We start from the raw sequence: 55,796 nt of genomic DNA on the forward strand, positions 1-55,796 counted from the left end.
CAGCCGATTCGGTAAATGGTTCAAAGTCCGGTAGTCTTATATCTGCTCTTGACGAGCAAAGCCTGGAGGATTCGCCTAGCGGCCTATGGCGCACGCCTGGAACGCGTGTTGGGTTAACGCCCTCGGGGGTTCAAATCCCCCATCCTCCGCCAGATGAGAAATCATCACCAGAAACGCCCCGGTCCATGACCGGGGTGTTTCTGTTTGTCCGGGCAGATCAGCTGCGCTCGGGCCGCAGGGCGGAGCTCGTCGCCGCGGACACCGCGGCCATACCGAGCAGCGCCGCCCCGCCCGCCAAGGCCAGGTACACCAGCGGCTGGATGGTGGGCACCGGCTGTCCGGAGACGTTCAGCGCGATTCCCATCAGCGGCGGCAGGGCAAGGACAGTACCGACGACGACGGCGGCAGCCACCATCAGCGCCGACTCCGCACCGGTCATGCGGCGCAGCTGCGCATTCGTGGCGCCTAGCCTGCGCAGCAGCAGCATCTCGGGGCGCCGCCGTGCCGTGGACATCACCAGCGCGTTACCCACGGACACTGCCAGGTAGCCCAGCAGGATCAGCATGGCCAGGACGTTCACCCACGATTCCGCGCCGCGCTCAGCTGCCCCCGCGGCGTCCAGCTCAGCGCGGTCCAGGACGGTTAGGCCCAGGCCCTCGACCGCTGAAACCAGTCCGCCGGCGTCTGCTTCCGGCGCCGTGAGCAGCAGCTGCGTGTTCAGCCCGCTGGTGGTGTGCGGGAGGAGGGCGGCGTTGTCCATGGTCACGTCGCCGAAACCGAGCCCGCGTTCGTAGGTCGCGACGACGACGGCGTCCGCCTCGGTTCCGTCACCGAAGTGGAAACCGAACGTGTCCCCGGGGGACAGCCCGGATTCCCTCGCCAGCGCGGTGCTTACCGCCACGGTCCCGGGTTCGGACAGCCGGTCCAGCGACCCGTCGCGGACTCCAAGGTCCAGTGCCCCGTCCAGGTTTCCGGGCGCCACGCCTTGTACTCCGACGGGCTGCACGCCGTCGTCCATGCCCAGGAAGCGCGTCTGGGCGAGGAGCGCGGAGTGCGCCACCGGCGTCGCGCTTTCCACGCCGGGCAGTGCGGAGACCGTGTCCGCCAGCTCAGGGGAGATGCCGGCGGGTGCACTGACTACGTAGCCGGCCACGACGCCGTCGCGGGACTGCCGCTGCGCTTCGGACTCTACGGTGGTGGGGAGGAAAAACTGCACGGACCCGAGCGCCAGGGCCAGGGCAAGGGGAACGATTCCGGCAGCCAGCCGCCGCGGGAACGCCTCGGCACCGGCTCCGGCCAGGACCAGCGGGGCGGACCGGCTGCGCCGCAGCATCGGAGACGCCAGCTTCAGCGACCCGGCCACAATCCAAGGACCCAGCACGCCGGCGCCGATCACCAGCAGCAGAATACTCGACGCCGCTGCCGCCAGCCCGGCACTTCCGGGAACCGCTGCGGGCAGCAGGGCCGCAAGAAGCCCGCCGGCCAGCAGGGAGATCCCCGTGATGATGCGGCCGCGGCCCAGCCGGCCGGGCTCCGTAACCGCCTCACGCAGGGCGGTCGCGGGTGCAGTCCGGACCGTACCGCGGGCGGAGACCAGCGAGGCACCCGCCGCGGCTGCCACGCTGACCAGTACGGCGCCCACTGCGGGGAGCGGACCGAATGCCAGCTGGAATCCTTCCGGTATCACTCCGGCGGAGGTGAACTGTCCGCCGAGGAACCCCGCCAGCCAGAATCCGGGAACTGCTCCCAGAACGGCCGCTGCGGTGGAGACCAGCAGGACTTCGCGGACTACCAGGCCCAGGGTCTGGCCTGCCCCCGCGCCGATGGCCCGCAGCATGGCGAACTCGCGCCGCCGGGAGAGGATGGAGAGGGAGAGGGTTCCGGCAGTCACAAACACTGCGGTCATCACGGCGATGCCGGCGAGCGAACCGCTGAGCAGCAGCAGCATGGACCGGGCGCCGGCTCCGCCCAGGTTCTCCACGTCTCCGCGCCCGTCCCCGGTGTAGGCGACGACGCCGGAGGCTGCCGCTTCGATGTCAGCGGCCAGCTGGTCCGGGTTGGTTCCGGGTTCGGCGAGGACGCCGACCGTGGCAACCGAATCACCGTGCGGCCACAGCGCTGCCGCACCGGCGCTGCTTAGGAAGACTGCCGGGCCGGGGTTCCCTTCCGCCGGAACTGCGGTGCCGGACACCGTGTACTCGGCAGGGATACCTCCGTGGCTGAGGACTATGCGGGTGCCGGGATCCGCGTTGAAGGACGGGTCCACCACCACCTCGTCCGGAGCCTGCGGGGCTTCCCCGGCAGCGAGGTTATACGGCGCCAGGGCTGCGGAGTCCCAGGCCGCAGCCAGGATGGGCTGCCCCTGGGCAGTCGCCAGCGGAATCTCGACATTGCCGACGGCGCCCTGGACTCCGGGGATCGCCTCTATGTCCTCCACTGTCGTGGCAGGCAGCAGGACCCGTTCGGGGAAGACTGCGGGAAGGTCTTCCGGAACCGGAATGGACTGTTGAGCCCCGACGACGACGTCGGCCGCCTGCAGGCGCTGCGCTGCGGTGCCGCCGCGCAGCCCGGATTCGATCAGAACGCCCATGGCAGTGATGAGCGCAGCGCACAGGAACACGGCGATGAACACACCGGCGAACCCGCCGCGGTGGTGACGGATGGATGCCTTGGCAAGGGTGAGCATGTCAGTTCCCTCCGAGGTAGGCCATGCGGTCACTGACGTCCCGGGCGGAGGCGCCGTCCATGCTGCCGTCGATGCGTCCGTCGGCGAGGAACACCACGGTGTCCGCGTAGCTGGCTGCCACCGGGTCGTGGGTCACCATCACCACGGTCTGGTTCAGGGCGGACACGGTATGCCGCAGCAGGTCCAGGACCTGGCGGGCAGTGCCCGAGTCCAGGGCGCCGGTCGGTTCATCGGCGAAGACCACGTCCGGACGGGTGATCAGCGCCCGGGCAATAGCGGCACGCTGCTGCTGTCCGCCGGAGAGCTCCTGCGGTTTACGCTCGCCCAGGCCGTCCAGCCCGACGGCGTCGAGCACGTACGCCAGCCAGGCACTGTCCGTTCCGCGTCCGGCCAGCAGCAGCGGCAGCGTCACGTTGGCCGTCACCGAGAGCTGCGGCAGCAGGTTGTAGGACTGGAAAACGAAGCCCACATGGTCCCGCCGGAACCGCGTGAGCGTCTTGCCCCGCAGCCGGGATATCTCCGTGCCGCCCAACCGCACCTGACCGGCGTCGGGCACGTCCAGGCCTGCCGCGGCCTGCAGCAGCGTGCTCTTGCCGGACCCGGACGGGCCCATTACTGCGGTGAAGGTACCGGCCGGCACCGCCAGCGATACGCCGCGGAGGGCCGCGACGGCGGTGCTGCCTGAGCGGTAGCTTTTGGAGACGCCGGTCAGCTCGAGGGCTGCCGGGCCGTTGAATTGGGTCGAGTCGGAGTACATGGGCGGTGTCCTTTGAACGGTGGCTGGATAACTGGTTTCGACGCTACGCAGCGGAGGAATCGGTTCCGATACAGCCAGCAGCCCAGTTCATGGTGTAGCTGGCTATACCGACAGGCACCGGATGCTCCGGCATAATCGAGCAAATGAGATGGCCAACCCAAGCCGGCCTGCGGGCCCGCGCCGCAGATGCGGTCTTCCTGCTGCGCGAGGGCGTGTACTGGCTGGCTTCGCTGGGAATCCTGGTGGCCGGAATCGTGCTGCTGCCCTTCCTGTCCCTGGGTATTGGCCTCTACGCGCTTCCCGCCGTGCTCGGCACGCTGGACCTGCTGGCGGCACGCGCGCAGGGGAGGGCTGCCGGATTTGCCGGGGCAGTCATTCCCTTTGACCGCCGGCGCCTGCGCGGGCGGTATTCCTTTGGGGAGCTCGCATCGCTCGTGACGGCGCCGGAAACCAAGCGGGATCTGTCCTGGCTGCTATTCCATGCTGCGTTTGCCCTGCTGGCGGGTGCGCTGGCCATTGCACTGCCCGTCGGAGCGTTGCTGTACCTGCTGGTGTCTCCGCTATGGATGCTGTTTCCGGCGGATGCTCCGCTGGAAATGACGATCACCATCACCAGCTGGCCGGCTGCGTTCCTGGGCATGCTGCTCGGCCTGGCTTACGCCGTCCTGGCCTGGCTGCTGCTGCCGTGGATGGCCCGCCGGCTCAGCGAGGGAACACTCGCGATCCTCTCCCCGCGGCGCTACGACGAACTCTCCCGCCGGATCCAGGACCTCTCCGCAGCCCGCGCGAGTGCCCTCGCCGCCCATGCCGCCGAGCTGCGGAGGATTGAACGGGAACTGCACGACGGCGCACAGAACCGGCTGGTGGGAGTGGTCATGATGCTGGGGCTGGCACAGCGTGCCGCCGAGACGGATCCAGCGGCGGCTGTGCCGTTTCTCGAGCGGGCGCAGGATGCTGCGTCGGAGGCCCTGGCCGGACTCCGTGCGGCCGTGCATGACATTTATCCGCCCGTGCTGGACGAGCTAGGACTTGGCGGAGCGGCTTCGGCACTGACCAGCAGGTCTCCCATTCCCTGCAGCCTGGACGTGGACGGCCTGCTGCGGGCGCCGGCAGCGGTTGAATCCGCGGCGTATTTTGTCCTGGCCGAAGCGCTGACCAACGCTGCCAAGCATTCCGGTGCCTCCCGGATCCAGGTGGTGCTGCGCACCGATTCGACGCCGCGGGAGGACGTGCTGGTGGTCGAAGTGACCGATGACGGCCGCGGCGGAGCAACTGTGTCCCCGGCGGGCGGGGGAGCCGGAACGGGTTCAGCCGCTGGTGCCGGGACCGCCGCCGGGCCTGCCGCCGGGACGGTGGCCGCTCCTGGTGCCGGGTCCGCGGACGCTGAGGCCGGAGCCGAGCCTGCCGTCGCGACCGCGACCGTGACCGCGGCCGGGACCGCCTCAGGGCCGGTCGCCGTCGACGTCGGTACTGTTGACGGCGGGTCGGGCACCGGGCTGGCCGGAATCGCGCGGCGTGCTGCCGCGTTTGGCGGGAGGCTGGTGCTCACCAGCCCCGCCGGAGGACCGACGAAAGTGAGAGTGGAACTGCCGTGCGCGTTCTGATTGCCGAAGATGATGCCCTGCTGCGCGCGGGCCTGGAGCTGCTGCTGAAGGGCGAAGGGTTCGAGGTTGCCGGGTCCTGGGACAACGCGGATGACCTCCTTGCGGCCTTTGAACCGGGCACGGCCGACACCGCGGTGCTGGATGTTCGCATGCCTCCCACCTTTACAAACGAAGGCCTGCGGGCGGCGCTTGAACTTCGGTCCCGGGTACCGGACTTCCCCGTGCTGGTCCTTTCCGCTTATGTGGAGGACAGGTACGCCAGCCGGCTGCTCGGCTCCGGCGCCCAGGGTGTGGGGTACCTGCTCAAGGAACGGGTTGGCAAGGTGGGGGACTTCGTCGATGCGCTGCACCGGGTGGCTGGCGGCGGAACCGTCATGGACCCCGAAGTCATCGCCCAGCTCTTCAGCCGGCGCAGCAGCCAGGACCCCATCCGGTCCCTGACGCCGCGGGAGTTCGAAGTCCTGGGGCTCGTGGCCGAGGGACTGGGGAACACCGCCATCGCGCAGGCCATTTCGGTCTCTGAAACCGCCGTGAGCAAGCACATCGGCAACATCTTCGCGAAACTTGGCCTGGCGCCGTCGGACACCGGACACCGCCGCGTCCTCGCAACTCTCGCCTACCTGCGTTCCTGATCCCCTTATCCATCGAGAGGACAGTTACGGCTCTTTTCAGCCCGCTAAAGAGCCGTAACTGCTCTTTCGATGAGTGGGGGCCGTTACACCCTAGCCGGCCGGAACAGCCGCTCGGCCAGCAGCAGGGCGCGGCGTTCCAGGACGGCGGGATCATCCGGGACCAGGGAGGATGCGATTTCGTATTCGTAGCCGTCAAAGAAGGCCAGGAAGATGGCCGTCAGGTCATCCACGGAATCGGGTTCGACGCCGAGGGAGCCGTCAGCGGCTCCGCGCTGCACAGCGGCACGGATGTGGGCGTCCCACAGCTCGTAAACACTGTCCAGGCGCTCGCGCAGCTCGGGGTGGCGGCGGGCCAGGCTGGACATCTCCAGCCACAGCAGCCCGCGGCCGTGCAGGCTGGGCATGCCGCAGACCACGCCGATCATGCCGCGCAGCTGGTCCCACGGACCAAGTTTGCCGTCGAGGGAAGCGAAGTGTTCCACCAGCTCGCCGCTGGCGAAGCCGAGCGCTTCGCCCAGGAGCCGTTCGCGGGTCCCAAAGTAGTGCTGGATGATGCCGATGGACACCCCCGCGGCGTCGCTGACGTCGCGAAGCCGGGTTGCCTCGTAGCCGCTCTTCGAGATGCACTCGAGGGCGGCGGCGAGGATCGCGCGCTTCTTCAGCTCTTTGCCGCGGGCCATCCGTTACTCCATCCTGGGCGGGCTAAGGTGCAGCCGCCCTCCACAACTTTACGGACCCGCGTCCGCTCCGGATTTCGCAGCGCCTAGCTGTACATGACGTAGACCTTGGACAGCGGCTCGGTCACGTTCCAGGTGCCGGCCCAGCCCTTGGGGAAGACCGCCAGATCGCCCGGCCCCACTTCCTTCGGATCCTCGCCGTCGCGCTGGACAGTCATGCGGCCGCCGAGGACGTAGATGACCTCGCCGCCGTCGGAGAAGTCCCACCGGGACAGGCCGACGGCGGTTTCCCACGTGCCCGCGTGGATTGTTTCCTCCTCGGTGGAGAACAGGTTGTAGGTCTTGGTCTCGATCTCCGCGCCCAGCGGGTCCGCCAGCGGAAGCGCGAGGGGCTCCACTTCCTTCTCGGACTCTTCAACCTGGGCGATGCTGCGGACGATTGCCATGCGGGCTCCTCGGGTAGTCTCCAAAAACCAATATTCAAATATTGGTTTTCTCAAGGTAGTGAGTCGTTGCTGTGCCGCCAACTTCGTTACGCGCCGTGCACCCTTGACGCAGCACCGGCACGGGATAACGATTTACGGACCAAGGGGGTCCGCCGACAAGCCGGGAGCACCGGCATGGGACGCGCCCGCCCGGATTCCGGACACCCGTCCGGGGGCCATAGCCCGAACTTCGAGATGCCGGCGCCGGGTTCACGGTGCGGAAGGTTGCCCGTGGAACAGCCTGCAGAGCCCGAACAGTCCAGTCCCGGCCAAGCCCGCCAGTACGAAGGCAAAATCGCCCTGGTCACCGGTGCGTCCCGCGGCATCGGCCGGCGGGTGGCCGAGCGGCTCGCGGGCCAGGGCGCGCAGGTAGTGGTTGGCTACCGGAAGAATGCGGACCTGGCCAAGGAAACGGTGGCTGAGCTGCAGCGGCTGGGCGGCGGCGGGCTGGCAGTGCAGGCGGACATCGAAAACCCCGAGGACATCGTCCGGCTGTTCGACGCCGCGGCCGCGGAGTACGGGCGCCTGGACTACTTCGTGAACAACGCCGCCGCGGCTGCCTTCAAGAAGGTGGTGGACCTGAAGACCCACCACCTGGACCGGGCCTACGCCGTGAATGTGCGGCCCTTTGTGCTCGGCGCGCAGGAGGCAGTGAAACTGATGGACGACGGCGGCAGGATCGTTGCGCTGACTTCTTACGGCAGCGTGCGGGCCTTCCCCACCTACGCGGCGCTGGGCTCCTACAAGGCCGCCGTCGAGTCCTTCGTGCGGTTTATGGCCGTGGAGTTCGCCGGCTACGGGATCAACGTCAACGCCGTGAACGGCGGGCTGATCGACTCCGATTCGCTGGAGTACTTCTACGCCATGGACGGTATGGCCCCGATGGACAGCGTCATTTCCCGCATCCCGAAACGGCGCCCTGGAACCGTGGACGAAATGGCGGCTACCGTGGACTTCCTGCTCTCCCCGGGAGCCGAGTACATCACCGGGCAGTCCCTGGCGGTGGACGGCGGCCTGTCCGTCATCGCCCCGCCGTTCTTCAGCGACACCACAGAACCCGTAGCCCTTCCCGAACGCCCACGGCGGCCGCAGGCGGAAGACTGACGAAAGGACAGGACCCCATGCCGTACGATGCAGGGCGGTTCAAGGACTACTTCGAATCCCAGATGACCTATGGTGCCGGATTCCGGCGCAACGTTGCCCGGTACGGCAGCGCCGTCGCCATGATTGACCCGCCCACCGGACGCCAATGGACCTACGCCCAGCTCGGCGCCGACGTCGACCGCTGCGCCGCGATGCTCGCCGAACGGGGCGTGGGCGCCGGGGACCGGGTGATGTACCAGCTCTTCAACGGCGTCGAATTCACCCTGCTTTACCTGGCCACCCACCGGCTGGGCGCGGTCAGCGTGCCCATCAACTACCGGCTCGCTCCGGGGGAAACCGCGCACATCCTGCGGGACAGCGACCCGGCGGTGTTCATTGTCGACGCCGAATGCGCAGCGTCCGCGGCAAAGGCCCTGGAGCTGTCCGGCACCTCGCCGCAGGTCCTGGTGGTGGGGGAGGCCGACCTGCCGGACGGGTGGGAGAACTTCGACGCCGCGCTGCAGGGAGCCGCGGGGAAGGTCCCGGACCTGCCGGCGGACTACTCCGCCTACGACGAGACCACCCGGCTCTACACTTCCGGGACCACCGGCATGCCCAAGGGCGTGTCCCTTCCCTCGCTGGCGGAACTGATGAGCGCGCACGACGTGATCATGCACTTCCCGCTCAGCCCGCAGGACCGCACCCTGAACATGACGCCCTGGTTCCACCGCGGCGGGCTGCACTCGGGTGGACCGAATCCGTCCTTCTACATCGGTGCAGGAGTAGTGCCGCTGCGCAGCTTCAATCCCTCCACAGTGCTGGACTGGGTGGGGGAGTACGGGCTGACGTTCCTGATCGGCGCGCCCACCACGCTGGAGATGATCGCCGCTGAGCAGGAGAAGCAGCCGCGGGACATCTCCACGCTCAAGGGCATTGTGACCATGGGAGCTCCGCTGGACCGGGCCGCCGCGCTGCGGTACCAGGAGCTGCTGACCCCGCGGATCTTCAATGGCTACGGCACCACCGAAGCGTTCTGGAACACGTTCCTGCGCCCCGAGGACCTGCCCGCCCGGGCCGGGACCGCGGGGCGGTCCTGCACGGATGACGACGTCGCCGTCGTCAAGGTCTTCCCGGACCGGCGAGGGCGACCGGATGAGCTGGCCGCCCAGGATGGCACCGAGGCCGGGGAAGTGATCATGCGCTCGCCGAAGGCAGGGTACAGCTACGTGAATCTGCCGGGTGTGGAGGAGGAGAAGTTCTTCGAGGGGTGGCTGTATCCCGGGGACATGGCCACCTGGGATGAGGACGGCTTTGTGACGATTCTGGGCCGCAAGGACGACATGATCATTTCCGGCGGCGAGAACATCCACCCCGTGCAGGTCGAGGGAGTGCTCGCGGAACATCCTGAGGTGCTGGATTCAGTGGTGGTCGGTGTCCCGGATCCGCAGTGGGGGCAGCGCGTGGTGGCGTACGTGGTGCCGCGCAGTGAGGATGCGACGGCGGATGCGCTGGAGGAGTTCTGCCTGTCCCATCCCGGCCTGGCCGACTATAAGCGCCCGCGCGCCTACCGGTTCGTGAACTCGGTGCCGCTGACTGCCACCGGCAAGAAGATGCACTTCAAACTGGCCGAAACAGCTGTGGAGGACCTGGGTGCCGGGCGGCTGATTGCTCCGGGCGCCGCGGTGGCGAGGGAGTGAGGGACAGTATGGATGCGCAGCGGCGGGTGGTCATCACGGGGATGGGGGCGCAGACTCCGCTCGGCGGATCCTGGCCGCTGACCTGGGAGGCGCTCAAGGAAGGCAAGTCCGGCGTGGACCGGATTACCGCCTTCGACGCTTCGGAGTTCCCCACCCGGATCGCCGCCGAGGTGAAGGGCTTCGACCCCGCGGCCTGGCTGCCGGTAAAGCGGATCAACCGGTCATCGCGTGCGTCGCAACTCGCCGTTGCGGCGGCCCGGGAAGCAGCGGCCGACGCCGGTTTCGGCACCACGCTGGAGGAGCTCGACGCCGCCGTCGTTATCAACAGTGCGGTGTCCGGCTATCCGGAAATTCAGGATGCCACGCGGCTGTTCGACGCCGAGGGGATCCGGCCGGTCAGCCCGAGTTTCGTGGCGTCGTCGCTCACCAACATGCCGGCCTGCGAAGTCGCGATCGACCTCGCCGTGCACGGTCCGGTGAATGCCAGCGCGCTCGCCTGTGCCAGCGGAACGCACGCCCTGCTGGAGGCGCGGCGCACGCTGCTGGCGGGGGACGCCGACGTCGTAATTGCCGGTGGAACCGACGCCGCCATCACGCCGGTGATGTTCGCAGGGCTGACCACCATGCGCGGCCTCTCGCGGAGCAATGACGTGCCGCAGGAGGCATCGCGCCCGTTCGACGCCGAGCGGGACGGGTTTGTGTTCGGCGAGGGTGCGGTGGTGTGCGTGATGGAGACGCTGAGCCATGCTCGTGCCCGCGGCGCCCGGGTGTATGCCGAGGTGCTGGGCGGGGCGATGACGTCCGACGCGTTCCACATTGTGGCGCCGGAACCGAGCGGAAAGTACGCCGCGGAGGCGATTTCCCGAACGCTGGCGCAGGCCCGGTTGGACCCGGCAGATGTGGATCTGGTCTGTGCGCACGGCACATCGACGAAGGCCAATGACCGGACGGAGACGTTGGCGCTGCACTCGGTGTTCGGGGACCATGCCGGGTCCCTGGCGGTGACTGCGCCGAAGTCCATGACCGGTCACCTGATTGGAGCCGCGGGTACGCTGGCGTCGCTGCTGTGTGCCATGTCGATTGTTGAGGGAGTCATTCCGCCGACGATCAACTATTCGACCCCGGACCCGGAGTGCGACCTGGACTATGTGCCCAACACCGCTCGGGAGCAGGACGTGCAGTATGCCGTGACCAATGCATTTGGGTTCGGCGGGCAGAACTGTGTGGTGGCGTTCGGTCGGGTTTAGGTCTTACCCCCTCCGCGAGATGACAGAAACTGCACGATAGAGGCCCTCTAACGTGCAGTTTCTGTAATCTCGGTGAAGGCTGTTAGCGGCCGAGGGCGGCGTCGAGCTGTTCCTGGATCTCGCTGTAGGCTCCGGACTCGAACTGGATTTCCTTGCCGTTCAGGAGCAGCGTCGGGGTGTGCTGGATCGAGAGGTCCTGAGCATCCTGCAGGTCCCGGGCTACACGGTCCTTGATGGCGTCGGAGTTGTAGTCGGCTTCGAACTGCTCCATGTCCAGGCCGAGTTCTTCGGCGTAGCCGGCGAAGATGTCGTCGACGTTGGACTCGGTCTTCCAGTCCTGCTGGTGCTCGAAGACCTTGGCAGCCATCTGCTCCATGGCACCCTGTTCGGCCGCGGCTTCCACTGCGCGGGCGGACGGCTCCGCGTTCTGGTGCTTGGGCAGCGGGTAGTTCCGCACCACGATCTGCACCTGGTCGCCGTAATCCGCCTTGGCCTGCTGGATGAGCGTGTCCATCATGGCGCAGTAGGGGCACTGGTAATCGGTGAAGAGGACCAGCGTGGCCTGTGGATCTGCCGGGTCGGTGATGGTTCGGGCGTCAGCGGGGACGAGCTTGTCCTGCTGGTCTGCCGGGATCGAGAATTCCGCTGGGGCGCTGGGGGAGGTTGATGCGGAGGGGGACTCCGCGGGGGATTCTGCGGACGTGCCGCAGGAGACGATTCCGCCGCTAACCAGCAGCCCGGCAATGACTAATGAGGGTACAACCCTGCGCATAGTTCCTTTCCTGGGTTGAGGAGGCGCGCAGCTCTGGCGCGCAAGGTACTGATTGCAGTTGCTGTCCTTTTAATGTTTCCACCGGCGTGCAGGGGACTGGAAGCCGGTTGCTGCGTGATCTTGGTCCAGCGGCATTGTGGCCGGGGTTACTGGAGGTGTTGGGGACGCGGGTCGGCTGGCGCTGGTGGGCGCTGGGGCGGGTGGCGCCGGGGCGTGGGCGCTGGGCGGATGGGCGCTGGGGCGGGTGGCGCCGGGGCGTGGGCGCTGGGCGGATGGGCGCTGAGCGGGTGGCGTCGGGGCGTGGGCGCTGGGCGTGGGCACCGGGGCGCACGCCGTCGGGAAGCTCCGCGGCGGGCCGAGGACGCAGGCGGGAAGCGCCGTCGGGCGCCCGGGGTCTGGCCCTGCGCGTCAACCTTCGGGGAGATAACGCTCTTTAGGGGTGTTTCCCCTTAACCCTCGGGGAGATAACGCTGCTCTGACAGCCTTATAGGGACGTGATCTCCCCGAGGGTTGGTCTAGGAGGGGGCTTAACGACGGTATCTCCCCGAAGGTTGTGCCAGTGCGGGGGCTAAACGACGGTATCTCCCCGAAGGTTGTCCCAGGGGGGGGTGGACGGGGCTAAGCGACGCTATCTCCCCGACGGTTGTGCCAGCGCGGGGGCTAAGCGACGTTATCTCCCCGAGAGTTGGCCACCCAAGCGGGGGTCCGACGTCGTAAGCGGGCGGCGCTCGCAGCACCTGGCCGCGCACGGGTCGACGGCACCGATGGTGCGGGGATCAGGCAGGACGCCGGTCCTCGTCGCTTTCCCGGGCCAGGCGGGCAATGCGCTCGCGTGCGGAACGTTCCGACGGGCCCATATCCCCAAGCCCGAACCGGATAACCCGCAGCACGAGTTTCACCGGGCCGTGCACCGGCAGCTTGAACGGACCGAGATGCGGTTCGCGGAGGCCGAGCATTTCGCGGTGCCGGGGTTCCAGGGAGGCGACGGCGCCGGCGAAGAGGACGCGGTAGCCGATCATCTGGTTGCGGGGCAGGGGAGGGCGGCGCAGGAACTTCACCACTTCCTCGACGGTCGGGCTGGATCGCAGTTCGGGGTCGAACGCGGCCATCTGTTTGCGCAGCCCGGCCAGGTCCCTTGGCGGGTTGTTGATCTGCATCAGTTCACCTGCGGTCGCCCACTCGGCGACGTACTGGTCCGGTCCGCCCGGGATGGGTCCGCCGAACTCGATGTGGGAGGTGAGGAAGGCATCGGTGAACGCGAGATGTACCCAGCGGGCGAGCTCGGGGTCGTTCGCTGAGTACGGCCGTTCCGTCCCGGAAGCGTCCTCGTAGGTGCCTTGAACCCGTTCGTGCAGGCGCAGCACCCAGTTCGAGGCGCTGCGTGCCGCCGTCGTATCCCCGTAGGTGACGGTGAAGATCCAGCGGATGGTTCCGGCGAGCCGGCCTAGCGGGTCTTCCTTGTAGTTGGAGTAGTCGCGGACTCCGGCCATCGCGCCCGGGTGCAGTGCCTGGAGCAGCAGGGCGCGGATGCCGGCGATGATCGTGGTCATGGATCCGTGGACCGCCCACACTGCGGATCCCGGTCCGTAGTAGCCGCGGTCGGTGCCATTGGCGAGCTCCAGTTCCCACTCTGGAATGGTCTCTGAGTTGTTGCTGAACGTGCCGACCAGCTGGCGGCGCCAGGATTCAAGAAGCTTGCCCATCGTCCCAGTATGAGCCTGTCGGCTGGGAGGAGTCAGGACGGGCGGGCAGACGAATGACTAGTTGATCAGTGCGATGAGCAGCGGGACGTTTGCATCTGAATTCCCCCGAGTCCAAGACTGTTCCCAAGCTCCTGCCCCGGGTGCCCAGAACGATAAGCCGCGGAACCGTCGTTTGTCAGTAGTAGTCGGGCCGAAGATCGTCGCCTGCAGGCCGGGCGCGCCGTCCCTGTGTCGCAATAACGCTGCTTTGGCGGGCAGGGACAATCTTGTGTCGCAGTACCGTCCTTCCGAGCCGTTCATAGCGATCGTTATTGCCCCACAGGATAACGACGGCGGTACGGGCCGCGAGTGCCCGGCCCACCGAAACGATTCCCCTAGGGTGGGGCCATGACAACAGCTACAGCAGCAGGCTACGAACGGTTCGCGGCAGTCGAAGCGCGGGGCGTCTCGCCGCTCTACGAGGAGTGGGCGGCGTCCATTGCAGACGACGACGCCGTGCTGGCGCTGATCGAATCGCTTCCGAGGCCCAAGCGACAGCCGAACCTGGTCTTCGCCGCAGCACGCCTGGCAGGTGCTCCGCTGGCCCGGTATCCGGAGTTCCGGGAGTGGCTGCTGGCCCGGTGGTCCGCCGTCGAACCCATCATCCAGTCACGGATGACCCAGACCAATGAAGCGGGCCGGTGCGCAGTCCTGCTGCCGCTGCTCAGCCGGATCGAAGGACCGGTAGCACTGATCGAAGCCGGGGCCTCCGCCGGATTCTGCCTCTATCCCGACCGGTACAGCTACCGTTACCAGGCCGACGACGGCGAACAGCTCGTGCATCCCGCAGCTGGCTCCAGCACGGTCGAGTTGCCCTGCACGCTTACCGGGACTGCGGTTCCGGAACGCCTGCCCGACGTCGTATGGCGGGCGGGGATCGACCTGAACCCTTTGGATGTCCAAGACTTCGAGGACATGGCGTGGCTGGAAACCCTGGTCTGGCCGGAACATGAGGAACGCCGCGACCGGCTTCGGGCAGTGGCGAAGGTCGCTGCCGAAGACCCGCCGCACCTGGTCCGGGGCGACATCGTGGAGGAAATCCCGCAGCTGGTGGACAAGGCGCCCAAGGACGCGACCGTCGTCGTCTTCCACAGCGCTGTGCTGCCGTACCTCGAACCCGACCACCGGAAGCGGTTCGTGGACCTGGTGCAGGGACTCGACGTCACCTGGATCAGCAACGAAGGCGAAGGCGTCCTGCCCGCGGTCAAGGACCAGCTTCCCCGCGGCGCGGAAGGACGGCTGGTCCTGTCCTTGGCCGGTGTTCCCCAAGCCTTCACCGGGCCGCACGGCCAGAGCTACGAAGCGCTCTGACCGCGCGCAAAGCCAAGGCCCGCTACCGCAGCAGAATATCCACAGCCCGCGAACCCCCAGAAGACCCCACCGGAACCCGCTCCAGCGTGCCGGACCGGTTGGCGGCGTCGTCGCGCAGGATCTCGGTGACCGAGCCCAGGAACCGGGACAGATCCACCTTGTCCTCCGGAGCGGCGAGCAGCAGCTGGAAGCCGAACTCGTGCAGTGCGTTGATGGACGCCTCCGCGAAGGACAGCGAGGACTTCACGAACGCCTCATCCATCATCACCGTGCCGTAGGTGCTGAAGCCCTGGGACACAATGCCCAGCTGGTACGCCAGCGCGGAGGCCATAATGAACGCCGTGAACCGCTGCCCCTCACCGCCGGACATCAGCGACGCCTGCAGGTTGGTGAACGACTGCCCGTTCGCAAGCTTGTTGGTGCAGGTGATGGTCACGTGCGCGCGGACGTCCAGGACCTCGGCCCGCCAGCGGCGCTCCTGCGGGTCCTTCAGCTTCTCCACCAGGCCCTCAAGCGCGGCGTACCGGGCGTCCATGTCCGCCTTGTCCTGCCGCACGCCCATCATCGGCAGTGCGTTCTTCAGCTCCATGCGGAACTTGTGCGCGTCGTCCGGAACGGTGGTCTTGACCTCGATCTCCAGGTGGCTGTCCACGTGGTACGGCACGCGGCGCAGCACGGAGTTCAGCGGCAGCAGGCGCGCGGAGATGCTGCGGCGTTCCTCGTCGAGCAGCTGCAGCAGGTCGCTGAACCGCTCGTAGGTGCGGTTGTTGAAGTACTCGCGGAACTCCGACTCGTGCTGCGGCAGGCCCTCGGTGACAATGTCCTCGTACCGGTGCACGTACTCCTCGGCCGAGTCCACGCCCGTGCCGAAGTCCGAACCCCACTTCTCGCTGTACGTCTCGAAGGTGCGCTCCAGCCGGGTGCGGGTCTCCAGCAGCGTCTTATCCAACCGCGCGGCCTCGGTGAGCAGGTTACGCTCCACGTGCCCGGCGGCGTCGTTCAGGTGCACGACGTCGGTGATCTCGCCGAAGGGGGCGAACAGCTCATCGAGCTGGGTGCGCAGGTCCTCGGCCAGGGCATCCGGTCCGCGGCCGGCCAGCGTGTCCCGGCGTTCGGCGGCGGCGGTGAGCTCGGCCTCGAGCCGGGCCAGATCGCCCTTGAGCACACCGATCTTCTCGGTCGCAGCGGTGAGGTCCAGCTCCGCGGTGTCCAGCTCGAAGCGGATCTGCTCCAGGTCCGCGTTGGCATCGCGTGCGGATTCAAGGCGCTCGACGGCGGCAGTCACCGCGGCGCGGTGTTCCTCGGCGCTGATCTCCTCGAATTCGCGGGTGTCCGCGGCGACCTTGCGGACGGCGGCGAGCCGGCGGATCAGGTCGTCCTGCTCCGAGGCGTGCTTGCGGGAGACGACGTCGGCCTCTTCGAAACTGGCACGCAGGGCCAGCAGCTCACCGGCCAGGGCGGCGATCTTGTCCTTGTTGTCGAACCCAAGCACGTTGTCCGAGGCCTTGGTGTGCCGGTCGTCCTTCTCCGTGGTGGAGGAGTTGCGCTTTACGGCACCGCCCAGGCTGACGCCGCGGGACACCTTGGCGAGCTCGTCCGGGTTCTCGACGCACTCGAAGTCGTAGTGCGCGGTGATCTTCCGGGCCACCCAGTCGCCCATGGCGGAGTCGTAGGTGCTGAGCTTGGTGATCAGGTCACGCGGGCCGGGTTCAGACGGACCGTCCACGGGAATGCTGACGTCGATGCAGCGCAGGAAACCGCGGAGGTTGGTTTCGCTGAGGTAACGGGTGACGGCGGCCATGTGCTCGCCGGGAACCAGCAGGGCGGTGGAGAGCGGGCGGAGCACCCGTTCGGCGGCGGCACGCCACTGCGCGTGTTCAGCCGGGACATCGATCAGTTCGCCGGCGAAGGGCATCTCGGCCTCGTCGATGCCGGTGGCTTCGCAGATCCGGGCGCGCTGCTCCAGGCTTTCCGGGCGGATGTTGCTGCGCCGGCGGCGGAAGGACGCGATCTCGGTTTCAAGCTTCGCGATGGAACCCTTCAGCGCCCACGCCTCGCCGTGCGCGTCGGAGCTGCGCTCCCGGGCGGCGTCGACGTCGGCGTTCAGGGTCTTGATCAGCTCATTGGCGCGGCTGCGGGCGGTGACCAGCCCGGCGGGGGAGAGGTCCGTGTCGATGCCGGCGGCGCGCAGGTCGGCGCGGAACGCGTTCTCTACGGTTTCACGGGAAACCAGCTGCGCCTGTGCTGCGGCGACTTCGCGTTCCAGGGTGGCGATCGCGCCGCCGCCCTCCTGCGTGTAGCGGGCGGTGAGCTCGGCGACCTGCTTCTTGAGCTTGGTGCGCTGCTTCTCGGCGGCCTTCAGCGCCTCGCGGCCGGTGGCGGCGGCGGAGGTGAGGCGGTCGACGTCGCGTTCGTGGCTGGCCAGCGCCAGACGACGGCGGTAGGCGGGCAGGCCGTCGGCGGTGAGGGCTCGGACGCGGTCCAGTTCGGCCTTGGTGGTGAGGAACAGGCGGTGCTGGTCCGGGACGTTGGCCAGGTGGTCGCGCTGCTGGCGGGCACGTTCGAGCTGACGGCGGATGCTGCGCAGGTGGCTGAAGTCCTCCACGGCCTCGTCGGCGGCGGTGAGGGTTTTGGGGGTGTCCAGGACGTGGTTGCGGAAGAAGTCGTTGACCGTGCCGCCCAGGCCCTTGCCGGTCTGCAGAATGCGCAGCAGGCCGAACGCCTTCTCGTCCTCCACACCCAGGGCGGTGCGGTACCGCTCGGCGAAGAGTTTGTGCGAATCGAAGATCTGCGCGCCCGGCAGCAGGGATTCAAGGGCACCCTTGGTGAACCGGCCGCGCATGCCGGTTTCGAGGGAGGTGATGTCCAGTGGACGGTTGTGCACGGCGTAGAACCGGCCGACGTGGTGTTCGGTGCCGGTCGCGGGCAGATCCATCAGCACGGAGAGGCTGGTGATCTGGCCCAGTCCGTTGTCGAAGGTGAGGCAGACGGCGGACCAGGTGGCGCCGGGGCGCTGGTAGGCGGTGCCGTCGCCGGCTTCCATGCCCTGGGTGCCGAGCCGGCCGCGCATGTAGGAGAACGCGGTGCGCTTTTCCTCGGCCGCGGTGCCGCCGTTGTTCTGCGCTGCCTCGTTCATCTTGGGCCGGGCGTCCATGACCTGCAGGATCGCGTCGAAGATGGTGGACTTACCGACGCCGGAGTCACCGGTAAGTAGCGTGCCGGCGCGGTCCACGTGGATGGTGTGCGCGCCGTCGAACGTTCCCCAGTTCACGATCTGGATCCGGGAAAGACGGTTCTGGCCGGGGTTGATCAGGTCCCCCATGGGAAGGGTGGTTTCGATGCTCATGCCGGCTCCTCGCCGTCGTGCTCTGTTTCAGTAACCGCGTCTGCGGCGGGCGGTTCGTCAGCCGTCTCTAGCTCCGCCGGGGTTTCGGTCAGCGAGTTCATGAAGGTGATGATGTCCCCGATGTGCTCGTACGGCAGGGCCAGCGGCAGCGCGTTGGAGATGACCCAGACGTCGTCCAGTTCGGTGGGCAGCAGCAGGCGGCGTTCGGTGACGAGCTTGCGGATGGCGGCGTCGGCCAGGTCTTCCACGCCCTTGGCGTCATGCGCCTGCGGGTCCACGTACTGCTCCAGGACGTCGATGATGTCCTGGCGGGCGATGGTGGCGTCGTTGCCGGTGCCCGAGTGGCGGTCCAGGACCAGGCGCATGCGCAGCAGCAGCAGGGTTTCCTCGCGGGTCATTTCGCGCTGGCGCTGCAGGGCGGTGGTGTGCGGTTCGGCCATTTCCACTGGGCGCAGCAGGGCGACCTTGTGGTCCTCGTCCACCACCAGTTCCAGGAACAGTTCACTCAGCCGCACGCGCAGCTGCTCCTGGTTATCCACCACGGTGTTGTACACGTTGTCCGAGGAGTTGGCGTCCAGGTACGGGCCGCGCAGCAGCCGGATGAGGGCCTGGCGGAGCTTCAGGGGCAGGGTGCCGGTGTCACCGGGGAACAGTTCCGGACCGTCGATCAGGACGTCGCGGGGCTGCAGGTATTCCTCTAGCTCTTCCAGCTGCTCGTCAAAGTCTTCAGTGGTGGGGTTTTCGGTCATGACTTGCTTTCGGCGACGGTGAGGACGGGCAGCACTGCGGTGCGGGAACTGCCGTCGATCTGGAGGAAGGGGATAGTTTCGCTGGCTGCCGCCGTCGTCGTTCCGTTGCTGTCCCCGGTGGGGGCGGCGGAGGCGAGGAGCGCGCGGATGCTGTTGAGGTGGCGGTGTTCGGCGGGCAGTTCGGCGAAGATATCCGCGACGGTGGCGCGGCCGCGGCGGCTCCCGACCCGGATGATTGCGTCGCGCAGGACGCGGCGGTCGGCCTTGGGTGTGCGGGCGGCGCGGTGGATGTCCGCTTCGGTGAACGACGGCGGTTCGGGCAGCTTCCGGGGTGCGGCGTGGTCGGCGGGGTCGTAGGTGCGGATCATGCTGAGCGACTCGAACGCGGACGCGTAGAGCCGGGGTGCGGGCACAACGGCGGCGCGGCGGCGTCCGCGCGGTGCCTTGTGGATGGCAGTTTCGGCGGCGCGGATGAGTTTGCGCAGCTGGACCGATTCCCGGTACTCGTCGCTCTGGACGTAGGTGTGCAGGGATTCGGAGAGCCGGCCGTAGATCCGCTGGATTTCGGCGGCCTGCTCGCGCATGTCGCTGATCATCCGGTACAGGGCCTGCCGGTCGCCGGGTGTCATGGCGTCCGCGAAGTCGCGTTCCAGGACCTGCGCGATGGCGTGCCGGAAGCGTCCCTGCTGGTCGGCGTCGTTCAGGAAGGCGGTGAAGCCCTCATAGGTGCGGCCTTCGCTGGTGCTGCGCAGGCGCTTGTCCGCTTCGAGGATCTCGCCCATGGTCAGACCCTTGGAGGCCTGCGATTCGACCATTTCCTGGCGCAGGGTGTGCAGCATCTTTTCGAGGCCGTCGCGCATGCGCTTGAAGTCGGCGGGCAGTGCGGCGGCGAGGTCCAGGATGTCGCGGGCGGCTTCGACGGCGGTGTCGTCGTCCAGGGGCGGGGGAGCGTCGCCGGCGCGGAGGGACCGGATGAGGTCTTCGCGGCGGGCGATCTCTTCTTCGAGGACAGCGATGCGTGCTTCGGGGTCCGGGTTGGATTCGTGCGCCAGGGTTTCCACGCTGGAGAGAAGCGTGTTCAGGCGGGAGGAGTTGAGGCTGGTGGTGTCCCCGGTGAAGCCGTCCAGGTAGGAGAGGAACCGGACGGCGGGTTCGGTGAGCTCGTAGACGAAGCGTCCGTCTGCGCGGGGGCGTGCCAGGAAGCGGCGCGCCACCCAGTCATCGGCGTAGTTCTTGCCGGTCCAGTCTTCACGCAGACTCTGCCCGTTGAGCCTGAGCTGCTGCAGGAAGGAGTCGGTGAGGCTGTGGAATTCGTCCAAGGGGATGCGCGGGCGAGTGCGGGTGAAGGCCTCGCGGAACAGGGCCAGGACCCAGGGGTTCGCGTTGGTGAGTTTCCAGCCGGGCGAGGCCTGTAGCCGCTGCAGCTCCGCCCAGCGGGCTACGGCGTTTTCTGTGAAGGACATGCTGCGCTTTCCGCCCGGAACGAAGGGGTAAAACGGGCCTGTCTGATTTTAGCTGAGGTGGGGGAGGGACGGAGGTATCGGCGAGGGGTGGACCGACGTTGGGACGGAAGGTGAGCGCCGGGCGCTTGCACTACTCTCTGTATACGCTGTCATCCGCTTCTTCGGGTGCCCCATTCTCGGGATCTTGGAGGGCTGTCTGCCGCGGGCATGAAGTTCTCATCCGGTCGCCATCGAGGTACTTCGAGCTTCTTCAATCGCTGCCGTCAGCAAACGGTGAACTAGTGTCCGGACCAGAAGCGGCGGTGGGGACCCCATCCGGGACCTCGAAAACGGTTGCTTTCGCCAGATGAAAACAACACCGACGTGGTCCTGATTGATACCGTCGCGCCGGTCCCAAATCGAACGGCGATAGTGAGTTTCAGCTAGCCTATGGAGGGAACCAACGTAGCAATTTTTCCCGCAGTAGGAGCACCTATGGAATTATCTAAGACCCGTCGTGCTGCAGAATGGTTGAAGCAATTCGAGGTAGATGATCAAGCAGCCGCCATGGCGTTACTGGATGGCGTGCGATTTTTACAAGGCGGCGAAGTAATCACCGGCATACGACGTTCGATTGAAGAATTACTTGTGGATCATCAAGAACGTTTTCCGGTAGCCCTCGTTCCAATTATATCTTCAGAAGACATGATCCGCGAAGAGGGTGCTGATGATGATGCAGAACTAACTACCTTCAGCGGGTTCAACCCCGCGCAGCCAATCGCAAACAACCCAGGCAGTGAAGCCTTGGTGGCGCAGCTCGTACGCGAAGTCCGCAACGCATCTCCCTCCGCGGCTATTTTCTCCGCGCCGCTAACCCTTGAGGGAATGAGGACATCTAAGGTCCACACCCTTTTATGTGTAACTGACTACATCGGATCAGGTCAACAAGTTTTGGATTACGTCGAAACGTGGTGCCGCAACCGAACAATTAGCAGTTGGCGATCGTTTAAGTGGCTTCAAATTGGTGTCGTCGCGTACGCTGCAACATCCGCTGGGAAAAGTGCAGTCGAGGCTAGCCCATATATAAATTTTACTAAAGTTACGGAGATTGCCCCGAGCATTAGAGAAATAGAAAACTCCTATCTTGGAGCAAAGGTCCTGGAAGTGTGCCGTGTCTATGCAAAGCGCGGAAAGATATGGCCCCCACTTGGATACCGGGATAGTGGGGGATTATTCGCAAGTTCGTTCTCAGTACCTAACAACCTTCCGGCCATCCTTATTAAAAGATCTAAAAGATGGGAACCCTTCTTCGACGGTCGTTCAGTGTCAACGAGTCTCTCAGACGAAATTGGGAGCCATGTTCCGGGCGTCAATATTCCCCAGCAACTTTTCGATGCGGGACAAGTTCGGCTCGCAGCACGTCATCGAGACGGGCACATCGATCGTCCATGGCAAACGCATATGATTATGCTCGGCCTCCTGCCTCGCACTGAGGAGCAACTAGCCCTGGCTCTCGGCATACACCTACCAGCCGTAAGAGCAATTTTGGTTTCTCTCGAACGTCTGCAGTTGATTGATGCCCAAGGAAGACCCTCGTCGGCTGGATTCAGGGCGCTAGCATCCCACCGCCGGAAGCCACGCCGGACTCCGGCGTTGCTCACCCCCGACCCTTCTCCATACTATCCTCGCTATAGGAGTTGAGGAGGGGTCACTTGCTTAGTGATGAAGCTGCAGCGTCGCTGCAGCTCGCTGGAGTGTGGCGTTAGCCATACTCAAGGATCGTGGCTAACTATGATCACAGGACGATCTGAGTCTGCGCGTGGGGCTGGATGGAGACATCCTTTCCATCGGCGACTCGGGGATTCTCCATCCAGTCCTACGGTACCCTACGGGTCGAAAGGTAAGCCGACGTGATTCCTCCTCACCTCTATCATCAGCAGGGGGTCGATCTTGGGGTTGAGCCGTCGGCACTTAGGCGCGCATCGGCGGAAAGAGCTCGATTGCGGGCTCAAGGCGCGTATCCGATTCTCTCGCTAGGGCACCTCGCTAGGGAGACGGGTGCTTCGTACAGCTATCTACGGGAAATCGTCAGCAGAACCCGGGACCCATATCGTTCGATCGCGATACCGAAAGCAACCGGGGGAACGCGGCCCATCTCGGCGCCCGAGCCGATCCTCATGGACGTACAACGATGGATCTTGCGTAATATTCTCGACAAATTGCCCGTGCACCCAGCAAGCTACGCTTATCGTTCGAAGACCTCCATCGTGCAATGTGCGTCGCAACATATAGGTGCTCGTTGGTTAGTCAAGATGGATCTACACGATTTCTTCGGTACCGTAAGTGAACAATCGGTGTATCGGGTTTTTCGAAAATTGGGTTACAGCAAACTTGTGTCCTTCGAACTTGCACGGATCACGACGCGGGCAGAAGATCCCGAACGCGCTCCTTGGCTCGCTGCGACCACTGTGATCGGTAGCTATGCTGTAGCAGGGATGGGAGTCCTTCCTCAAGGCGGCCCGACGAGCGGCTCTCTTGCTAATGCTGCCGCGACTCGCCTCGACCAATTCCTGCAGAAATTTGCGCTTCAACGCAGTTTAAGTTACACCCGCTACTCTGACGATTTGGCATTCTCGAGCCTTGACGCCTTCGATCGTCCTACCGCAGAAGCGGTTGTCCGAGAAGCAACGGGTTTGATTCGGAAAGCCGGTTTCGTTACGCACAAGGCTAAGACGCGCATCGTTCCACCAGGTTCACGAAAAGTTGTTCTGGGGCTTTTGGTTGATGACTCTGTGCGTTTAATGCCGGAACATCGCAGACGTATCGAAGTGCACCTTCGCGGATGCGAAGAATTCGGGCTTGCTAATCACGCTGCCCATCGAAAGTTTGACTCAGTTTTTGCATTTGTCGACCATCTTGCCGGCTGGCTTGCCTTCGCACTTGGGGTCGATAGAGTAGTTGCGCTGAACTGGTGCCGACGTTTTAATGAAATTCTTGGGCGCGAAGGTTTGCCGCCAATGCCTAATCTAGTTTAGGAACTGTGGCACAGGTGGCGGTATGTCCGAATAGTAACTAGGGTCTTTCTCCGTAACGTTTCAAGTCTTGTACTTTGGGGATTACATCAGGTTCGTCACGCTCAAGCCTGGGAGTCTCCTGTGTAGGCGAATCATGTCCAGGAGTCTGGTATCCGACAAGTAGCTCGTGGTGCTAATCGAGATGGGCATTGAACTCGAGTCCGTGAAGCAGGAAATTAGGAATGCCAAGGCCGTCGCAATAAGTGCGATCAGCGTTATCGCCAATGCGCGGGATTTGGAGCGGGCAGGCACTGTTGACGGCGCTGGGTGCGTCACCGGTGTTGCTTCTTGAGCATCAGCGCGGGTCAGGACAGGGGCGGGCAGGCAAGCGCGGGTGCGTGTGAAGGCCTCTCCAAGCGGTTCGCGTTGATGGGTTTCCAGCCGATGCCTGGGGCGGCACCGACTCGAACGGTCGGACACTTAGTAACTGGATGAACATGTTCCCAATGGCGCCGGCAGGCCACTTGACATTCAGAAGTTCAATGTAGTCGGTCCTCGACCGGCCGGAACGTTCCCCGTCTTTGGCTCTGCTGCCCTTTCGGCTCGCGCGGAAAGGAAACAGGCAGCACCCGTTGTGGCCGAGCGCGGCAGCGTTCGGGTAAGACCTATGCAACTAGGTACTCGGGCCCATGGTCCACGTGCCCCTTATGCGTTTTCTCGCTACCCGGCCTGTCGCGATCAAGCTCTGCCCTCCTTCTGCCATGATGACACAATGGATCGGATTACAACTTCCTATGTTGAGGCCTTTCGTCTGGAGCAAAGTCTCCCAGCGGGTGAACTAGCAACTACTTTCGAGCACTTCACAAATTACTGCATTTTGTCCGATTCATATGACGAGGAGTTTGACGTCTCGGATATTCATACTGGTGGCGGCAATGACCTAACTCTCGACGGTGCGGCCATCATCGTCAACGGTGTCATAGTAACCTCTATCGAAGAGATCGGAGATTTGTTGAGGACTAATGGGTTCCTCGACGTCCGATTCGTTTTTATGCAAGCCAAGACATCAAGCGGATTCAGTGGGGAGGAGATTGGCTCCTTCGGGGAAGGCGTGCTCGAGTTCTTTTCAGACGATCCTATTCTGCCTATGTCGGATCGCATTCTTCAGCTTCGGGAAATTATGGCCTGGATCTATGATCACAGTGTCCAGTTCAAGCATGAAAAGCCGACGTGTGAGATGTCGTTCGTGTCTACGGGCACATGGGTCGACGACGACCACCTGCGCGGAAAGATTACAAAAGCAGAGGCCAACCTCATGCGGACTAATCTATTTAGTAGAGTTATCCTTCGTCCCCTGGGTGCTGCAGAGATACAGGCCAGTTGGACGCGCAGTAAAAACGCAGCGGCAGTGGAATTTACATTCGCAAATAAGGTGACAGTGCCGGAAATGGTTGGGGTCACGGAATCCTACGTGGGTGTTCTTCCTCTGGGCGAGTTTCTTCGAGTCATATCGGATCCGCAGGCTGGAAGCATACGTAAACACATATTCTATGATAATGTTCGTGATTTTCAAGGTGATAATCCGGTAAATAATGAAATTGCTCGAAGCTTGCAAACTTCGGAGGGTCAAGATAGATTCGTAGTGCTGAATAATGGCGTCACGTTGGTTGCTCGAAGTCTGCGTAATACAGGGAATAAGTTTTTTGTTTCGGACTACCAAATCGTCAATGGGTGCCAGACAAGTCATGTTCTCTACAACAATCGTGAGGATCTCCCTGATAGTCTGGGAGTTCCATTCAAGGTTATTGCCACGAATGACGAGGAAGTAATAAACTCCATCATCACCGCTACTAATCGGCAGACTCAGGTAACAGACGACGATCTGTATGCGCTAAGTACGTTCCAGAAGCAATTAGAGGCGTTTATGAGGGCATTCGATGAGCGTCACCGACTGCACTACGAACGTCGCTCTAAGCAGTACAACACGGCAAATGTTGAGAAAGTTCGGATCATCACTAAGACGATTGAGATGAGATCATTCGCGGCCATGTTCCTCGATGAACCTCGCAGGGCTGCTAACTACTACTCGGAACTCAAACCGCAGGTTGGCAGGACGATATTCAATCCTTCACACAAGCTGGATCCATATTATGCAGCCGCATTCGCCTACTACAAGCTTGAGTTTTTCTTTCGAAATGGCCAGATCCCAGTGAGCTACAAGCCTGCTCGTTATCATATTCTCATGGTTGCCCGGTACCTGGCTGCAGGCTGGGAGATGCCTGCTTTCACGGCAAATAAGATGGAGCGGTATACAAAAAAAATTAATGAGATCCTCTGGGATGACCTCAAGGCTGCAGCGCTCTTCAAGGACGCGTGCGCTGTTATAGACGAGGTGCAAGAGGGTGCACCTTTGAGTCGTGAATCAGTGAAGCCGCAGTCGTTCACAGATTTGGTTTTAGGAAAGGTGAGACAGCGCTGAACAAAGCGGTATCTCCGTGAGTCTATGGCCTACCGCTGGGTGGGCCGCGGTATGCAGGTTCCGTCCGTTGTCCCGACGCGTCGAGCGTTCTGTTCCGTCTGGCTGAGCCAATGTCTGCCGGCCATGAATACTATGTGTAGCCTTGCAGCAAAGATCGTTGACATTGACGCACGGTATCGCCTCCACCGTAGCGCGCATGAATCACACTTAGCATGAGCACAATGAACCGCCGGGCTTACGGTCGCCCTGAGGTACGAGCATAAACTCAGGGACGGGCGCATCCTCGGGATAATCAAAGACGGTTTCTCGCAGTCTGTCATTTAGACGGCCGCGCGGCGGCATGGGACGGTGGCCTTAGGTGCCGTCGTAATCCGCCCCGTTGAACTCGTCTCATCGGTCTGCGGGTTCTGCGTGTGTTTCGCGAAGGCCCGTGGAAGACGCGTCGCCATCCGGCAACGCGTGACCTGCGTCCGACTAAAGGCAACACCACCGCGGTCTGAAAATCACAAATAACTTGATATTCTCCCCTGATGGAGCTTGAACGAGACGAACGCGGTGAGCCGGCAACAAATCGCCTCAACTACACGGCCTACCGTCTCGGCAGGGCGCTCGACCGGTTCACCGAGAACCTGGCTCTGGCCCACGGCGTGACACTGTCCCAGTTCCTCGTGCTTCAGGTCCTGGGGGAGGGGCTGCCGCTCTCCAACGCCCAGCTGGGACGAAGGACCTTCGTCAGCTCCCAGGCCGCACACCTCGTGGCGAACGAACTCCTCGAACTCGGTTTGGTGGAACGGGGAAGCCACCCGACGAACCGGCGGATACGCCTCGTCCAGCTCACCGAAGCAGGCTGGGACGTCGTACAGGCCTGCACAGAGGAACTGCGCGACCACGAACAACGCCTAACCAGCCACATCGGAGAGGACCTCGGCAACTCAATCGTCGGCGTCCTGGACCATGCGGCCCAGGTCCTTGCCGGCGGATACTTCGGCGATGACGAAGCCGAGGCAGAAGCAGTCTCCCGCCGCCAGATCACCAGCCGCCCGCGGCACGTCCCGTCCCGGCTGGCCGCCAGCCGTCTCAAAGGCCTCAACAAAGAAGCCGACGGCGCCAACCCGGACACCTGACAAGCGCTTTAGGCAGACGTGGGCCTCGTCCGGACCAACACCACCAGCAGGCAGGCGAAGGCGCTCACCGCAGAAACCGCCAGAGCGACCCGGCCGGAGCTGGCATCGATGACCCAGCCCATCAGCAGTGCCCCAAAAGGCACCATGCCGTAACTTCCCATCGTCATCAGCGACATCATGCGCCCAATGAACTGCGGCCGCACGGATTCCTGCGCAGCAGCGTTCACAATCCCCTGGTAATAGCCCACCGCAATGCCCAGCACCGGAGCGGCTGCCAGGAACAGCAGGAGCGTGGGCGCCGCGGCATTCAGCGCCAGCGCCGCACCGAAAACACTTGTAGCCGCAATCATGGACCGCACCGACACTCGCGGCCTCCGGGCGGCCAGTATGCCTCCGAGGATCGCGCCCACAGCGTTGAGGGTGTGGACAGCTCCCACTGCGCCGGCATCGCCGCCGTAGGAGAGATTCACGGTGGAGGTGAGCACCAGTCCGAAGTTCATGGCCAGGAGGGCAATCACCACGTTCACGATCAGCAGGGTGTTTACGTCCCGGCTTCGCCGGAAGGCGCCCGCCGCCGAGCCGTCCAAGGCCTTAGCCCCGGGCCCGCCCGGGGTCTTGATGCCATCCCCCTCCCGCTGGGTCCGGGATGACCGCCGGTGAAGCTCGTCCGGACGGATCCGCAGCCGCGACGCAAACACCAGCAGGTAGGCGGCAGCATTGATCAGGATGCACGCACTGGGTCCGAGTCCCTGGAAAGCGAGCCCGGCCAACGCCGGGCCCACCGACCGGGCAGCGGCCAGCGAAATGGTGCTGATGGACGCAGCCCGGGACAGACCGTCTGGGCCCACCAGCTCGAAGATGATGGTCTGCGCGGCCACCCGTTCAAAGGCCTGGACCGAACCCAGCACCCCAACCATGCTGTAGAGCAGCCACAGATCCGGATCCCGGGTCACCACAAAGACCAGGCTGGCGGTGACAACGGCGGAAGCCAGCGACGTCGCCAGCAGCACAGTGCGCGGTGCCACCCGGTCCAGCAGCCGCCCCGCAGGTATTCCAAGCAGGAAGATCGGCAGGAACTGGGCAATGGTGATGCCGCTTAGCGCCTGGGCACTGCCGGTAGCCCCCAGGACCACCAGCTGCAGCGCGAGGTTCTGGAACCAGACGCCGGTGTTGGAGAGGACCTGACCGGTGAAGTACCAGGAGAAGTTCGGGTACCGGAACGGGCCCGCCGGCCCCGCGCCGCTACCCACGGCGGGGCCCGGCCGGGCAGCAGAGGCAGCGGAAACGGCAGCTGGAATCAGGCACGGTCGCGGATGAATTCGGCCATCCGCTCGGGGATGCGGGCGGCGTCGCTGGAGCGTTGGTCGGCATTGTTGGCCCGGATTTCCAGCACCGGAATCCCCTCGGCCTCCAGGGCATCGGTAATGAAACCGCTCCCGGGGGTATCGTCCGCTACCAAGTGCACCACCCCGTCCACCCGATGGCTCAGCGCCTCTTTCACGTACCACTGGGCAGACCACGGCGGCACGTAGAGCTGGTCCGTGATCCCGACGAAGCGGGCAGCCAGCGCACGGACCGGGTCATCGCCGTAGCGCAGGTACCCGTCAGCGGCGATCGCCAGGTACATCGACCACACGAACACCGCTCCGAACTCCTCCTGGAACCGGGTATAGAGGCCCAGATCGGACCACAGTCCGCGGCCCACCCACATCAGCCGCCGCTTCTCCCCGGGACATACGGCAACGCCGTCGGCCACCCGTTCCGCGGTTTCCTCATACAAGGACCGAGCGGCGTCGACCGCCCAGGTGGTGCCGCGCTGCCACTGCGGTGCCATGACGGCGGGCATCGTGTCATTCACCAGCACGGGTGCGAACGGCGCGGAGGCAATGAGGTCCCGGGTTTTGCGGTTCCATTCGGCCTGCTGGTTGCCCAGGTCCATGATCTCCGCCAGCCGGTCGCGGTCCAGCGTGCGGCCGGTGCGCTCCTCCAGCCAGCCAATCAGTTCCTCGATTTCACCCTGCAGCAGATCCAGCCGGTCCGAGCCGAAGGCCTTCTCCCAGTCGCGCGGCACCAGCTCCCACCACCGGTCCGGGAGCGGATCAGCGCCCGTGCGGGAGAGGAGGAACGTTTCTGTACCCGGGAGCCTGCCCCACTGCTCGAAAATCTTGGCGGTCACGTCTCCGCTGCGCTCGGCTACGGCGAAGCGCGGTGCCGGCAAACCGTCCCATGGGCGGTCCTCGGCGTCGAGCAGCTGCTCACCCAGCGGCATCGCATCGTACTGCTGGCTGAAGTCGGGCAGCCCGCGGGCGGCCAGCCGCTCCATCGACGCAGGTCCGGCCCGCTTGGCCGCGATGATGGAGGACCACCACTGCGTCACCACGTAGGGGATGTCCAGGGCGCGGAAGACTTCGTGCGGGGCATCGGCGTTCAACAGCGCAATGGGTTCGCCTGCCGCGGCCCGCTGGCGCACGGACTGGAACCATTCCTTCTGGTAGCGCGTAGCGGCCACGGCTGAACGGAGTCGATGGTCGGTCATGAGGCAATCTCCCCGGACAACTGGACGCTGGCAATGAGATCGGCGGCGGCAGCTGCGGCTCCGTCGGCTGGAACGTGGACGACGCCGGCCAGCCAGGTTCCGCTGGCAGCCAGCGCCTCGCGCTGGGCGGGCAGGTCCCAGACCGGGCCGTCGTCGAGGTCCCGGACCAGGGCCACCACTCCGGCGGCGCCCGTCCGGCGGACTTCGGTCAGCAGATGTTCGGTCCGTTCGGAGGTCAGGGACCGCGACGCCGACGGCGGACGCTGCGCGTGCAGTTCGGCCAGGGCGCGGAAGGCTTCTCCGGGCGACGCGGCGTCCACGGTCTGGCCGATCCAGGCAGCGTCCCCGGCGTCGTGATCTTCGCCCGTCACAACGAGGCCCGCCTGTTCGAGCGCCTCATAAACGGTGGTGTCCGGGTGCGAACTGCCGGTCAGAAACACCCGCAGCACGGTCCCCGGGGCCTCAGCCTGCTGGATCGCCTCGATGGCAGCCAGTGCCTGCTCCGGCGTCAGCTGGGCCGCAGCCGCGTAGCACCGGAGCGCCCCGCTCCCGGCGAGGGCGCCCTTGACCCGCAGATCCCGCACCTGCCCGAGGGCCTTACCCAGCGACTTCTCCCGGGCAGCGGCGGCAGCCAACGTCTCGGCGTCGAGCACTTGCCCGGTGCACCCGGACACGAATCCAGCCAGCCGCTCATACTGCCGGGCGACGAAGAGGTTCCGGTGCGGGCCGCCGCCGCGGGGCGTATCCAGCAACTGGACCGGGTACGGGATGCGCCCGCGTTCGGCCAGCAGCCGCAGCACGTAGTAGACCCGCAGGTTCGCGGCGGAGTCGTTGCAGACCACCAGCCCGACGAGGTCGTCGTGAAAACCGGACAGTACGTCGTCGAGCACCCGGGCGGCAACGGCGTCGGCCGCGCCCAGCAGCTCAGCCGCTTCCCGCGAGACGTCCCCGGACCAGGCACCGAACAGCCGCACCGGCGTCGCGCCCGCGGCCAGGAGAATCTGCCGGGGCGCATCCGCCCCGATGATCCCGATCCGAGGCGCCGGGCCAGCGGGACCCGGACTAGTCACAGCACACCCGCGGTGCGCAGGTTCTCGATCCGGTCGGAGTCATAGCCCAGGGACTTCAGGACCACGTCCGTGTGTTCGCCCAGGTACGGGGCCGGAGCGTCCAGCGTGGTGCGGCTGCCGGAAAGGACCATGGGCAGCCCCGAGCCGAAGAGGCCGTCGAAGTGGCCGAACTTGGGGTGGGACAGCGGGACCACTTCGCCGCGGGCGAGCACCAGCGGGTCCCGGACGGCCTCGGCAGTTGTCCGGACCGGTGCCGCGGGGGCACCGTGGGAAGTGAGTGCTTCTAGTACCTCGGACAGGGGCTTTTCGGCGGCCCACCCGGCGATGATCCCGTGGAGGCGGTCTGCGTTGGCCACCCGGGCATCGCGGGTGCCGAAGTCTTCGGAGTCCAGCAAATCCGTGCGCTCGATGGCGCGAAGCACCCCTGCCGCAAACTGGTCCGTGGGCGCGCAGATTGCAAAGTACCCGTCGGCTGCACGGAACGTGCCGAACGGTGCCAACCGGGGAACGTAGGCGCCGGTGCGCAGCGGGAAGCCCACGGATTCCAGGGCGTCAAAGGGTTCGCAGGCCACCATCGAGGTCAGTGCCCCGAGCATGGACACGTCCACGTGCTGTCCCTGGCCGGTGTGCTCAGCCTGCAGCAAAGCACTCAGGGTGCCGATGACCGCGAACAGCGGAGCGGACAGGTCACCGATCGGCAGGCCAAATCGCACCGGCGGCTGCCCCGGCTCCCCGGCAGTCATCATGACGCCGCTGAGCGCCTGGACGATGGTGTCCATCGCCTTGCGGTCCCCGTTTTCAGTACCGGCGCCGAAACCGCTGATGGAGGTGTAGACGAGTTTCTCGTTGAGGTGGCGCACGCTCGCATAATCGACGCCCAGGCGCTTGGTCACGCCGGCGCTGTAGTTCTCCACCAGGATGTCCGCTTCGGAAATGAGGTCGAACAATACCTGCTTGCTCTCCGGGTGCTTCAGGTTCAGCGTCACCGATTCCTTGCCGCGGCCCCGGAGCATCATCGAGACGGACATGTCGTCCTCCGAAGTCCGCCGCACGTTCAGGCCCTGGGAGGTGACGTAGGGGGAGTTGTTGCGAGAGGAGTCCCCGCCCCGGGTGGGGTTCTCCACCTTGATGACCCGGGCGCCCAGTCCCGCCAGCAGCAGGGTGGCGTAGGGGCCGGCCAGCGCCGTCGTCAGGTCGATAACTGTCTTGCCCGCCAGGGGTTTGGTGTTAATGCTCATGGGGTGTCTCCTTCAAGTGAACGGTCAGCCGGTCTCCTGCCCAGTCCAGGACAGTGTCCAGGCCGGCTTCCCGGGTTATGCGCTGTAGGTAGTCGCCCACCTGTTGCCCGCCGTCGGCGCGGGCCAGCGGGACGGGCCGGGCGTCGTCGTCGATCCAGCAGGGAATAACTTCCGCTGCAACGCTGCCCTCCGGTCCCAGGGTCAGAACGGCGATCAGGGTGTTCCGGCTTTCCGGGTGGAACGGGTACTCGGGCATGGCGGGGTCCGGCTGGAAGCCGAACAGCCTGGTCCTTTCGCGGGCCCAGGCCCGCCGCTCGGGCGAATCGCCGGGGGCTCCGCCCAGTGCCCGGGTCACGGTGGCGAAGTTGCCGAGCCCGTGGAAGATCGGGCGGCCGCGGTAGGCCTCCACGCCTTTGAGGATGTGGGCGTGGTGGGCGAGCACCGCCACAGCCCCGGCGTCGATGGCCGCGTGGGCGATCTCGTATTGGTACTGCGCGATCTCCACCGGCTGGTGGACCAGCCCCTGGTGCAGGGCGACGACGACGGCGGCACCCTGGCGTGCATGGCTTGCCACCTGTTCGGTGAAAGCGGCCAGGGACCCCGGTTCGGCGAACGTGTAGGTGCGCGGCGGTCCGCCGGGGTTGGCGCCCTGCGGCTCATAGTGCGTGACGACCTCTACCCAGGCGCAGCCCGCTTTCGAGCTGCCGGCCCAGGACTCCTTGGGTCCCACGCAGTTGACGCTGAGCACGATCACCTGCCGGCCGGCGTGCTCGGTGACCGACGGTTCCCATGCCTCGGCGAGGTTGCGGCCGGCGCCGGTGGTGGCCATGCCCCGCTCGCGGCAGTGCCGCCGGGTGTCCTCAATGCCTTCCGCGCCGAAGTCGTAGACGTGGTTCCCGGCCAGGGTGAGGACGTCGAATCCGGCGTCGGCCACGGCGTCGAGGGCCGACGGCGGGGCCGGGAGAGCGGGCACGTCCGTGGACGCGGTGGTGGTGGAGTTGGTGTGCGGGACTTCGAGGTGGCCGATGACAATGTCTGCTTCGGCCAGCACGGGGGCAACGGCGCTGAAGAGGGACGAGGCGTCTTTCCGTTCCAGGACCAGATCCCCGGTGGCCATCAGGGTAGTTGTCACTGCTGCTCGTCGTTCCTGCGCATTGAGCGGGCCAGGAAGGAGCGCAGCCGGTCAGTCTGCGGATTGCGGAAGAATGCCTCTGCGGGCTGGTCTTCGACGACCTTGCCGTCGGCCATGAACACGCAGCGGTCCGCGACTTCGCGGGCGAACTCCATCTCATGGGTGACCACCACCATGGTCCGCCCCGAGGCGGCCAGGGACTTCATGGTCTGCAGCACCTCATCGATCAGTTCCGGGTCCAGGGCGCTGGTCGGTTCGTCGAAGAGCAGCACGCGGGGTTCGACGGCGACCGCACGGGCGATGGCAACGCGCTGCTGCTGGCCGCCGGAAAGCTGCCGCGGGTACGCGGTGGCCTTGTCCGAGAGGCCGACCTTTTCCAGCAGGTCCAGTGCCTGCGCCTTGGCTTTGGCCGGGGCAACGCCGTGGACGGCGATGGGAGCCTCGGTGACGTTGCGCAGCACGGTCCAGTGCGGGAACAGGTTGAACTGCTGGAACACCATGCTCATCCGGCGGCGCTGGGCGCGGACGCCGGCGTCGGTCAGCGGGCGCAGGACCTTTCCCTGTTCAAAGCCGAGGAGTTCGCCGTCCAGGTACATGGCGCCGCCGTCGATGGTCTCCAGCTGGTCCAGGCAGCGGACGAGGGTTGATTTGCCCGACCCTGAGGGGCCCAGGACAGCCACTACTTCGCCCTCGTTGACGGTGAGGTCGATGCCGTCCAGGGCTGTGTGGTCGCCGAAGCGCTTACGCAGGCCTACTACCTCAAGGACGGGACGTGTCACAGTCGCCGTACCCGCGGCACTTGTCCCGCCCGGGGTCTGTGCGGTGTTCATCATTGGTTCTCCTGGGTCCGGATCGCGGCAGTAGTACCGGCGGCGGCGGGCTTGGAACTGGCGGTTGCCTTGGGCGCGTGGCGCGTGGCGCCCCGGCCGTAGTACTCCTCGACGCGGCGCTGGAAAAAGGTGAGGATGGTGACGGCCACGAGGTACCAGATCACGGCCACGATCAGCATGGGAACCACGTCATAGGTGCGGTTGTAGATGACCTGGACGGCGTGCAGCAGGTCCCCCATGGCGATCACGCTCACGAGCGACGTGCCCTTCAAGGTGGCGATGATCTGGGAGCCGGTCGGCGGAATGATCACGCGCATGGCCTGCGGCATCACAATCCGGGTGAAGGAGTGCCAGCGGCTGAATCCCATGGCGGACGCGGCGTCGTGCTGTCCCTGGTCCACGGAGAGGATGCCGGCCCGGATGATCTCCGCCATGTAGGCGGCCTCGTGCAGTGAGAGGCCGATGATGGCGGCGGTCAGCGGGGTGATGAGGTCGTTGGTGGACCAGCTGAAGAACTCCGGACCGAACGGCACGCCGACGGCGATGCGGGGGACCAGGTAGGCGAGGTTGAACCAGAAAATCAGCTGGACCAGCGGAGGGACACCCCGGAAGAAGCCCACAAAGGCCATGCACGCCACGCGGACGGGCCAGTAGTCGCTCAGCTGGCCGGCGGCCAGGAGGGTGCCCAGCACCGTGCCGATCACCATGGTGACCACCATGAGCAGGACGCTGGTCACCAGGCCGAGCAGCACGCTGGGGGCGAAGAGGTACTCAGCCACGACGGGCCATTCGAACCGTTTGTTCGTGACGAGGAAGTACACAATGCTGCCGGCGATCAGCAGGAGCAGGGCAGTGCCCAGAATGCGCAGCGGCTTGATGCGGGGACGGGCCTGGGCCACGTCCACGGCGTTAGTGCGTACGGCTGGTCCGGAGGACATGGGGGTGTCCGTTATGCTCATTTGCCAGTCTCACGCGCTGTCATGGGGTTCAGCGTGGGGCTTTCCACCGTGACGTCGTCGAGCTTCCACTCGGACATGATCCGGTCATATTCGCCGTTCTCGAAGATGGCCTCGAACGCAGCGAGCATGGCGGGGGCGAGCTCGTTGCTCTTCGGCAGGAACATGGCGAGCTGGTCCACGCCGGCGCCCTGTTCATCGCTCTGCACGAGGAACTCGAAGGTGCCCTCATCCTGTGACTGAATGTCGAGTGCCGCGGTCTGCGTGGTGCCGGCATAATCGGCGCGGTCCGACTGCACGGCGAGGATGGTGGAGTTGGTGTCCTTCAGCCCGACGAACTCGGGTGCATCAAGGCCCTTTTCGGAGCACCATTCGGTGTAACGCTCCAGCTGGCTCTCGGTCACTGATCCGGTGACCCCGGCTACGCGGGCGCCGCAGAGATCCTCGGGAGCTTCGAGATCGTCCTTCCGCTCTGCAAGGTAGAGGTAGGAGGTGCGGGTGGTCATCCAGACGACGGCGTCGAAGTCGGCCTCCCGCTCGAGCGTGGTGCGGACCGGGCCGTTGAAGGCGTCGTAGCGGCCGGAGAGCATTCCGGTGAGCATGGCATCCAGGCCGGACGCCGTCTGGATGGCGAAGGGGACGCCGAGCTGCTCGGACAGAGCTGCCTGGATGTCCGGGTCGATGCCGGTGATGTCACCGTTCTGCTCAAGCGTGCGGTACGGCGGATGGGTGTCCCCGGCGATGTTGATGACGCCGGCGGACTTGATGGCCTCCGGCAGCTGGTCATACACCGGTGCTTCGGTGTTGACCCCGCCGGAAGCGGACTGGCTTCCCTCGCTGGCCGCGGGTTCCGCCTCGCTGCCGGACGCCGAACAGGACGTCAGGGCGAGGAGGACAGCGCCGGCAACGGCGACGGTGCTGAATCGGTTGAGCTTCATGGTGATCTCCTGAGTGTGAGCTGCATCACGGATCAAACTTTCGAGGAGAATATCATGCTGCTTGATATTAATCACGAAGTAATTTGTTCCGTGACGCCGGGGTTCACCGTCCGCACCTGCGGCAGAGCGGCCGACGTCGTGGGTGCGCTCGGACCACGCAGGCGCCGGCCTGGGGGCGGCGATCGTCCGGAGCATTGTCCAGGCTCACGACGGAACGCCCACCGTCACGTCACGGCCCGACGGCGGCCTCCGGGTCTCCGCCGTTTTGCCCGCCGGGGCGGGACGTTAGCCCGCTCCCTGTCCTGCGCAGCGCGGGACGGTTAGCGTGGAGAGAATGACGGAGATCCAGATCACCGAACACCCGGAACAGGCTACGGCGGCCATTCGCGGGCAGGTGCCGATGGCTGAGCTGGCCGAATTCTTCTCGAACGCGTTCTCGGACATCATGGCGGCTCTTCGGAAACAGGGTGTGCAGCCCGTGGGTCCCCCGTTCGGCAAGTATTACGGGCAGCCCGGCGCCATGGTTGACGTGGAAGCGGGATTCCCAGTTCCAGGCATCATCGATCCCGCCGGGAAAGTCGTGCCGGGGCACCTCCCAGCGGGAAGGATCGTCGAGGCGACGCATGTCGGGTCGTTCGACACTCTGGCAAACACCTACGCGGATATTGAGGGCTTCTTCACCGAGCACCAGCTCACGCCGAGTGAGGTGATGTGGGAGAACTATCTTGCAGATCCCGAGACCGAGCAGAGCCCGGAGGACGCACGCACCCAGATCTGCTGGCCGGTCGACTGAATCCGGAACCTTTCCACCGGGTGCCGGCTAGCCGCCGTTGCCCCGGCGCTGCGGGCGAAGGAGCATAACAGCCGTTCCCAGCGCAGCAGTGAGCAATCCAAGCCCTGCGGCGAGCCAGAGCTGCCCTGGTTCGGGCGATCCAAAAAGCGCCGGAATGTTCAGGATGAGGGCTGCTGCCGCCAGCGACATCGCGAGCAGCAAACCAATGAAGATCCGGTTCGGTTTGGTGTGCATCAATGATCCTTTTGTTGGGGCCGAGGGGTGCAGTCCTGATTCACAAGGGAAAGTCAGTGCCTGACGGCGGCAGCGGAGCCAGGCTTTTCGCGCTGCAGCCCGTGCCATGCAAGCAGGACTACCGCAAGGATGGGAAGGGCTGCACGAAAGGCGGACTTCATTGTTTCCTCCTGGCCGGTGGTGGCTGTCCGGCCACCCTAGACGGCGACGGAACAGACCTCAAACGGTGCTTCCTTCCGCCCATCCGTTTATAGGGAGGAGTCATCTAGAGGTGCGGCTCGTCGGCCTTGTACCGGTACTCGTGCCGGAGGCGCTTCACGAAAACCTCTCCGACGCAGATGGAAAGCCCCGTGCCTGCTAGCTGCAATACTCCACAGATGACGGTTTTCTTCGAATGTGCCACCCGGACCACCATGCCCAGGGCCGAGTTGTTCGACCGCGCACGGAGCATCGATGCCCATAAGGACTCGATGGCCCGGTCCCGCGAAGAGGCGGTCGCGGGTGTGACTACGGGCCTCATTTCCCTGGGTGAGGACGTCACCTGGCGGGCCTGGCACTTCGGTGTCCCGCTCAGGATGACGAGCCGCATCACCGCCATGGATGCGCCCGACTACTTCGTCGATGAGCAGGTCAAAGGACCGTTCAAGCGGTTCCGGCATGAGCACGAATTCAAAGAGGATTCGGCCGGTGCGGTCATGATCGACCGCATCGAGTTTGAAGCTCCCTTCGGCCCGCTTGGCCGGTTGGTGGAGAAACTGGTGCTGGCCCGCTACCTGCGGAAGCTCATCGAGACCCGGAACAGGTTCCTCGTCATGGACTCAGCCCAAGGCCAAACTCCGGGCGGATAGGATTTCCCCTCGGCCAGCACGGGCCAGGCACCACAACCATCAGGACCTAGGCGCTCGGCTATGGCCCGAAGGTGATTCTCCACGGTCCCGCTAGAACAGCGGCCAGGGCACCGCAGGCATCCCGCCGCGCGGTCCAGGGAACACCGCCGTCGTGCGCAGCCGCACACAGCGCGCGGCAAGCGCCTCGATCTCCTCGGCGGTCAGCAGCGCAGCCAGCATTTCGCCGAGCCCGCCGTCCAGCCCGGCAAGAACGCGATCAACGCCCGCGAGCTCCTCGGCGCTCAAAGACTCACCGATCCAGCCCCAGAGCACGGTGCGCAGCTTGTGCTCGGCGTGGAGGGTGACCCCGTGGTCCACGCCGTACCGGTGCCCGCCGGGCATGGCCAGGACGTGGTTGCCTTTGCGGTCGGCGTTGTTGACGACGACGTCGAACACCGCCATCCGCCGCAGCGCAGCTGTGTCTTCGTGAATCAGGGCGACGATCTGCCCGGCCTGGTCCTCGCCCTCGAGCACGAGCTTGAACCCGGACTTCGGGACTTCCTCCAGAGGCACCAGGTCCACCGCGTCCTGCTCCGGATCGGCGTCCTGCCAAAGCTGAACCATGCCCTCGCCCAGCGGCCCGTCGCGCAGCCAGGTGCGCGGCACGATGTTCCAGCCCAAAGCCTCAGACACCAGGTAGGCGGCGACTTCACGGTGAGCCAGGCAGCCGTCGGGGAAATCCCACAGCGGCTTCTCGCCGGCAATGGGTTTGTAGACAACTTCCGCGTCGCCGATGCTGCCCAGGAACGTGGCGTTGGACGCCGTCGTAATCCGTCCGGTGAGTGTCAGCTCATCGGTGAGCAGGTCCGGCTCCGGCATTAGTTTTCGGGGAGGGCGCAGGTGTGGCCGTCGTCGTCGATCGGCTGGCCGCAGATCACGCAGATCGGACGCCCGGCGCCCACCACTTCCCGCGTGCGCTTCGCGAAGGCGCGGGCGGTGCCCACCGGCATCCGCACCCGCAGCACCTCGGAGGCATCGGCGTCGTCCGGGTCTTCGAGCAACCCGTCGTCGTCCTCATCAACTTCGATCGGGTAGGCCTCGATGACCACCTGTGACGTGGTCGGGTCCCAGCCCAGGCTCATCACGCCGGCGCGGAACTGTTCCTCCACAGGGTCCAGATCGTCATTGTCCACGAGCTCCAAGGGAGTGTTCGCAGGAACATGGAAGGGGTTGCCGTCGATGGTCATGAGCTGGTCGAGGATCTCATCGATCTTCTCCGCGAGCTGGTCCGCCTGCAGCTTTTCCATGGCAATGCTGATGAGCTGTTTGCCCGCCCGCGCCTGCAGGTAGAACGTGCGCTGACCGGGGACGCCGACGGTGCCGACTACTACGCGGTCCGGCCAGTCGAAATCGTGAACGGTTGTAGGCATAGGACTACTCTAGGCTCCTTGGGCGGGTGGCGCTGCGTGTCCCGCACCACCGCCAACCGGCGCATCGTCCTGCCCGTGGACAGCTGCCAGCCACGAAAGGTCCCCGGCGTCGGTATTGGTGGCATGGACAGTGGGACGCCCCGGGCCGTAACGCACGATCGACAGCGAGGCCGGCCCGACGTCGATGCGCTGGAACATATCCAGGTGCATTCCCAGCGCGTCGGCAAGGACCGACTTGATGATGTCCCCGTGGCTCACCGCCGCCCACACCGCACCCGGGCCGTGCTCGGCCTCGAAGGCTGCATCGTGGCGGCGGATCGCAGCCACCGAACGGGCCTGCATCGCAGCCATGGACTCACCGCCCGGGAAGGTCACGGCGGAGGGCTGTGACTGCACCACCTTCCACAGGTCCTCCTTCGCGAGGTCGGCAAGGGTGCCGCCCTGCCACTGGCCGTAGTCGCACTCGGTGAGGTCGGCGTCGACCGGCGCGTGCGGGCTGCCCTGCTGGCGGTCAAGGATGAACTGCGCGGTCTGCCTGCAGCGCTCCAGCGGGCTGGACACCACGCCCACCAGGGGCACGACGGCGAGCCGGTTGCCAGCCGCAGCGGCCTGGTCCCGGCCGGTGTCATCCAGGCTGACGCCGGGGGTGCGGCCGGCCAGCAGGCCGGAGGCATTCGCTGTGGTGCGGCCGTGCCGCACGAGGATAACTGTCGCCATGCCCCCAGCCTAGTTCCCTGACCGGCGGGGTGCGGGAATGGCAAGGAACGCGGACTCTTGTCCCAACCAGCACCGCTGGCACAGCTCAATCCCCGCCCCTAGACTGGACCCTCCGTCTGAGTCCCGAGCAGAGGAGCACCATGGCCACCATCGCCGAGAACATCGTCCAGACCCTCGCAGCCAATGGAATCCAGCGGATCTGGGGTGTCCCCGGAGACTCCCTGAACGCGGTGACCGAGGCCATCCGCCGGGAGAAGGACATCGAGTGGATGCTGACCCGGCACGAGGAGGAGGCCGCGTTTGCGGCCGCCGGGGAAGCTGCGCTGACGGGTGAGCTCGCCGTCTGCGCCGGCAGCTGCGGGCCCGGCAACATGCACCTGATCAACGGCCTTTACGACGCGCACCGGAGCCGGGTCCCCGTCCTCGCGATCGCTGCGCACATTCCCACCGAGGAGATCGGCAGCCAGTACTTCCAGGAGACCCGGCCCACGGACCTCTTCCGCGACTGCGCCGTGTTCTGCGAAACGGTGCTGAGCCCGGAGCAGATGCCGCGGCTGCTGGAGATCGCCATGCGCACCGCCATCGAAAAGCAGGGCGTCGCCGTCCTCGTGATCACAGGGGACACGGCGTCGCAGGACGCCGTCAGCGACCGGGTGCCCGAGGTGCGGCGCTCCAGTCCCGTGACAGTTCCCTCGCCGGCCGAGCTCCAGGAGGCAGCGGACACGCTCAACTCCTGTGGAAACGTGACGATCCTTGCCGGAGGCGGAGTCGAGGGCGCCCGGGAGGAAGTCCTCGCGCTCGCGGACGCACTCGGGGCGCCGATCGTGCACGCCCTGCGGGGCAAGGAGTTCATCGAATGGGACAACCCGTTCGACGTCGGCATGACCGGCCTGCTCGGGTTCGCCTCCGGGTACCGGGCGATGGAAAGCTGCGACGCACTGCTGATGCTTGGCACGGATTTCCCGTACCAGCAGTTCTATCCGGAGAAGGCGAAGATCCTGCAGATCGACATTCGCGGCGAGCAGCTTGGCCGCCGGGCGCCGCTGACCCAGGGCATGGTTGGCGGTGTACGGGAGACGGCGGCGGCGCTGCTTCCGCTGCTCGAACGGAAGCAGGACCGCACTCATCTGGAGAAGTCGCTGGACCACTACCGGCGCACCCGCGCCCAGCTCGATGACCTGGAGAGGCAGGGGCCGGGCCCCATCCATCCGCAGCACCTCACGCACTTGATCGACGAACTGGCGGATGAGGACGCGGTCTTCCTGCCCGACGTCGGCACTCCGGTTATTTGGGCCTGCCGCCACCTGCACATTGGCCCGCGACGGCGGCTGATCGGCTCCTTCTGGCACGGCACCATGGCCGCGGCAACACCGCTGGGCCTCGGCGCGCAGGCGGTGGACCGTAACCGGCAGGTGGTGGTGCTCGCCGGCGACGGCGGCCTCGCGATGATGCTCGGTGAGCTGCTGACGGCCGTGCAGCACAAGCTGCCTATCAAGATCGTGGTGTTCAACAACGCTGCGCTCAGCTTCGTGGAGGTGGAGATGAAGGCAGCCGGCATCGTCAACTTCGGCACCGGACTCGAGAACCCGGACTTTGGCGCGGTGGCGCAGGCCGTGGGGATGCACGGGGAAAGCGTGAGCCGCCCGGAGGACCTGGACGGGGCACTGCGCCGCGCCTTTGCGCACGACGGGCCTGCGCTCGTGTCGGTTGCGGTGGACCGGCAGGAGCTGTCCATGCCGCCGAAGATCGACGCAAAGCAGGCCACGGGCTTCGCGCTCTACGCGCTGCGGACCGTGATCGCCGGAAACGGGCGCGAACTCATCGACCTTGCCCGGGCGAATGCGCGGCAGCTGCTCTGAGGCTCCGGCGTCGCAAGTCAGTCGGCGCTCGTGCGTTCCTCGCGCTTGCGCCGGGCCCGGGCCGCGAGGAACAACAGGGAACCGACCGCAACGTAGGCGGCGGAGCCGAGCCAGATGGGTCCGGTTTGCTGGGTCAGGAGCACGATGCTCGCGATGATCGCCAGGACCGGTATGAACCTGGGTGCGGTGAAGTGGTCGTGGTCGACTTTGTCCTTCTTGAGGACGAGGACGCTGACGTTGGCGGAAAGGAACACCAGGAGCAGGAGCAGCACCGTGGTTTCGGCGAGCGAGGCAACATTCCCGGTCAGTGTGAGGACGATCGTCAGGCCGGCTATGACAACGATTGAAACCCAGGGGGTGCGGCGGCCCGGGAGAACACGGCTGAAGGCGCGGGGAAGCAGTTCGGCTTCTGCCAGCCCGTAGCCAACGCGGCTGGCCATGACCATAAACAGCAGGGCCCCGTTGGCAATGGCGATCAGCGCTATGAGGCTGAACAGCCAGGGCGGGATTCCGACGCCGCTGGCTGCGACGACGTCGAGCAGAGGTCCGGTCGATTCGGCCAGGTCAGCCGGCGGCACCACGATGACCGCGCCGAGGGCAATGAGGAGATAGACGAGCCCTGCGGTACTAATGGCACCGAACAGTGCGCGGGGGTAGGACTTGGACGGTTTACGCACTTCCTCGGCCATGTTGGCCGCTGCTTCGAAGCCGAGGAAGGAGAAGAAGGCGACGATGGATGCGGCAAAGGCGCCCTGGAGGGGCGGTACGTCCGGGGCGAACTCAAGGAGCCGGGAGGGCTCCCCGTTCCCGGAGGCGAGGACGATGCCGGCGACGAAGATGACGATGACCAGACCGCTGACCTCGATGATTGAGGCGACGAGGTTCGCGGCGAGGGACTCCCGGACTCCGCGCAGGTTGATCAGGGTCAGCACGATGATGAACACCACCGCTGCGGGGGCCGCAGGCACGTCGATGATCGCGGTTAGGTAATCGCCGGCGAAGGCGTTTGCGAGGGCGGCGGCCGTGGTGATGCCTGAGGCCATCATCAGGAATCCGACGATGAAGGACAGGTACGGGATGCCGAAGGCCCGGTCGACGTACCGCGCGGCTCCGCCCGCGTGCGGATATTTGGTGATCAGCTCTGCGTAGGTTGCGGCGGTAAGCAGCGCAACGACCAATGCGATGAGCAGCGGCAGCCAGATTGCGCCGCCGACATCGGCGGCCATGGTGCCCACCAGGGTGTAGATGCCGGCCCCGAGGGTGTCGCCCACGATAAACGCGAACAGCAGCGGCGTGCCAACTGCCCGCTTCAACCCGGTTTGCGGTTTTGAGGCGGCCTTGCCGGCATCGTTTGTCATTGGGCTATTGGAGATCTTTTGCTATCCCAGCGCAAGAGAACATTTGTACCTTTCCCAGCCGGGTTTCGTATGAATTCCCCCGATACCATCCAGGTGGGACACCTGAGCCGGTGAATGACGCAGCTGCCTAGTCTCTGGCTTCGGCCTACTGGGCTGACTAGGGTGGGCGCATGGCAGCACGACTCTCCCGTCTCTTGACGGCGTCCACCGTGGTTCTGCTGGTCGCGCTGCTGGTGCTGATGATCGCCGACGGGTTAGCTCCGGGGAACCTTGAGCGCTGGAGCAACCCGGTTGGCTGGGGTTTGGCTGTGCTGATCCTGGTTCGTCTGGCAACTCGTGCCGGGGCCTGGCGTAAGGGAATTGCCGGCCCGCTGGCCGGGTCAGCGTCCGTCCAATCGAGAATGTTCGGCTTCACCCCGGGAAGCTCAGCGATTGAGCAATCAGCAGCTCCGGCCTACACGATCTCCGAAATCGAAGACGAGGAGAATTCCCGGTACCTTCGAGACGGTGAATCCGGCCAGGGTGGCGCCTAAGGCCGTACCGCAATGCCGCACCCCCTATGGGCGCCGATACTCCGTCGCGTACACGTTCTGTGTGAGGGCAGCGAACAGCTCGGTGATGTAGATGGCGGTATCCGCATATTGTGCAATCAGGTCCGCACCGCTTCCAAGCGCGGCCCGGACAGGATCCAACGCCGGAGAAGTTGGGCCGGCAGCAGCGGCCTGCAGCAGGCCAAGCCGTGCTTCCCCGGAGATATAGCCGAGTTCGAATAACGTCCAGTGGAACAGGTGCATCAGGGCGGAATCGCGGTCGAAGCCGTCATGGGTACGCATGCCCCACGCTTCCTGGGGCGTCAGCTCAAAATCCCGGTGCAGTGCCAGGCCGAAGTCCGTGTAAAGCAGCCTGCCGTCCTGGACAAGGATGTTGCCGGGATGCACGTCAAAATGCTGAAAGCCCCGGCTGTTCATCCATGCAGTGGCTTCCAGGAGCTGGTCCACAATGCCGGGAAAAACCTCGGCCCCGAAACCCTCCTTCAAGCTCCGGCGGATCAAGTCGCCCAGGGTAACGGGCACGTACTCAAGGAAGAGCACCATGCTCTTGGACGCGGCCTTCATGGCGGAGAGCTTGCCCTGGACTTCAGGCCAGTGCGGTCCCCACTGGCGGGGAGGGGTATCGCCGTCGAACTCGCTGAGGTCTGCCTCGCTTTTTACATCCAGGACCCGCCAACCGAGCAGGAGCGGAAAGAAGTCCGCCAGACCCGATTGAACCCACCGGGTGGTGACCTGATGTGCTGCAAGTTCCCGCCCGACTGCGTTGGCAGGGGTTCCTATCCCGTAGTGGGAAACGAAGGGAAGCCGGAGACGGCTGGCGGTGGAGCATGGATCTGCTTCTTCAGCGCTTGTCAGCGGAAGTTGTTTGATGAAGACAGTGGTTTCGCCCAAGCGCGCAGTCTTCGTGGTTCCCCCAATGCCTATGCCCGCCTGCTCAGCATCATCGATAAGCGCACGCACACCGGCATCATCCAGCCCGGCGAGAGCCGAAGAGATGGCGTTGGCCTCACGTACCCGTACCGTCATCCCTACACCCTAGGGGAGGGCGCATGAACTGCTGGGACCGGCTGGCCAAACGATTCGCTGCCGCCCGCCCGCAGTCGATCTGCGCCGGTTCGGTGGCGTGCCTCCGCCCTCAACCCCAGATACGTGCCGGCAATGATGAGGGCTGCGCCGACGAAGCCAAGCAGGGCTAGCGATTCCTGCCCGATGGTGATTCCAATGAGGACAGCCCAGATGGGTTCGGTTCCCATCAGGAGGCCCGCCCGGGAACCTGATGTCTGCTGGATGGCCCAGGTCTGGACGAGGAACGCGAAGACACTGCACACGAGCCCGAGGTAGAGCACGCCAATCCATTCAGCTGCGCCGAAGCCCTGCACGGCCCGCAGCACGCCCGGGTAATCGGCGGCGGTATAGAGGAGAGCGCAGACCACGCTCTGGACTAGCGTCAGGTTCAACGCACTGAAGCCGCGTCCCCGGGTTAGTGCGGAGACCGCTGTGACATGGATCGAGCGCACGGCAGCTGCGGCAAGCATAAGCAGGTCCCCGGCTCCGGGGGTCGCAAATCCGTCTGCCGAGACGAGCAAACAGACCCCCACGACGGCGATGACACCGGCTACGAAAACCATCCGCGGCAGCTTCACCCGGAAGGCAATGCTCTCGGTAACGGGCGTGAACACAACGACCAGGCTGATGATCAGTCCGGCGTTCGTAGCACTCGTGCCCGCAATTCCGTGAGTTTCAAGGATGAGCACGGCCGCTTGGGTTAAACCCAGTACGACGCCGGTGGCCGCCTCCCGGCGCGAGGTCCGACGGCGGTGCCAGAGCAGCCAGATCACCACCAGCGCCACAGCGGTGATGAGAAAGCGCAGGGACAGGATGGCGGTCACGCTGACCGTCCCGGTGAGGGTTTTCGCCGCTAGATAACTGCTGCCCCAGACAACTGCGACGAGGAGAAGCAGCAGGTCCACTCTGCGCGCGGAGAGGAGCGAGGCGACCCGGCGTCGTCGTTCAGTGCGGGGGAGGGCTGCTGGATTCAGTATCGAGGAGGGCACTCCTTGAGTTTGATGAGAAGTGATTCGTAAGACTAGAGGCCAAAAACTGAAATGCCGGTTTAGTCTTTCTTATGGATCTTTATCAGCTCCGGCTTCTTCGGGAACTTGGCGAGCGGGGCAGTCTTGCCGCCGTCGCCCGCGCCTCCCACGTCTCGCCGTCGGCAGTCTCCCAGCAGCTCACCGCCCTGCAGCGCCGCATTGAAGTGCCGCTCACCGAACGGCGGGGACGGAACCTGGTCCTGACGGAGGCCGGCCGGGCCCTGGCCCGGGCGGCGGTGGATATCAGCGTTGCCATGAGTTCCGCGGAACAGGCCGTGGCCCGGTACCTGCAGGATCCCCGGGCGACGGTCAGTATTTCCGCGTTCAACAGTGCGGGCCTCACCTGGTTCCGCCCGCTGCTTTCGGCCCTGGCAGGTGAAGGAAGTCCGCGGCTGGTCTGCTCCGACCGGGATGTGGGACAGGAGAGTTTCCCCGCGCTCGCGGCCGACTATGACCTGGTGGTTGCGCACCGCCTCGAGCACAGCAAACCCTGGCCGGAATCAATCAGCGTTCTTCCGCTGGTGCGCGAGCCGCTGGATGTCGCCATGTCGGAGAAGCACCGGCTGGCACAGAAGCCGAGCGTCACCGTGAGGGACCTCGCCGGGGAGGAGTGGGTGTCCGTCCAGGACGGATTCCCGCTGGTGCCGGCTCTGCAGGCTCTTGCCGTGCACGCGGGGCAGCCCCTGGACATTACGCATCAAATCAATGAGTTCTTTATCGCGGCCGAAATCGTTGCAGCCGGCAACGCCGTGGCGCTGATGCCGCGGCACACCGCGGCACCGCGGCCGGGAAGCGGACTGGTTCTCAAACCGATCCGCGACCTGCCGCTCGCCAGGCACGTGGACCTTCTCTGCAGGCCGGAAGCCCTGCACCGGTCTGCGGTCCAGCAGGTCGTCACTGCCCTGAGGCAGATTGTGGCTGCGCCCTGATGCGGGGACTTTCGGGGGCGTATGGACCAGTTAATCCTTCTGTGGTCCACTGACCTTGCGGCCTGAGCACAGCGACGGGGTGAAGCTGGCCCCTCGGGCCACCGGCATAGCAGCCGGACCGATCCGAAGGAGTCGTCATGTGTCGTTGGCTAGCGTATTCAGGGTCCCCGGTCCGGCTGGACGACCTTCTCTATAAACCGGTCAACTCACTGGTGATGCAGAGCAAGCATTCCCGCATGGGAGTTGAGACCACCAACGGAGACGGGTTTGGCGTCGGCTGGTACGGCACCGAACCGACCCCCGGCGTCTTCCACAGCACCGAACCAGCGTGGCACGACCGCAACCTGCGCGAACTCGCTGCGCAGGCGTCTGCCCGCCGCGTCTTCGCGCACATCCGGGCCACCACCGGCACGGCCATCCAGCAGACGAACTGCCATCCGTTCCGCCACGGCAAATGGCTCTGGATGCACAACGGCGTGCTCACGGATTTTCCAAAGGTGAAGCGGGACCTGGCCATGGCGGTGGATCCTGGCCTCTACCCGGAGATCGAAGGATCAACGGACTCGGAGATGTTCTTTTACCTCGCGCTGACCTTCGGGCTGGAACAGGACCCCCGCGCGGCGGTCGCCGAGGCCGTGGGCTTCATCGAAGAGACCGGGCAGCGCCGCGGCGTCGAGCATCCCGTCCAGATGACCGTTGCCACCACCGACGGTGAGACGACGTGGGCGTTCCGGTACTCCAGCGTGCGGGACTCGCGGACGCTCTTTGTCAGCAGCGACATCGCGACGCTCCAGGAGCAGTATCCGGAGCATGAACTGCTCGGTAAGCTCTCGGAGGATTCGCGGCTGGTGGTCAGCGAGCCGCTGGGTGACTTCCGCGGCGCGTGGCAGGCTGTGCCGGAGGCAACGGGTGTCGTCGTGCGAGGCGGTGACCAGGAGCAGTATCCGTTTGAACCCGTGGCTCCTGCGGTCGCGGTCTGAGACCCGAGTTCCACCGGCCCCGGCATCCAACCGCGGCCGGTCCCAGTTAACGCGCGTTCGCAGCGCCGTACCGTGCCAGGAAAAGGGCCTCGGTCAGTGCCATATTTTCGATCTCGCTGGGAGCCACACTTTCATTGGGGGCGTGGATGAGGGCCTGGGGTTCCTCCACACCCATGAGGATGATCTCTGCGTTGGGATACGTCTGTTGGAAGACGTTGCACAGCGGAATCGAACCGCCCTGGCCGAGGCTTGTCATGGGGCGGCCGTAAGCCTCCCGGGCGGAAGCGGCCAGGGCCTTGAACGCGGGACCGTCAGTGGACGCCTCGAAGGGTGACCCGGTTGCCTCAACATCCACGGTGATGCGTACTCCCCACGGAGCTGCCGCTTTCAAATGCGCGGTGAGGGCCCGCTCCGCGGCCTCGGGGGCGGTGCCCGGCGGGATCCGGAGATTTAGCCGGGCCGCCGCGCGCGGAACGATCGCGGCGGCGGACCCAACCACGGGCGGGCAGTCGATGCCGAGAATCGTGAGCGCAGGCCGCGACCACAGCATGTCCGAGACAGTGCCGCCCCCAAGCAGCGAGACGCCGTCGAGCACGCCTGCGTCCCGGCGGAACTGCTCCGGGTCATAGGCGGCGCCGGACCAGTGGCGGCTGTTGTCCAGACCGGCGACGGTCGTGTTCCCCTGTGCATCGCGGAGGCTGCCGAGCAGTACCACCAGCGCAGCGAGGGCATCCGGTGCCGGTCCGCCGAACATCCCGGAATGGATTTCCGAGTTGAGGGCTTCAACCGCCACGACAACGTTGACCATCCCGCGCAGGCTCACCGTGGCCGCCGGCGAACCCACTGCCGCGTTGCCGGTATCGCAGACCAGGATCGCGTCAGCACGGAGCAGATCCGGATGGGACTCGACGAACGCCTCCAACCCGCCGGTGCCCTGCTCCTCCGAACCCTCGACGACGAGTTTGAGGTTTACCGGGATGTTCTCGCCCAATGCCCGCAGGGCCGCCAGATGCATCACGATGTTGCCCTTGCAGTCCGCCGCGCCGCGCCCAAACCAGCGGCCGTCCACCTCCGTCAGCTCAAACGGCGGAGTCCGCCAGGCACTGTCATCAAGCGGCGGCTGGACATCGTAATGCGCGTACAGCAGCACGGTGGGTGCCTGCGGGTCGGCACTGGGCCGAGAACCGAGAACTACCATGCTGCCGTCCGGTGTCTCCTCCAGCCGGGCATCGGTGAAACCGGTCTGCGCGAATTTATCCCTCACCCACTGCGCGGCCCGCTGGCACTCTTCCGGCGGAAACTGCCGCGGATCGGCCACCGACTTAATCGCAACCAGCTCGGCCAGTTCCTGGTGTGCCTGCGGCATCAGCCGGGCCACGCGTTCCCGTGGATCCATGGTCAGGTTCCTGTCACGTCGTCGGTCTTTAGGTCCTCGATCGAGGCCTTGAACTCATCCAGCTCGTCGGGGCAGTAAACCTCGATGATCAGCAGCTGTCCCAGGACCGCCCGGCGGTCGGAAATCACCGGCCGGGCGCCGGGGCCCGTGGCTCCGTTGGCAAGCATCGAATTCAGGGTTGCCCGGCTCAGCGCCGCGTTCGGATTGGCGCAGGCCGCCCCGCCGTCGTCGCCCAGGATGCGGACCACCTGGTCCTTGTCCGGAGTGTTTACGCCGGCGGCCTCGACCAGCGTAATGAACCTGTCAGCTTTCTCCCCTGCTTCCCGTGACTGCCTGGCAGCCCCGAAGGCGAGAACAGCCCACAGCCCCATGCCTATAAGCAGCACCACGGCAACTATGTAAATCCAGGTGCGCTCGCGCTTTGGCTGATGCTCCACCGGCGTGCTCATGACTCCACCTCCGGCAGTGCGTCCTGTTTCCAGGAAGGCTTACGGAACCGGTAGAACAGGAACGGCACCAGAAGGCCCAGGCCCAGGGCGCCGCCGCCAACAATCAGGACGTAGATCCCCGGATTGCCGGACGCGAACTGCGACGGCGGCACGAACCCGACCAGCAGCGCCGCCAGGGAGGCCGCGAAGCCCACACCGCACAGCCCCAGGAGCATGGGGGCGCGGAACCCGCGCGGATGGTCCGGGTGCTTCTGCCGCAGACGGACCGCAGCCACGAACATCAGCAGGTACATGATCAGGTACACCTGGGTGGTGATGACGGAGAAAATCCAGTACGCACTCGAAACGTTTGGCAGCAGCGCGTAGGCCAGGCCGATCACCGTGGTGACGATTCCCTGGACCACCAGGATGTTCTGCTGGACACCGTTCTTGTTGAGCTTCTGCAGGAACGGCGGAAGGTAACCTTCCTGCCTCGATATCAGCAGCAGCCCCTTGGATGGCCCGGCCAGCCAGGTGAGCATGCCGCCCAGGGACGCCGTCACCAGCATGATCCCGACGATCGGCGTCAGCCACTGCCAGCCAAAATTCGCGAAGACGGCGTCGAACGCCTGCATGACACCGGCGGTGAGGGAGAGCTCCTCTGCCGGAACGATCCAAGCGATAGCCAGGGCGGGCAGGATAAAGATCGCGAGCACCAGTCCCATGGCCAGGAACATCGCCTTGGGATATTCCTTCGCCGGATTCTTCAGCGAGGATACATGCACGGCGTTCATTTCCATCCCGGAGTAGGAGAGGAAATTATTGACGATCAGCACCAGGCTGGAGAGCCCGGCCCAGACCGGGAACAGATTTTCGGCGGTCATTGGCGCCGCAGATTCATTGCCCTGTCCCAGGAAGACGACGCCGAGGGTCACCAGGACAACGCCCGGAACCAGTGTCCCGATGATCAGCCCGCCGCTGGCCAGCCCCGCCACGCCTTTGGTGCCGCGCGAGGACACCCACACACCGGACCAGTAGACGACGATGATTACGCAGGCCGTCCACACCCCGCTGCTCGCGAGCTGGGGATTAATGACATAGGCGAGCGTACTCGCGACGAACCCCAGCAGGCTGGGGTAGTAGAAGATGGTCATGGCGAACTGGCACCACACGGCCAGGAAGCCCATGGGCTTTGAGATTCCCTCCGAAACCCATTTGTAGACGCCGCCCGTCCAGCCCGAAGCGAGCTCCGCGGAGACAAGCGAGGTGGGCAGCAGGAATACCAGGGCAGGCAGCAGGTACAGGAAAACGCAGGCCAGGCCGTAGACGGCCATTGTGGGTGCTGCCCGCAGGCTGGCCACCGAACTGGTGGTCATCATTGCCAGTGCAATCCAGGAAATCCACTGGGTGCTGGTGGGGCGGGTCCGGGCCGCCGCCGTCGACCCTGAGCCGTCTATCGGAATGTCGGCGGTGCTCATGGTGACTCACTTGGTATCGCGTGCGCAGTCATGAGAATGCCTCCGAATCAGGTAGGCCAGCCTAATGATGAGTTCAGTATGAAACCGGCCTCAGGAGGTAACCAGTGATGTCAAGTGAATCGGGCCGGCTCAGGCGAAAAGAGATGCTTACGTGATACTGGTGGGCCGGGAGGTAGCCGTTGTTGGCAAAGTGAACGTGGCAGCCGCTGCGGAAGCGGCGGCGTCCTGCAGGGTGCCTTGGACCCGCCGGTGCCGCCCCATCACGAAGGCCATCAGCACGCCGAGCAAGCTGAACACCGCCATCACCCATGCGGCAGCTGTCAGCCCCGAGGCCAGGGCATCCCCGGCGGCGGCGCCTTCAGCTGTCTGCGCGCTGACGACATTGCCGTAGATGGTGGCGGCCAGCGCCGTGGCAACCGCTGCCCCGACGTAGCGGGCCATATTGGAGATCCCCGAGGCGCCGCCCACCTGATTTCCGGGCACGGCTGCGGTGGCAGCCGATGACGCCGGACCGTTGGAGAGGCCCATCCCCACCGCGATGGCAATCAGCGGCAGCAGAAACAGGGGATAGGCCCACGTCGCCTCCGTGAAACCGACAATGACAAAGCCGGCGGTGGTCAGGGCGAACCCGATGCCAACGGTTTGCCGGCCGCCCACCTTCGCTGCCAGCCGGGGCACCAGCGGAGCCACGATCACGAGGCCCGCGGTGGCGGGAAGAGTGGCCAGGCCGGCCTGGAGTGGGCTGAACCCCAGGGTGGAGGGGTCCTGGAAGTACAGGCTCAGCAGGTACATGAGTGCATTGATGGTTCCAGCTCCGATGAGGATAGCGACGGTCGAACCTACCAGCACACGGTTGCGCAGCAGGGAGAGGTCCAGCAGCGGAACCGCCACCCGGCGCTCGACGGCGATGAAGGCGTAGCCGGCAACAACCGTGATGGCGAAGCAGCCAAGCGTGGCAATCGAGAACCAGCCCCAGTCACCGCTCTTGGAAACGCCCAGAATGAGGGGAGTCAGCGTCAGCGCAATCAGGATGGTGCCCGCGTAGTCGATGGCCTGCTGCCGGTTCGGATCCCGGGATTCGGCAACGGTTGCCGCGGTGAGCACAATGCAGACGACGGCGATTCCGGCGTCGATCCAGAACAGCCCCTGCCAGCCGGTGGCGTCGACCAGCAATCCGCCCGCCAGGGGGCCGGCGGCGGCGCCCACGGCCGCCGCCGCTCCCCACAGTGATACCGCCCGCAGCTGCGCGTCACCCGAGTTGGCCACTGACAGCAGGCTCATTCCGCACGCCAGAATGGTTGCTCCGGCCGCTCCCTGGATGAGGCGTCCGGCTATGACCATTCCGCCGGTGCCGGCTAATGCGATGATGACGCAGGAGAGAACGAAAAGCAGCAGCCCCAGCTGGAAGACCCGGCGCCGTCCGAAGACGTCGCCGAGCGAGCCTGACGTGACGATCACCGCAGCACCGACCAGCGAGTAGCCGGTTACTGCCCACTGGAGGGTATCCACGGAGGTGCCGGTGTCCGCAGAGATAGCGGGAAGCAGGATGCTAACCGCCGAGGTGTTCGCATTCACCACCAGGGTGGAGATGCAGGTGGCGGCGAGCACACCGCCCGCCCGGCCGTTGGCCTCCGCGGAGTCGTTCATCGCCCGGTTCCTTCCCCTGGCCAGCCCCCGGTGCACTTATGCCACGGTAAGTCAGGTACTTTCACCGTGCGAGGGGTTCCAGCCGATAGGGGTACCTGCGCGGGGAGAATCCGCGCGGATCCACTGTTGGTTTCCCGGCGGGGCCCAGGCCTTTTTCCGGGCTGGCCTAGCTCCGGTAGGCGCCGCAGGTCTGGAAAAACTTGCGAATGCTTGTTGGATCACCGGCCTGGGCCGGAGCGATCACGTTGGCCTCAAAGTCTTCGGGGTTGACGAAGTGCGCCTGGACCGCCGGCAGCTGGGTGTACCTGTCCAGGTACACCAGGCTGTCCGATTGCCCGGACGCGTCATCGCTGTCCACAGCCTGCAGATATGAATCCATCCACGCGCAGAGCCAGAAGCCGGCCACCTGAACGTCCTGGTTGCCGTCCATGATCACCGGCACTTCGAGCGATGGGTTCTCTTCCGGATCAAAATAATTGATGGTGCGGAAATGCCAGTCAATGCCTGCAGGCAGCGGTTCCGGGAACTCAGCGACTGCTTCGACCAGGGCCTGGTCGAAGCAGTCCGGCCTGATGGATTGGATAGTGCCGGAGGAATCCGTCTGCAGGATTTCGCCGCCGGGGCAGGGCCGCGGATCCCAGGGCGTGGGGACCGGACTGGCCTTCGCCTCCGCGACGGCCTGGGCTTCATCGATCTCAGCGTCCGTCGGTCCGCAGCCCGCCAGCAGTGCGCCCAACAGAAGCGCGGCCGCAGGGCCCGCAATTCGGTTCCCCATGTGTTCTTGTCCCCCGATTGTCAGTTAGTCAGACCCTAAACGGCGGCGGGAATTTTGAACAGGCCCGGTTTTAGCGCGGTGTGCAGGCTGTGACTGGGGCATATGCCTATCTTCGCGAGCGGGCCTGACATCATGGGCTGGTGGAATCTGACCCGGTACACCCAGTTGATCAGGACGCGGCCATCCGAATGTGGCAGAAGTACTCCGCCGCGCACCCGGAGGCGGCGGCCGCCTGCCCGGAATACACCGTGGAGCATTTCGGGGATACGCGGCGGCTCGCTGACGAACTTCTCGCCCACGTGCTCAGCGGGAGGAAGCGCGCGACGTCGGAACTCGTCGCGGACTTCCTGGCCAGGGGTGACGCGGTGCCCCGCATCGGATCCCACTGGATCGCCTGCGACGGGACGGGCACACCGCAGGTCATCCTGCGCAGCATCGAACTGCGGCTGGGGTCCTTTCCTACGGCTGACGCGGCCTTTGCCCGGGAAGAAGGGGAAGATGACCTGAGCCTCGAAAGCTGGCAGTGTGAGCACCGCCGGTACTGGACGCGGGTTTCGGCGGCCCAGGGCCGCCAGTGGTCTGAAGCCGACGAAATAGTCTTCGAACGCTTCAGGGTCGTCTGGCCGCCTCAGTACGCAGATCAGGTGAGCGGGGACTGCTGAACAAACACAGGGCCCGCCGCTGCATGCATTATGACGGCGGAGCCCCGCCCAGCACCTTGCCAAAGAGCAGGTAGTCACCGTCCCTGCCCTCGGCGTCGTAACCCGTAGCTTCGTAGAGCAGGCGGGCTCACGGCGCGCGGAGCGGACGGCATAACCGGTGCCCGACGGCGGCGGGAACCTCGGCGGCAGCTGTCGGTCAGGCGCGCTCAGGGGAGGGCCCGCGTTCGGCACGATCGCGGATGCCCCGCAGCATCCGCTCGGTCATGACCCAGCTGACCATCTCCACCGGTTCCACGAGCGCCCCGGTCCAGCCGGTGAGGTAGACATACCGTTCGCGCACCACGAGACGGGTCGATCCATCCGGCTGGGGCAGCAGGACGAAGGCCCAGGTGAACTGAAAGGGTGCTTCGGCGATCGTGCCGTCGATGCCGTTGACGCCGACGCTGAGGACGAGGGCGCGCCCGTCGTCGAGCGCGGCAACCAGCAGTGCCGCGCCCGGGGCGAGGTTGACCTCGTCGCCGACCGAACGGACCTGCAGCTCCGGTTCGATGGCATCGGCGCTGTGGATTCCCAGCCCAACCAGGTTCTCCAGCCAGTCGTAGGAGTAGAAGCCGCCGCGGTTCTGGCCGAGCTGGGTGAGCCAGGGCCATACCGCCGACGGCGGCGCGGCGATGCTGATCGCGCGGGTCGCCGTGAGGTTGGGTGCCTGAAGCAGTTCGTCGCCAGGCAGCGGCATCCGCAGTTCATCGTCCGTGGCACCCCACCGCAGGGAAACGCGGCGTGCAGCGAGGAACACGGCTGCAAAAACTGCCGCGGCTGCTGCCGCGCCCGCCAGGCGCCGTGTCCATCGCATGGGCCAAATATGGCACCGGTGCGCCTCGAGGGCAACGGAGATAGACCGGCCCGGCGCCGGGGGGGGCGGATGTCCCCGGACCTATCGGGGCGCCGCGCGATGGCTAGCGACGCTGGCTTTCCGCCCTTCAGACCCGGAGCCTAGTTCCCGTCGTTCACTTCCAGGAGGGCATCGTGTTTGGCAGGTGCGCGGAGAGTTTTTGCCGCTTTGATGAGGGAAGCAACGCCAGGCGAGGGTGGTCCTGCCGGCCAGGCGAGAACGGTTGTGATTGTCGGTGCGTCCGGCACGGGTATGGCAACGTGTTCGGTCCACTGCCAGGCACCGCTGGAGGCAGGGATGACGAGCAGTGCTTTGCCGAGCGCAACGAGCTGGGCAAGCTGGGATTGGGTATGGACTTCGGGTCCGGGGCCGTCCGGGTAACTCCCGTCGACGCGCGGCCATCGAGCCATGGGCAGGTCCGGAACGTGAGCGACCTCCGCCAGGGAAAGCTGATCACGTGACGCGAGCGGGTGCCGGGCCGGCAGGATCACGACCTGCCCCTCAGCGAACAAAGGTTCCGCATCCAAGCCTGTGAAGTCATCCACTGGCTGATGCATCAAGGCCGCATCGGCGCGTCCGCTGCGCAGCAAACCGGCTTGCTGGCCTACCTCACACAGCAGAACCTCAGGCGCTGGCATCCCAGCCTGACGTGTAGAGGCCTCAAGGAGTCCTTGCAGCAGGGCATGGGAGGCTCCAGCCTTGGAGGCCAGTACCAATGCCCGCCCTGGGTCCTGGGCTCGCTGCGTCCGGCGTGCCGCGGCCGAGGCGGCCTCAAGGGTTGCCCTGGCCTCACGCAGGAGCACCTGTCCCGCATCGGTCAGGGCCACGCCGCGGCGGTTGCGTTCAAAGAGGCGGACGCCGAGGCGTCGCTCCAGCTGGGAAACTGCACGGGAGAGCGGCGGCTGGGCAATGCCGAGCTCCAGGGCTGCCCGCCCAAAATGCAGGTGTTCCGCAACGGCCACAAAGTACCGCAGTTCCCGGGTCTCGAGCTCGATCACACACCGCACCTTACAGGTGATACCTCTCGGGTATCACAGTGTACTGAGTTGGTCTTGGACGCCGTGTTCACCTCGGACCCATGATGAAGAGCATGGATAACACCAAAGCCGCGCTGGTCACAGGCGCCAACAAAGGAATCGGCTACGCCATCGCAGAAGGCCTTGGGCGGTTGGGATACACCGTCTTTGTCGGGGCCCGGGA

The 55,796-nt window shown here is 65.4% G+C and carries 51 protein-coding genes and 1 tRNA gene (1 of these 52 running past the window's edge); 21 read left to right on the forward strand and 31 right to left on the reverse strand.

What is annotated here, in order from left to right:
• Positions 1-64: 64 nt before the first annotated feature.
• A tRNA-Ser gene (locus ABFX29_RS12260) sits at positions 65-152 on the forward strand.
• A 65-nt stretch (positions 153-217) separates the two neighbouring features.
• Here the strand turns inward: ABFX29_RS12260 and ABFX29_RS12265 are convergent.
• Positions 218-2,686 carry an ABC transporter permease gene (locus tag ABFX29_RS12265; protein ID WP_152229045.1) on the reverse strand — a complete coding sequence of 823 codons (2,469 nt, stop codon included), beginning with the start codon at positions 2,684-2,686 and terminating at the stop codon, positions 218-220.
• Position 2,687: 1 nt separating this feature from the next.
• Positions 2,688-3,443, reverse strand: a complete 756-nt coding sequence (locus tag ABFX29_RS12270) for an ABC transporter ATP-binding protein (protein ID WP_152229044.1) — start codon at positions 3,441-3,443, stop codon at positions 2,688-2,690.
• A gap of 143 nt (positions 3,444-3,586) precedes the next feature.
• On the opposite strand from ABFX29_RS12270, the gene ABFX29_RS12275 reads away from it, so the two are divergent.
• Complete coding sequence (locus ABFX29_RS12275; RefSeq protein WP_152229043.1) at positions 3,587-5,047, forward strand: sensor histidine kinase; 1,461 nt, start codon at positions 3,587-3,589, stop codon at positions 5,045-5,047.
• Positions 5,035-5,679: a response regulator gene (locus ABFX29_RS12280; RefSeq protein WP_152229042.1), complete on the forward strand. Its 645-nt coding sequence runs from the start codon at positions 5,035-5,037 to the stop codon at positions 5,677-5,679. The genes ABFX29_RS12275 and ABFX29_RS12280 overlap by 13 nt, the downstream gene beginning before the upstream one ends.
• A gap of 83 nt (positions 5,680-5,762) precedes the next feature.
• On the opposite strand, the gene ABFX29_RS12285 is transcribed toward ABFX29_RS12280, so the two are convergent.
• On the reverse strand, positions 5,763-6,359 hold the full coding sequence (locus ABFX29_RS12285) for a TetR/AcrR family transcriptional regulator (protein WP_152229041.1): 597 nt from the start codon (positions 6,357-6,359) through the stop codon (positions 5,763-5,765).
• Between the two features lie 83 nt (positions 6,360-6,442).
• Positions 6,443-6,802 (reverse strand): cupin domain-containing protein, encoded by a 360-nt coding sequence (locus tag ABFX29_RS12290; RefSeq protein ID WP_152229040.1) that lies wholly within the window; start codon positions 6,800-6,802, stop codon positions 6,443-6,445.
• A 270-nt stretch (positions 6,803-7,072) separates the two neighbouring features.
• Between ABFX29_RS12290 and ABFX29_RS12295 the strand changes: the two genes are divergently transcribed.
• From ABFX29_RS12295 to ABFX29_RS12305, 3 genes are read left to right on the forward strand one after another with little or no spacing between them, the layout of a single operon-like run.
• A complete protein-coding gene (locus ABFX29_RS12295; RefSeq protein WP_246167670.1) occupies positions 7,073-7,945 on the forward strand; it encodes an SDR family oxidoreductase in 873 nt (290 codons plus the stop codon).
• Between the two features lie 17 nt (positions 7,946-7,962).
• Positions 7,963-9,621: a class I adenylate-forming enzyme family protein gene (locus ABFX29_RS12300; protein ID WP_152229039.1), complete on the forward strand. Its 1,659-nt coding sequence runs from the start codon at positions 7,963-7,965 to the stop codon at positions 9,619-9,621.
• Between the two features lie 8 nt (positions 9,622-9,629).
• Complete coding sequence (locus ABFX29_RS12305; RefSeq protein WP_152229038.1) at positions 9,630-10,868, forward strand: beta-ketoacyl-[acyl-carrier-protein] synthase family protein; 1,239 nt, start codon at positions 9,630-9,632, stop codon at positions 10,866-10,868.
• 82 nt (positions 10,869-10,950) lie between these two features.
• Here the strand turns inward: ABFX29_RS12305 and ABFX29_RS12310 are convergent, their stop codons facing one another.
• Complete coding sequence (locus ABFX29_RS12310; protein WP_152229037.1) at positions 10,951-11,640, reverse strand: DsbA family protein; 690 nt, start codon at positions 11,638-11,640, stop codon at positions 10,951-10,953.
• A gap of 776 nt (positions 11,641-12,416) precedes the next feature.
• Entirely contained in the window at positions 12,417-13,343 is a 927-nt protein-coding gene (locus ABFX29_RS12315; protein WP_152229036.1) for an oxygenase MpaB family protein, read from the reverse strand.
• Positions 13,344-13,730: 387 nt separating this feature from the next.
• On the opposite strand from ABFX29_RS12315, the gene ABFX29_RS12320 reads away from it, so the two are divergent.
• Complete coding sequence (locus ABFX29_RS12320) at positions 13,731-14,693, forward strand: DUF2332 domain-containing protein (RefSeq protein WP_152229035.1); 963 nt, start codon at positions 13,731-13,733, stop codon at positions 14,691-14,693.
• A 22-nt stretch (positions 14,694-14,715) separates the two neighbouring features.
• On the opposite strand, the gene ABFX29_RS12325 is transcribed toward ABFX29_RS12320, so the two are convergent.
• The 3 genes from ABFX29_RS12325 to ABFX29_RS12335 are packed head-to-tail and all read right to left on the reverse strand — an operon-like array spanning position 14,716 to position 20,251.
• A complete protein-coding gene (locus tag ABFX29_RS12325; protein WP_152229034.1) occupies positions 14,716-18,039 on the reverse strand; it encodes an ATP-binding protein in 3,324 nt (1,107 codons plus the stop codon).
• Positions 18,036-18,788, reverse strand: a complete 753-nt coding sequence (locus ABFX29_RS12330; RefSeq protein WP_152229033.1) for a DUF4194 domain-containing protein — start codon at positions 18,786-18,788, stop codon at positions 18,036-18,038. Before ABFX29_RS12330 ends, ABFX29_RS12325 begins: the two co-directional genes overlap by 4 nt.
• Positions 18,785-20,251, reverse strand: a complete 1,467-nt coding sequence (locus tag ABFX29_RS12335) for a DUF3375 domain-containing protein (protein ID WP_152229032.1) — start codon at positions 20,249-20,251, stop codon at positions 18,785-18,787. The genes ABFX29_RS12330 and ABFX29_RS12335 overlap by 4 nt, the downstream gene beginning before the upstream one ends.
• 474 nt (positions 20,252-20,725) lie before the next feature.
• Here ABFX29_RS12335 and ABFX29_RS12340 point away from each other — a divergent pair, with 474 nt between their 5' ends.
• The 5 genes from ABFX29_RS12340 (at position 20,726) to ABFX29_RS12360 (ending at position 26,847) form a co-directional block, all read left to right on the forward strand.
• Complete coding sequence (locus tag ABFX29_RS12340; RefSeq protein WP_152229031.1) at positions 20,726-21,931, forward strand: phosphoribosyltransferase-like protein; 1,206 nt, start codon at positions 20,726-20,728, stop codon at positions 21,929-21,931.
• 209 nt (positions 21,932-22,140) lie between these two features.
• Positions 22,141-23,265: a reverse transcriptase family protein gene (locus tag ABFX29_RS12345; protein ID WP_152229030.1), complete on the forward strand. Its 1,125-nt coding sequence runs from the start codon at positions 22,141-22,143 to the stop codon at positions 23,263-23,265.
• 169 nt (positions 23,266-23,434) lie between these two features.
• On the forward strand, positions 23,435-23,596 hold the full coding sequence (locus ABFX29_RS12350; RefSeq protein ID WP_170287797.1) for a hypothetical protein: 162 nt from the start codon (positions 23,435-23,437) through the stop codon (positions 23,594-23,596).
• Positions 23,597-24,016: 420 nt separating this feature from the next.
• Positions 24,017-25,723 carry an AIPR family protein gene (locus ABFX29_RS12355; RefSeq protein ID WP_346038495.1) on the forward strand — a complete coding sequence of 569 codons (1,707 nt, stop codon included), beginning with the start codon at positions 24,017-24,019 and terminating at the stop codon, positions 25,721-25,723.
• A gap of 530 nt (positions 25,724-26,253) precedes the next feature.
• Positions 26,254-26,847, forward strand: a complete 594-nt coding sequence (locus ABFX29_RS12360; RefSeq protein ID WP_152229028.1) for a MarR family winged helix-turn-helix transcriptional regulator — start codon at positions 26,254-26,256, stop codon at positions 26,845-26,847.
• Between the two features lie 8 nt (positions 26,848-26,855).
• On the opposite strand, the gene ABFX29_RS12365 is transcribed toward ABFX29_RS12360, so the two are convergent.
• Genes ABFX29_RS12365 through ABFX29_RS12400 form a run of 8 tightly spaced genes read right to left on the reverse strand, consistent with a single transcriptional unit; the run spans position 26,856 to position 35,547 of the window.
• Positions 26,856-28,097: an MFS transporter gene (locus ABFX29_RS12365; protein WP_152229027.1), complete on the reverse strand. Its 1,242-nt coding sequence runs from the start codon at positions 28,095-28,097 to the stop codon at positions 26,856-26,858.
• A 47-nt stretch (positions 28,098-28,144) separates the two neighbouring features.
• The gene (locus ABFX29_RS12370; RefSeq protein ID WP_152229026.1) at positions 28,145-29,383 is read right to left on the reverse strand and encodes a 2-hydroxyacyl-CoA dehydratase family protein; all 1,239 of its coding nucleotides are present in this window, start codon (positions 29,381-29,383) and stop codon (positions 28,145-28,147) included.
• Positions 29,380-30,453 (reverse strand): 2-hydroxyacyl-CoA dehydratase family protein, encoded by a 1,074-nt coding sequence (locus ABFX29_RS12375; RefSeq protein ID WP_152229025.1) that lies wholly within the window; start codon positions 30,451-30,453, stop codon positions 29,380-29,382. The genes ABFX29_RS12370 and ABFX29_RS12375 overlap by 4 nt, the downstream gene beginning before the upstream one ends.
• The gene (locus tag ABFX29_RS12380; RefSeq protein ID WP_211372415.1) at positions 30,450-31,691 is read right to left on the reverse strand and encodes a CaiB/BaiF CoA transferase family protein; all 1,242 of its coding nucleotides are present in this window, start codon (positions 31,689-31,691) and stop codon (positions 30,450-30,452) included. Before ABFX29_RS12380 ends, ABFX29_RS12375 begins: the two co-directional genes overlap by 4 nt.
• Positions 31,681-32,823 carry a CapA family protein gene (locus ABFX29_RS12385; protein ID WP_246167667.1) on the reverse strand — a complete coding sequence of 381 codons (1,143 nt, stop codon included), beginning with the start codon at positions 32,821-32,823 and terminating at the stop codon, positions 31,681-31,683. The genes ABFX29_RS12380 and ABFX29_RS12385 overlap by 11 nt, the downstream gene beginning before the upstream one ends.
• On the reverse strand, positions 32,820-33,653 hold the full coding sequence (locus ABFX29_RS12390; RefSeq protein WP_152229058.1) for an amino acid ABC transporter ATP-binding protein: 834 nt from the start codon (positions 33,651-33,653) through the stop codon (positions 32,820-32,822). The genes ABFX29_RS12385 and ABFX29_RS12390 overlap by 4 nt, the downstream gene beginning before the upstream one ends.
• Positions 33,653-34,612 (reverse strand): amino acid ABC transporter permease, encoded by a 960-nt coding sequence (locus ABFX29_RS12395; protein WP_246167665.1) that lies wholly within the window; start codon positions 34,610-34,612, stop codon positions 33,653-33,655. The genes ABFX29_RS12390 and ABFX29_RS12395 overlap by 1 nt, the downstream gene beginning before the upstream one ends.
• Positions 34,609-35,547 carry a transporter substrate-binding domain-containing protein gene (locus ABFX29_RS12400; RefSeq protein WP_152229024.1) on the reverse strand — a complete coding sequence of 313 codons (939 nt, stop codon included), beginning with the start codon at positions 35,545-35,547 and terminating at the stop codon, positions 34,609-34,611. Before ABFX29_RS12400 ends, ABFX29_RS12395 begins: the two co-directional genes overlap by 4 nt.
• A 142-nt stretch (positions 35,548-35,689) precedes the next feature.
• Here ABFX29_RS12400 and ABFX29_RS12405 point away from each other — a divergent pair, with 142 nt between their 5' ends.
• Together ABFX29_RS12405 and ABFX29_RS12410 are read left to right on the forward strand one after the other, a co-directional pair.
• Entirely contained in the window at positions 35,690-35,836 is a 147-nt protein-coding gene (locus ABFX29_RS12405) for an ATP-binding protein (protein WP_152229023.1), read from the forward strand.
• A gap of 45 nt (positions 35,837-35,881) precedes the next feature.
• Positions 35,882-36,340: a GyrI-like domain-containing protein gene (locus ABFX29_RS12410; RefSeq protein WP_152229022.1), complete on the forward strand. Its 459-nt coding sequence runs from the start codon at positions 35,882-35,884 to the stop codon at positions 36,338-36,340.
• Between the two features lie 27 nt (positions 36,341-36,367).
• On the opposite strand, the gene ABFX29_RS12415 is transcribed toward ABFX29_RS12410, so the two are convergent.
• Positions 36,368-36,574 (reverse strand): hypothetical protein, encoded by a 207-nt coding sequence (locus ABFX29_RS12415; protein ID WP_152229021.1) that lies wholly within the window; start codon positions 36,572-36,574, stop codon positions 36,368-36,370.
• 377 nt (positions 36,575-36,951) lie between these two features.
• On the opposite strand from ABFX29_RS12415, the gene ABFX29_RS12420 reads away from it, so the two are divergent.
• Entirely contained in the window at positions 36,952-37,422 is a 471-nt protein-coding gene (locus ABFX29_RS12420) for an SRPBCC family protein (protein WP_152229020.1), read from the forward strand.
• 90 nt (positions 37,423-37,512) lie between these two features.
• On the opposite strand, the gene ABFX29_RS12425 is transcribed toward ABFX29_RS12420, so the two are convergent.
• Genes ABFX29_RS12425 through ABFX29_RS12435 form a run of 3 tightly spaced genes read right to left on the reverse strand, consistent with a single transcriptional unit; the run spans position 37,513 to position 39,548 of the window.
• Positions 37,513-38,280 carry an SCO1664 family protein gene (locus ABFX29_RS12425; RefSeq protein ID WP_152229019.1) on the reverse strand — a complete coding sequence of 256 codons (768 nt, stop codon included), beginning with the start codon at positions 38,278-38,280 and terminating at the stop codon, positions 37,513-37,515.
• The gene (locus ABFX29_RS12430; protein WP_152229018.1) at positions 38,280-38,831 is read right to left on the reverse strand and encodes a DUF3090 family protein; all 552 of its coding nucleotides are present in this window, start codon (positions 38,829-38,831) and stop codon (positions 38,280-38,282) included. Before ABFX29_RS12430 ends, ABFX29_RS12425 begins: the two co-directional genes overlap by 1 nt.
• Before the next feature lie 9 nt (positions 38,832-38,840).
• Entirely contained in the window at positions 38,841-39,548 is a 708-nt protein-coding gene (locus ABFX29_RS12435) for a histidine phosphatase family protein (RefSeq protein WP_152229017.1), read from the reverse strand.
• A gap of 140 nt (positions 39,549-39,688) precedes the next feature.
• Between ABFX29_RS12435 and poxB the strand changes: the two genes are divergently transcribed.
• Complete coding sequence (poxB, locus tag ABFX29_RS12440; RefSeq protein ID WP_152229016.1) at positions 39,689-41,407, forward strand: ubiquinone-dependent pyruvate dehydrogenase; 1,719 nt, start codon at positions 39,689-39,691, stop codon at positions 41,405-41,407.
• A 17-nt stretch (positions 41,408-41,424) separates the two neighbouring features.
• On the opposite strand, the gene ABFX29_RS12445 is transcribed toward poxB, so the two are convergent.
• Positions 41,425-42,765 (reverse strand): APC family permease, encoded by a 1,341-nt coding sequence (locus ABFX29_RS12445; protein WP_152229015.1) that lies wholly within the window; start codon positions 42,763-42,765, stop codon positions 41,425-41,427.
• A 170-nt stretch (positions 42,766-42,935) separates the two neighbouring features.
• Here ABFX29_RS12445 and ABFX29_RS12450 point away from each other — a divergent pair, with 170 nt between their 5' ends.
• On the forward strand, positions 42,936-43,298 hold the full coding sequence (locus ABFX29_RS12450; protein ID WP_152229014.1) for a hypothetical protein: 363 nt from the start codon (positions 42,936-42,938) through the stop codon (positions 43,296-43,298).
• A gap of 24 nt (positions 43,299-43,322) precedes the next feature.
• On the opposite strand, the gene ABFX29_RS12455 is transcribed toward ABFX29_RS12450, so the two are convergent.
• Together ABFX29_RS12455 and ABFX29_RS12460 are read right to left on the reverse strand one after the other, a co-directional pair.
• Positions 43,323-44,342, reverse strand: coding sequence for a protein kinase domain-containing protein (locus tag ABFX29_RS12455; protein ID WP_152229013.1), 1,020 nt, complete (start codon positions 44,340-44,342; stop codon positions 43,323-43,325).
• A gap of 2 nt (positions 44,343-44,344) precedes the next feature.
• A complete protein-coding gene (locus ABFX29_RS12460; protein WP_246167662.1) occupies positions 44,345-45,370 on the reverse strand; it encodes a DMT family transporter in 1,026 nt (341 codons plus the stop codon).
• 71 nt (positions 45,371-45,441) lie between these two features.
• On the opposite strand from ABFX29_RS12460, the gene ABFX29_RS12465 reads away from it, so the two are divergent.
• The gene (locus tag ABFX29_RS12465) at positions 45,442-46,338 is read left to right on the forward strand and encodes a LysR family transcriptional regulator (protein ID WP_152229012.1); all 897 of its coding nucleotides are present in this window, start codon (positions 45,442-45,444) and stop codon (positions 46,336-46,338) included.
• Positions 46,339-46,475: 137 nt separating this feature from the next.
• A complete protein-coding gene (locus ABFX29_RS12470) occupies positions 46,476-47,318 on the forward strand; it encodes a class II glutamine amidotransferase (protein ID WP_152229011.1) in 843 nt (280 codons plus the stop codon).
• Between the two features lie 46 nt (positions 47,319-47,364).
• Here ABFX29_RS12470 and ABFX29_RS12475 read toward each other — a convergent pair whose 3' ends face one another.
• The 5 genes from ABFX29_RS12475 to ABFX29_RS12495 form a co-directional block, all read right to left on the reverse strand.
• Entirely contained in the window at positions 47,365-48,714 is a 1,350-nt protein-coding gene (locus tag ABFX29_RS12475; protein WP_152229010.1) for a dipeptidase, read from the reverse strand.
• Between the two features lie 2 nt (positions 48,715-48,716).
• Positions 48,717-49,163 (reverse strand): hypothetical protein, encoded by a 447-nt coding sequence (locus ABFX29_RS12480; RefSeq protein ID WP_152229009.1) that lies wholly within the window; start codon positions 49,161-49,163, stop codon positions 48,717-48,719.
• Complete coding sequence (gene gadC / locus ABFX29_RS12485) at positions 49,160-50,620, reverse strand: glutamate/gamma-aminobutyrate antiporter GadC (RefSeq protein ID WP_091608490.1); 1,461 nt, start codon at positions 50,618-50,620, stop codon at positions 49,160-49,162. The genes ABFX29_RS12480 and gadC overlap by 4 nt, the downstream gene beginning before the upstream one ends.
• A 147-nt stretch (positions 50,621-50,767) precedes the next feature.
• Positions 50,768-52,267: an MFS transporter gene (locus tag ABFX29_RS12490; protein ID WP_152229008.1), complete on the reverse strand. Its 1,500-nt coding sequence runs from the start codon at positions 52,265-52,267 to the stop codon at positions 50,768-50,770.
• A gap of 166 nt (positions 52,268-52,433) precedes the next feature.
• A complete protein-coding gene (locus ABFX29_RS12495) occupies positions 52,434-53,042 on the reverse strand; it encodes a hypothetical protein (protein WP_152229007.1) in 609 nt (202 codons plus the stop codon).
• Between the two features lie 188 nt (positions 53,043-53,230).
• Between ABFX29_RS12495 and ABFX29_RS12500 the strand changes: the two genes are divergently transcribed.
• Positions 53,231-53,704 carry an ASCH domain-containing protein gene (locus tag ABFX29_RS12500; RefSeq protein WP_152229055.1) on the forward strand — a complete coding sequence of 158 codons (474 nt, stop codon included), beginning with the start codon at positions 53,231-53,233 and terminating at the stop codon, positions 53,702-53,704.
• A gap of 196 nt (positions 53,705-53,900) precedes the next feature.
• Here ABFX29_RS12500 and ABFX29_RS12505 read toward each other — a convergent pair whose 3' ends face one another.
• Together ABFX29_RS12505 and ABFX29_RS12510 are read right to left on the reverse strand one after the other, a co-directional pair.
• Positions 53,901-54,557, reverse strand: coding sequence for an SRPBCC family protein (locus ABFX29_RS12505; protein ID WP_152229006.1), 657 nt, complete (start codon positions 54,555-54,557; stop codon positions 53,901-53,903).
• A gap of 140 nt (positions 54,558-54,697) precedes the next feature.
• On the reverse strand, positions 54,698-55,594 hold the full coding sequence (locus tag ABFX29_RS12510) for a LysR family transcriptional regulator (protein WP_152229005.1): 897 nt from the start codon (positions 55,592-55,594) through the stop codon (positions 54,698-54,700).
• A gap of 92 nt (positions 55,595-55,686) precedes the next feature.
• Between ABFX29_RS12510 and ABFX29_RS12515 the strand changes: the two genes are divergently transcribed.
• Positions 55,687-55,796, forward strand: partial view of an SDR family oxidoreductase gene (locus tag ABFX29_RS12515; protein WP_152229004.1) — the 5' portion only. It continues 607 nt past the right edge of the window; the window shows 110 of its 717 coding nt (coding positions 1-110); the start codon lies at positions 55,687-55,689; its stop codon lies off the right edge, out of view.

The organism is Arthrobacter gandavensis (assembly GCF_039528575.1).
GTDB lineage: Bacteria > Actinomycetota > Actinomycetes > Actinomycetales > Micrococcaceae > Arthrobacter_B > Arthrobacter_B citreus_B.

Bases quoted from the DNA above. Each gene is read 5' to 3' on its own strand.
- ABFX29_RS12425 (WP_152229019.1), bottom strand. From the start codon at position 38,280: ATGCCGGAGCCGGACCTGCTCACCGATGAGCTGACACTCACCGGACGG.
- ABFX29_RS12325 (WP_152229034.1), bottom strand. From the start codon at position 18,039: ATGAGCATCGAAACCACCCTTCCCATGGGGGACCTGATCAACCCCGGC.
- ABFX29_RS12355 (WP_346038495.1), top strand. From the start codon at position 24,017: ATGGATCGGATTACAACTTCCTATGTTGAGGCCTTTCGTCTGGAGCAA.
- ABFX29_RS12360 (WP_152229028.1), top strand. From the start codon at position 26,254: ATGGAGCTTGAACGAGACGAACGCGGTGAGCCGGCAACAAATCGCCTC.
- ABFX29_RS12370 (WP_152229026.1), bottom strand. From the start codon at position 29,383: ATGACCGACCATCGACTCCGTTCAGCCGTGGCCGCTACGCGCTACCAG.
- ABFX29_RS12400 (WP_152229024.1), bottom strand. From the start codon at position 35,547: ATGAAGCTCAACCGATTCAGCACCGTCGCCGTTGCCGGCGCTGTCCTC.
- ABFX29_RS12450 (WP_152229014.1), top strand. From the start codon at position 42,936: ATGGCAGCACGACTCTCCCGTCTCTTGACGGCGTCCACCGTGGTTCTG.
- ABFX29_RS12330 (WP_152229033.1), bottom strand. From the start codon at position 18,788: ATGACCGAAAACCCCACCACTGAAGACTTTGACGAGCAGCTGGAAGAG.
- ABFX29_RS12285 (WP_152229041.1), bottom strand. From the start codon at position 6,359: ATGGCCCGCGGCAAAGAGCTGAAGAAGCGCGCGATCCTCGCCGCCGCC.
- ABFX29_RS12270 (WP_152229044.1), bottom strand. From the start codon at position 3,443: ATGTACTCCGACTCGACCCAATTCAACGGCCCGGCAGCCCTCGAGCTG.
- ABFX29_RS12275 (WP_152229043.1), top strand. From the start codon at position 3,587: ATGAGATGGCCAACCCAAGCCGGCCTGCGGGCCCGCGCCGCAGATGCG.
- ABFX29_RS12465 (WP_152229012.1), top strand. From the start codon at position 45,442: ATGGATCTTTATCAGCTCCGGCTTCTTCGGGAACTTGGCGAGCGGGGC.
- ABFX29_RS12340 (WP_152229031.1), top strand. From the start codon at position 20,726: ATGGAATTATCTAAGACCCGTCGTGCTGCAGAATGGTTGAAGCAATTC.
- ABFX29_RS12310 (WP_152229037.1), bottom strand. From the start codon at position 11,640: ATGCGCAGGGTTGTACCCTCATTAGTCATTGCCGGGCTGCTGGTTAGC.
- ABFX29_RS12490 (WP_152229008.1), bottom strand. From the start codon at position 52,267: ATGAACGACTCCGCGGAGGCCAACGGCCGGGCGGGCGGTGTGCTCGCC.
- poxB (WP_152229016.1), top strand. From the start codon at position 39,689: ATGGCCACCATCGCCGAGAACATCGTCCAGACCCTCGCAGCCAATGGA.
- ABFX29_RS12265 (WP_152229045.1), bottom strand. From the start codon at position 2,686: ATGCTCACCCTTGCCAAGGCATCCATCCGTCACCACCGCGGCGGGTTC.
- ABFX29_RS12320 (WP_152229035.1), top strand. From the start codon at position 13,731: ATGACAACAGCTACAGCAGCAGGCTACGAACGGTTCGCGGCAGTCGAA.
- ABFX29_RS12455 (WP_152229013.1), bottom strand. From the start codon at position 44,342: ATGACGGTACGGGTACGTGAGGCCAACGCCATCTCTTCGGCTCTCGCC.
- ABFX29_RS12495 (WP_152229007.1), bottom strand. From the start codon at position 53,042: ATGGGGAACCGAATTGCGGGCCCTGCGGCCGCGCTTCTGTTGGGCGCA.
- ABFX29_RS12420 (WP_152229020.1), top strand. From the start codon at position 36,952: ATGACGGTTTTCTTCGAATGTGCCACCCGGACCACCATGCCCAGGGCC.
- ABFX29_RS12470 (WP_152229011.1), top strand. From the start codon at position 46,476: ATGTGTCGTTGGCTAGCGTATTCAGGGTCCCCGGTCCGGCTGGACGAC.
- ABFX29_RS12305 (WP_152229038.1), top strand. From the start codon at position 9,630: ATGGATGCGCAGCGGCGGGTGGTCATCACGGGGATGGGGGCGCAGACT.
- ABFX29_RS12430 (WP_152229018.1), bottom strand. From the start codon at position 38,831: ATGCCTACAACCGTTCACGATTTCGACTGGCCGGACCGCGTAGTAGTC.
- ABFX29_RS12505 (WP_152229006.1), bottom strand. From the start codon at position 54,557: ATGCGATGGACACGGCGCCTGGCGGGCGCGGCAGCAGCCGCGGCAGTT.
- gadC (WP_091608490.1), bottom strand. From the start codon at position 50,620: ATGAGCACCGCCGACATTCCGATAGACGGCTCAGGGTCGACGGCGGCG.
- ABFX29_RS12435 (WP_152229017.1), bottom strand. From the start codon at position 39,548: ATGGCGACAGTTATCCTCGTGCGGCACGGCCGCACCACAGCGAATGCC.
- ABFX29_RS12480 (WP_152229009.1), bottom strand. From the start codon at position 49,163: ATGAGCACGCCGGTGGAGCATCAGCCAAAGCGCGAGCGCACCTGGATT.
- ABFX29_RS12315 (WP_152229036.1), bottom strand. From the start codon at position 13,343: ATGGGCAAGCTTCTTGAATCCTGGCGCCGCCAGCTGGTCGGCACGTTC.
- ABFX29_RS12290 (WP_152229040.1), bottom strand. From the start codon at position 6,802: ATGGCAATCGTCCGCAGCATCGCCCAGGTTGAAGAGTCCGAGAAGGAA.
- ABFX29_RS12390 (WP_152229058.1), bottom strand. From the start codon at position 33,653: ATGAACACCGCACAGACCCCGGGCGGGACAAGTGCCGCGGGTACGGCG.
- ABFX29_RS12475 (WP_152229010.1), bottom strand. From the start codon at position 48,714: ATGGATCCACGGGAACGCGTGGCCCGGCTGATGCCGCAGGCACACCAG.
- ABFX29_RS12380 (WP_211372415.1), bottom strand. From the start codon at position 31,691: ATGAGCATTAACACCAAACCCCTGGCGGGCAAGACAGTTATCGACCTG.
- ABFX29_RS12500 (WP_152229055.1), top strand. From the start codon at position 53,231: ATGTGGCAGAAGTACTCCGCCGCGCACCCGGAGGCGGCGGCCGCCTGC.
- ABFX29_RS12410 (WP_152229022.1), top strand. From the start codon at position 35,882: ATGACGGAGATCCAGATCACCGAACACCCGGAACAGGCTACGGCGGCC.
- ABFX29_RS12415 (WP_152229021.1), bottom strand. From the start codon at position 36,574: ATGCACACCAAACCGAACCGGATCTTCATTGGTTTGCTGCTCGCGATG.
- ABFX29_RS12300 (WP_152229039.1), top strand. From the start codon at position 7,963: ATGCCGTACGATGCAGGGCGGTTCAAGGACTACTTCGAATCCCAGATG.
- ABFX29_RS12445 (WP_152229015.1), bottom strand. From the start codon at position 42,765: ATGACAAACGATGCCGGCAAGGCCGCCTCAAAACCGCAAACCGGGTTG.
- ABFX29_RS12395 (WP_246167665.1), bottom strand. From the start codon at position 34,612: ATGAGCATAACGGACACCCCCATGTCCTCCGGACCAGCCGTACGCACT.
- ABFX29_RS12335 (WP_152229032.1), bottom strand. From the start codon at position 20,251: ATGTCCTTCACAGAAAACGCCGTAGCCCGCTGGGCGGAGCTGCAGCGG.